This is a genomic window from Stenotrophomonas sp. YJH_SMC_17 (assembly GCF_059371655.1).
The window spans coordinates 112,416-170,086 of sequence record NZ_JCAFUU010000006.1 but is presented as its reverse complement, the minus strand read 5'-3'; the positions used below and the strand labels follow the sequence as shown (position 1 = coordinate 170,086).

43 protein-coding genes (1 of these 43 only partly in view) are annotated in these 57,671 nt (G+C 68.2%); 16 read left to right on the top strand and 27 right to left on the bottom strand.

The genetic code is table 11. From position 1 onward, the window contains the following. Positions 1-13: 13 nt before the first annotated feature. From AC5P8Z_RS16310 to purL, 16 genes are all read right to left on the bottom strand, one after another. Positions 14-853 carry a glycosyltransferase family 2 protein gene (locus AC5P8Z_RS16310; protein WP_286070917.1) on the bottom strand — a complete coding sequence of 280 codons (840 nt, stop codon included), beginning with the start codon at positions 851-853 and terminating at the stop codon, positions 14-16. Next, the gene (locus AC5P8Z_RS16305) at positions 850-1,701 is read right to left on the bottom strand and encodes a glycosyltransferase family 2 protein (RefSeq protein ID WP_286070916.1); all 852 of its coding nucleotides are present in this window, start codon (positions 1,699-1,701) and stop codon (positions 850-852) included. Before AC5P8Z_RS16305 ends, AC5P8Z_RS16310 begins: the two co-directional genes overlap by 4 nt. Before the next feature lie 573 nt (positions 1,702-2,274). Continuing rightward, a complete protein-coding gene (gene gspD, locus AC5P8Z_RS16300; RefSeq protein ID WP_495229522.1) occupies positions 2,275-4,476 on the bottom strand; it encodes a type II secretion system secretin GspD in 2,202 nt (733 codons plus the stop codon). Between the two features lie 9 nt (positions 4,477-4,485). Further along, on the bottom strand, positions 4,486-5,268 hold the full coding sequence (locus AC5P8Z_RS16295; RefSeq protein ID WP_295569416.1) for a type II secretion system protein, XpsN-like: 783 nt from the start codon (positions 5,266-5,268) through the stop codon (positions 4,486-4,488). Next, the gene (gene gspM / locus AC5P8Z_RS16290) at positions 5,258-5,971 is read right to left on the bottom strand and encodes a type II secretion system protein GspM (RefSeq protein ID WP_495229521.1); all 714 of its coding nucleotides are present in this window, start codon (positions 5,969-5,971) and stop codon (positions 5,258-5,260) included. The genes AC5P8Z_RS16295 and gspM overlap by 11 nt, the downstream gene beginning before the upstream one ends. Further along, the gene (locus tag AC5P8Z_RS16285; RefSeq protein WP_495229520.1) at positions 5,946-7,091 is read right to left on the bottom strand and encodes a PilN domain-containing protein; all 1,146 of its coding nucleotides are present in this window, start codon (positions 7,089-7,091) and stop codon (positions 5,946-5,948) included. The genes gspM and AC5P8Z_RS16285 overlap by 26 nt, the downstream gene beginning before the upstream one ends. Then, the gene (locus AC5P8Z_RS16280; RefSeq protein ID WP_286070912.1) at positions 7,088-7,951 is read right to left on the bottom strand and encodes a type II secretion system minor pseudopilin; all 864 of its coding nucleotides are present in this window, start codon (positions 7,949-7,951) and stop codon (positions 7,088-7,090) included. Before AC5P8Z_RS16280 ends, AC5P8Z_RS16285 begins: the two co-directional genes overlap by 4 nt. Then, on the bottom strand, positions 7,948-8,580 hold the full coding sequence (locus AC5P8Z_RS16275; protein ID WP_286070911.1) for a type II secretion system protein J: 633 nt from the start codon (positions 8,578-8,580) through the stop codon (positions 7,948-7,950). Before AC5P8Z_RS16275 ends, AC5P8Z_RS16280 begins: the two co-directional genes overlap by 4 nt. Next, positions 8,577-9,002 carry a type II secretion system protein XpsI gene (xpsI, locus tag AC5P8Z_RS16270; RefSeq protein ID WP_286070910.1) on the bottom strand — a complete coding sequence of 142 codons (426 nt, stop codon included), beginning with the start codon at positions 9,000-9,002 and terminating at the stop codon, positions 8,577-8,579. Before xpsI ends, AC5P8Z_RS16275 begins: the two co-directional genes overlap by 4 nt. Continuing rightward, positions 8,999-9,493 (bottom strand): type II secretion system protein XpsH, encoded by a 495-nt coding sequence (xpsH, locus tag AC5P8Z_RS16265; protein ID WP_286070909.1) that lies wholly within the window; start codon positions 9,491-9,493, stop codon positions 8,999-9,001. Before xpsH ends, xpsI begins: the two co-directional genes overlap by 4 nt. A 6-nt stretch (positions 9,494-9,499) precedes the next feature. Next, the gene (gene gspG / locus AC5P8Z_RS16260) at positions 9,500-9,943 is read right to left on the bottom strand and encodes a type II secretion system major pseudopilin GspG (RefSeq protein ID WP_004154150.1); all 444 of its coding nucleotides are present in this window, start codon (positions 9,941-9,943) and stop codon (positions 9,500-9,502) included. A 49-nt stretch (positions 9,944-9,992) separates the two neighbouring features. Further along, entirely contained in the window at positions 9,993-11,213 is a 1,221-nt protein-coding gene (xpsF, locus tag AC5P8Z_RS16255) for a type II secretion system protein XpsF (protein WP_495229519.1), read from the bottom strand. 24 nt (positions 11,214-11,237) lie between these two features. Beyond that, positions 11,238-12,959 carry a type II secretion system ATPase GspE gene (gene gspE, locus AC5P8Z_RS16250; RefSeq protein WP_286070907.1) on the bottom strand — a complete coding sequence of 574 codons (1,722 nt, stop codon included), beginning with the start codon at positions 12,957-12,959 and terminating at the stop codon, positions 11,238-11,240. A gap of 137 nt (positions 12,960-13,096) precedes the next feature. Continuing rightward, the gene (locus AC5P8Z_RS16245; RefSeq protein ID WP_495229518.1) at positions 13,097-14,989 is read right to left on the bottom strand and encodes a S8 family serine peptidase; all 1,893 of its coding nucleotides are present in this window, start codon (positions 14,987-14,989) and stop codon (positions 13,097-13,099) included. Positions 14,990-15,146: 157 nt separating this feature from the next. Next, positions 15,147-22,328 (bottom strand): ESPR-type extended signal peptide-containing protein, encoded by a 7,182-nt coding sequence (locus tag AC5P8Z_RS16240; protein ID WP_495229517.1) that lies wholly within the window; start codon positions 22,326-22,328, stop codon positions 15,147-15,149. Positions 22,329-22,767: 439 nt separating this feature from the next. Beyond that, positions 22,768-26,652 (bottom strand): phosphoribosylformylglycinamidine synthase, encoded by a 3,885-nt coding sequence (gene purL, locus AC5P8Z_RS16235; RefSeq protein WP_495229516.1) that lies wholly within the window; start codon positions 26,650-26,652, stop codon positions 22,768-22,770. A gap of 832 nt (positions 26,653-27,484) precedes the next feature. Between purL and AC5P8Z_RS16230 the strand changes: the two genes are divergently transcribed. Further along, positions 27,485-29,584: a glycosyl hydrolase family 18 protein gene (locus AC5P8Z_RS16230; RefSeq protein WP_495229515.1), complete on the top strand. Its 2,100-nt coding sequence runs from the start codon at positions 27,485-27,487 to the stop codon at positions 29,582-29,584. Positions 29,585-29,706: 122 nt separating this feature from the next. On the opposite strand, the gene AC5P8Z_RS16225 is transcribed toward AC5P8Z_RS16230, so the two are convergent. Both AC5P8Z_RS16225 and xerD read right to left on the bottom strand, forming a co-directional pair. After that, on the bottom strand, positions 29,707-30,492 hold the full coding sequence (locus AC5P8Z_RS16225; RefSeq protein WP_295568189.1) for a DsbC family protein: 786 nt from the start codon (positions 30,490-30,492) through the stop codon (positions 29,707-29,709). 100 nt (positions 30,493-30,592) lie between these two features. Further along, positions 30,593-31,570 (bottom strand): site-specific tyrosine recombinase XerD, encoded by a 978-nt coding sequence (gene xerD / locus AC5P8Z_RS16220; protein WP_495229514.1) that lies wholly within the window; start codon positions 31,568-31,570, stop codon positions 30,593-30,595. A gap of 56 nt (positions 31,571-31,626) precedes the next feature. On the opposite strand from xerD, the gene AC5P8Z_RS16215 reads away from it, so the two are divergent. Next, complete coding sequence (locus AC5P8Z_RS16215; protein WP_495229513.1) at positions 31,627-32,118, top strand: RDD family protein; 492 nt, start codon at positions 31,627-31,629, stop codon at positions 32,116-32,118. 117 nt (positions 32,119-32,235) lie between these two features. On the opposite strand, the gene lptG is transcribed toward AC5P8Z_RS16215, so the two are convergent. Together lptG and lptF are read right to left on the bottom strand one after the other, a co-directional pair. Then, the gene (gene lptG / locus AC5P8Z_RS16210) at positions 32,236-33,342 is read right to left on the bottom strand and encodes an LPS export ABC transporter permease LptG (RefSeq protein ID WP_286070900.1); all 1,107 of its coding nucleotides are present in this window, start codon (positions 33,340-33,342) and stop codon (positions 32,236-32,238) included. Then, positions 33,339-34,421, bottom strand: coding sequence for an LPS export ABC transporter permease LptF (lptF, locus tag AC5P8Z_RS16205; RefSeq protein WP_495229512.1), 1,083 nt, complete (start codon positions 34,419-34,421; stop codon positions 33,339-33,341). Before lptF ends, lptG begins: the two co-directional genes overlap by 4 nt. Positions 34,422-34,525: 104 nt before the next feature. On the opposite strand from lptF, the gene AC5P8Z_RS16200 reads away from it, so the two are divergent. The 4 genes from AC5P8Z_RS16200 (at position 34,526) to AC5P8Z_RS16185 (ending at position 40,370) form a co-directional block, all read left to right on the top strand. Continuing rightward, positions 34,526-36,004 (top strand): leucyl aminopeptidase, encoded by a 1,479-nt coding sequence (locus tag AC5P8Z_RS16200; RefSeq protein WP_286070898.1) that lies wholly within the window; start codon positions 34,526-34,528, stop codon positions 36,002-36,004. 82 nt (positions 36,005-36,086) lie between these two features. After that, entirely contained in the window at positions 36,087-36,512 is a 426-nt protein-coding gene (locus tag AC5P8Z_RS16195) for a DNA polymerase III subunit chi (protein WP_014645876.1), read from the top strand. A gap of 72 nt (positions 36,513-36,584) precedes the next feature. Next, positions 36,585-39,413 (top strand): valine--tRNA ligase, encoded by a 2,829-nt coding sequence (locus AC5P8Z_RS16190; RefSeq protein WP_495229511.1) that lies wholly within the window; start codon positions 36,585-36,587, stop codon positions 39,411-39,413. 135 nt (positions 39,414-39,548) lie between these two features. After that, positions 39,549-40,370 carry an EamA family transporter gene (locus AC5P8Z_RS16185; RefSeq protein WP_495229510.1) on the top strand — a complete coding sequence of 274 codons (822 nt, stop codon included), beginning with the start codon at positions 39,549-39,551 and terminating at the stop codon, positions 40,368-40,370. 96 nt (positions 40,371-40,466) lie between these two features. Here AC5P8Z_RS16185 and rimI read toward each other — a convergent pair whose 3' ends face one another. From rimI to pssA, 3 genes are read right to left on the bottom strand one after another with little or no spacing between them, the layout of a single operon-like run. Continuing rightward, positions 40,467-40,964, bottom strand: a complete 498-nt coding sequence (gene rimI / locus AC5P8Z_RS16180) for a ribosomal protein S18-alanine N-acetyltransferase (protein ID WP_495229509.1) — start codon at positions 40,962-40,964, stop codon at positions 40,467-40,469. Next, positions 40,961-41,467: a hypothetical protein gene (locus tag AC5P8Z_RS16175; RefSeq protein ID WP_495229508.1), complete on the bottom strand. Its 507-nt coding sequence runs from the start codon at positions 41,465-41,467 to the stop codon at positions 40,961-40,963. The genes rimI and AC5P8Z_RS16175 overlap by 4 nt, the downstream gene beginning before the upstream one ends. Then, on the bottom strand, positions 41,464-42,240 hold the full coding sequence (gene pssA / locus AC5P8Z_RS16170) for a CDP-diacylglycerol--serine O-phosphatidyltransferase (protein WP_046983850.1): 777 nt from the start codon (positions 42,238-42,240) through the stop codon (positions 41,464-41,466). Before pssA ends, AC5P8Z_RS16175 begins: the two co-directional genes overlap by 4 nt. Before the next feature lie 80 nt (positions 42,241-42,320). Between pssA and AC5P8Z_RS16165 the strand changes: the two genes are divergently transcribed. The 3 genes from AC5P8Z_RS16165 (at position 42,321) to AC5P8Z_RS16155 (ending at position 45,579) form a co-directional block, all read left to right on the top strand. After that, positions 42,321-42,695, top strand: coding sequence for a DUF4124 domain-containing protein (locus AC5P8Z_RS16165; protein ID WP_495229507.1), 375 nt, complete (start codon positions 42,321-42,323; stop codon positions 42,693-42,695). Between the two features lie 574 nt (positions 42,696-43,269). Beyond that, complete coding sequence (locus AC5P8Z_RS16160; protein WP_295568203.1) at positions 43,270-44,973, top strand: proline--tRNA ligase; 1,704 nt, start codon at positions 43,270-43,272, stop codon at positions 44,971-44,973. Positions 44,974-45,195: 222 nt separating this feature from the next. Next, positions 45,196-45,579, top strand: coding sequence for an H-NS histone family protein (locus AC5P8Z_RS16155; RefSeq protein WP_005408004.1), 384 nt, complete (start codon positions 45,196-45,198; stop codon positions 45,577-45,579). 109 nt (positions 45,580-45,688) lie between these two features. Here the strand turns inward: AC5P8Z_RS16155 and AC5P8Z_RS16150 are convergent, their stop codons facing one another. Next, positions 45,689-46,948: a threonine/serine exporter family protein gene (locus AC5P8Z_RS16150; protein ID WP_286070891.1), complete on the bottom strand. Its 1,260-nt coding sequence runs from the start codon at positions 46,946-46,948 to the stop codon at positions 45,689-45,691. A 93-nt stretch (positions 46,949-47,041) separates the two neighbouring features. On the opposite strand from AC5P8Z_RS16150, the gene AC5P8Z_RS16145 reads away from it, so the two are divergent. The 4 genes from AC5P8Z_RS16145 to AC5P8Z_RS16130 are packed head-to-tail and all read left to right on the top strand — an operon-like array spanning position 47,042 to position 50,560. Beyond that, entirely contained in the window at positions 47,042-48,163 is a 1,122-nt protein-coding gene (locus tag AC5P8Z_RS16145; RefSeq protein ID WP_286070890.1) for an ABC transporter permease, read from the top strand. 1 nt (position 48,164) lies between these two features. Continuing rightward, entirely contained in the window at positions 48,165-48,992 is an 828-nt protein-coding gene (locus AC5P8Z_RS16140; RefSeq protein WP_286070889.1) for an ABC transporter ATP-binding protein, read from the top strand. 3 nt (positions 48,993-48,995) lie between these two features. Next, positions 48,996-49,922: an MlaD family protein gene (locus AC5P8Z_RS16135; RefSeq protein ID WP_286070888.1), complete on the top strand. Its 927-nt coding sequence runs from the start codon at positions 48,996-48,998 to the stop codon at positions 49,920-49,922. Beyond that, positions 49,919-50,560: an ABC-type transport auxiliary lipoprotein family protein gene (locus tag AC5P8Z_RS16130; protein WP_495229506.1), complete on the top strand. Its 642-nt coding sequence runs from the start codon at positions 49,919-49,921 to the stop codon at positions 50,558-50,560. Before AC5P8Z_RS16135 ends, AC5P8Z_RS16130 begins: the two co-directional genes overlap by 4 nt. A gap of 57 nt (positions 50,561-50,617) precedes the next feature. Here the strand turns inward: AC5P8Z_RS16130 and AC5P8Z_RS16125 are convergent, their stop codons facing one another. Genes AC5P8Z_RS16125 through AC5P8Z_RS16115 form a run of 3 tightly spaced genes read right to left on the bottom strand, consistent with a single transcriptional unit; the run spans position 50,618 to position 52,615 of the window. Beyond that, positions 50,618-51,205: an alpha-ketoglutarate-dependent dioxygenase AlkB family protein gene (locus tag AC5P8Z_RS16125; RefSeq protein ID WP_495229505.1), complete on the bottom strand. Its 588-nt coding sequence runs from the start codon at positions 51,203-51,205 to the stop codon at positions 50,618-50,620. Positions 51,206-51,249: 44 nt separating this feature from the next. Further along, entirely contained in the window at positions 51,250-51,882 is a 633-nt protein-coding gene (locus AC5P8Z_RS16120; protein WP_495229504.1) for a CoA transferase subunit B, read from the bottom strand. Between the two features lies 1 nt (position 51,883). After that, positions 51,884-52,615 carry a CoA transferase subunit A gene (locus AC5P8Z_RS16115; protein ID WP_049455359.1) on the bottom strand — a complete coding sequence of 244 codons (732 nt, stop codon included), beginning with the start codon at positions 52,613-52,615 and terminating at the stop codon, positions 51,884-51,886. A 158-nt stretch (positions 52,616-52,773) separates the two neighbouring features. On the opposite strand from AC5P8Z_RS16115, the gene AC5P8Z_RS16110 reads away from it, so the two are divergent. The 3 genes from AC5P8Z_RS16110 to AC5P8Z_RS16100 form a co-directional block, all read left to right on the top strand. Next, positions 52,774-55,404 (top strand): DEAD/DEAH box helicase, encoded by a 2,631-nt coding sequence (locus tag AC5P8Z_RS16110; RefSeq protein ID WP_495229530.1) that lies wholly within the window; start codon positions 52,774-52,776, stop codon positions 55,402-55,404. Positions 55,405-55,501: 97 nt separating this feature from the next. Then, entirely contained in the window at positions 55,502-56,848 is a 1,347-nt protein-coding gene (locus tag AC5P8Z_RS16105) for a phosphohexomutase domain-containing protein (protein WP_495229503.1), read from the top strand. Positions 56,849-56,860: 12 nt separating this feature from the next. Further along, positions 56,861-57,671, top strand: partial view of a mannose-1-phosphate guanylyltransferase/mannose-6-phosphate isomerase gene (locus AC5P8Z_RS16100; RefSeq protein ID WP_495229502.1) — the 5' portion only. The gene runs 593 nt beyond the window's last position; only the first 811 of its 1,404 coding nucleotides appear in the window; its start codon is at positions 56,861-56,863; its stop codon lies beyond the right edge, outside the window.

Sequence of the window (57,671 nt, the reverse complement as noted above, 5' to 3'; positions counted from 1 at the left end):
TGCGCTTGTGGCCCTACAGCGACCGGCGCAGCAGGCGCGGCACCAGCATCAGCGCATGGGCCCAGATCGCGCCCCACACCGCCACCCGCACCGGCAACGAACGCTGCTTCGCTTCGAACTTCTGGAAATAGCGCCACAGGCCCTTGTGCTTGTGCCATTCAACGAAGAACGGCCGCGAGCGGCTGGACACACCACGCACATGGGTGACCTGCAGGTCATTGGCGATCGCCACCACCGCACCGGCGTCGCGCGCACGACGGCACAGGTCCAGGTCTTCGGCGTGCAGGCGATAGCCCGCATCCCAGCCACCGATGCGCTCAAACAGCGCTCGCGGCATCATCAGCAGCGCACCGGACAGTGCCGGCACCCGCTGCAGCGGCTGCTGCGGATCGCGCGGAACCGCCAGCTTCGAGCCCTTGCCCGGCGAACGCAGCATCAGGAGGAAATCGGGATCACGACGACGCACCGCCTCGTCGGCATGGCCATGCTCATCCAGCTGTTCGACGCCCAGCAGGCAATCGCCCAGCCTTTCGGCACGGCTGCGCAGTTCGGCCAGGGTATCCGGCTCGATCATCAGGTCCGGATTGATGAAGGCCAGCCACGGGCTGCGCGAATCGGCCACGCCCTGGTTGTTGGCAGCGGCGAAGCCGGGGTTGTCCGGATTGCCGACAAAACGCACGCGGGGGTCATGGCTGGCGTGCCGTTGCACGATGTCCAGCGTGCCATCCAGCGAGCCGTTGTCGATCACCCGGATCTCGGCCACGTCCTGCGCCTGGCGCAGGCGCGAGAGGCAGGCATCGATGGTGCTGCCGCTCTGGTAGGTGACGACGATGGCGGCAATGGCAACATTCAAACGGGGGGCTCCGGCGCGGAAGAAACGAACAGGTCGCCCTGTTCCCTGGGCATTATCGCCTGCCGCATGCGCTGCTGCAGGTTGGCGCGCAGCCCGTGCAACGGATCGTGCATCAGGAAATCGGCCAGGCGCGGCACCCAGCCGGGCCAGCGTGCAGCCAGCGCCTCAAGGTCGCCATCACGGCTGACCGCCTCGCCAGCCCGGCTGACAAAGGCGGTCTCGCACAGCACGTTGCGCCAGCCCAGGCCGGCCATGCGCAGGCTGAGGTCGACCAGGGCCGCGTTCCAGCCGGCATAGCTGTCCACATCCAGGCCACCGGCGCGACGGCGTGCGTTGCCACGCACCAGCACCGCATGGGTGACCGCAGATGGCAGCTCCGGGTGCAGCGTCGGCAGCCCGCTGCAGACGTGCGCCAGCAGCTCGGCGTCATCGGGTTCGGGGTTGATCTCGCCCAAACGTGGCCACGCCGCGGTTTCTCCCGCGTTGCACCACGGGGTTGCGGTCGCGATGGCGGCGTCGCGGGCAAAGGCGTCCTGCAGCTGCTGCAACCAACCCGGCGCCGGCACGCTGTCCGGTGCCAGCACCACCACGTCCATGCCATCGCAGGCGCGCAGCATCTCGTCCAGATGGGCCACCTCGCCGAGCGGCCGCGCGCGGCGGGTGTATTCGGCCTGCAGCGGCGTATGCGCCAACCAGTGTTCCACCACCGCCTGCGCACGCGGACCGGTCTGCGCATCGTCGGCCAACCAGACCGCGGTGCCCGGCGCGGTGCCGGCATCCAGTGCAGCCAGGCAGCGGTCGAGCGCGGCATCGTCCACGCACAGCGGCAGCAACACGATCGCCCCCATCCCGCCTCCGTGGTTGTCGGTGGCCACAGCCTAGCACTGGGAGGGTATCGGCCGGGTTGCACCCGGTACCCGCAGAAGCCAGAGCCGAAGCCGAAGCAACAGCAGAAGCCGGCTATCCGTGGGATGGCGGGGTGGGTCCAGTTGCGGGGGGCGCCGTGAATACGTCCCTGTAGGCTTGGCACCCGCATCCATGCGGCTGACACCCCCGCCACCGGACCCACCCCGCCTTCGACAGATTTCTGCGATCTGCGGTAGATCCACGCCATGCGTGGATGAATCTCCATCGGAATCGAATATTTCGAATTGGAATCGAAAAGCATCCACGCATGGCGTGGATCGTGTCGACCAAGGTCGACACCTACCAACAGCAGCAGGAAACTGTCGAAGGCGGGGCACTGTGGGTTTGCGGGGTGTGAGCCGCATGGATGCGGCGACCAAGCCTACAGGGACGTATTTACGACGTCCCCGCAGACCCACAGTGCCCCGCCACCCCTCAGTAAACCCGCTGTTGCCGTTGCTCTGGCTCCGGCTCTGGCCTCTGCGGGTGCCGGGCGCAGCCCGGCCGTAAACCCCTTACTTCTTTGCGCGCGGCTGGTTCAGCGGTTCCATCGCTCGGAAGCGCTGGCTGTACTCGTCGGTCAGATTTCGTGCTTCCTGGCTGTTGCGCACGATGCTCGGGGTCAGCAGCACGATCACCTCCGAACGACGGCTGGTGCGGCTCTTCTGCCCGAACAGCGCGCCCACCACCGGGATCCGGCTCAGGCCGGGAATGCCGCTGCTGCCATCGGTGCCCGAATCGGTGATCAGGCCGGCCAGCATGATGGTGTCGCCGCTCTGCACCGCCGCTTCGGTCGACAGCTTCTTGGTCGAGATGCGCGGGTTGCAGTTGCGCTCCTGCGGGTTGCAGTTCTCCGGCACGTTCGAGGCGCTGCTCACTTCCTGCACGATGTCGAGGAACACCGTGCCGTCGCGCGTCACGCGCGGGCGCACCTTCAGGATCACGCCGGTGTCGATGTACTGCACCGAGCTGTAGCTGCTGGTGCCGATGCCGGTGTTCACCGTAGTCGTGTTGATCGGCACCTTGTCGCCCACGTTGAGCGTGGCCTCGGCGTTGTTGCGCACGAACACCGAGGGGGTCTGCAGCAGGCGTACATCGGTGACCTTGTCCAGCGCGCTCACCACCGCCGCACCATTGTGACCGGTGAACGCCCAGCCCAGGCCTTCGCCACCGGTCGCGGCACCGGCGAAGCTGCTCCAGGAGCCACCCGCTGCTGCCGGCAGGGTCACGCCGCCCAAGGCTCCCGTCAGTGCACGCCCGGCCACGGCATTGTCGAAGAACCAGTTCACGCCGTACTTCAGGTCACCGTCCAGCGAGACTTCTGCCACCTGGGCTTCGATGTGCACCTGCAGCGGCATCACGTCCAGCTTCTCGATCACCTCGCGGATCGAGCGCCAGGCCTGCGGGGTCGAGCGCACCAGCAGGGTATTGGTTTCCTCCACCGCCGACACGCCCACGCGATCGCCCTCCACTTCCAGGCTGACGCTGACGTTGCCGGACTGGCGCTGCGGCAGGTTCATGCTGCCGTTGCCGGCACCACTGGAACCGCTGCCCGGGGTCGAGCCGAAACTGCTGCTGTTGTTGCTGTCCATGCCACGGTCGCCGTCGCTGCCCAGCTGCGACGGCATCGCACCCGGGGCCAGCGAGGCCGGGCTGGAACCGGCACGGTTGCCGCTGCTGGCGAAGGCTTCACTGAGGCGCTCGGCCAGGTCGCGCGCCTTGATGTAGCGCAGTTCGTAGGAGAACAGGCGGGCGCTGCCGCCGGCAGTATCGATACGGTCCAGCCACTGCTGGATCTGGTCCAGGTAACGCACCTGGGGGGTGATCACCAACACCGCGTTGGCGTTTTCCAGGGGCAGGAAGCGGAACATGCCGGCGCTGGGGGTCTTGCTCTCCTCGCCGAACACTTTCTCCAGGTCGGCAGCGACCTGCTCGGCCTTGCCCGACTGGATCGGGAACACGCCCACCGACATGCCCGACAGCCAGTCGACGTCGAAGATCTCGACGGTGCGCATGTAGTTTTCCAGCTCGGCGCGGGTACCGCCGAGGGTGATCACGTTGCGGCCGCTGTCGACGTTGACGATGGCATTGGGCCGCGCATACGGCTCCAGCACCTTCTTCATTTCGGTGGCGGAGATGAACTGCAACGGGATCACCCGCACTTCGAAGCCTCGTGCGCTGGCCGCCGGCGCGGTGCTCGGTGCGACCGTGCCGGCCAGGGCCTGGTCGGCGGCGACGATGTTGTAGCGGCCGCCGCTGTAGACCATGCGGGCATTGTTCCAGCCCAGCACCATTTCCAGCAGGTTCAACGCCTGCGCCGGCGATACCGGCTTGGGCGTGGCCAGGGTCACCGTGCCCTGCACGCCCGGCGCGATCACGTAGTTCTGGCCCAGCATGTCACCGAGGATGGCCTTCACCACCGCATGCACCGACTCGCCCTCGAAGTTGAAGGTGGCTTCGCCGGTGCTGGCGCCATGCAGTGCCGGTGCCGGTGCGCGTGCGGCTTCGCGGTTGATCATGGTGCCGGTACCGCGGCGGATCACGGCCTGCGGAGCACCCTGTGCGTCACGGGCGGCATCGGCGGCGACCTCGGCCGCCTGGCCGGCTTCGGCCGTGGGCGACAGGTTGCCCTTGCGCTGCACATGCGGCGCGGACACGGTGCTGCAGCCGACCAGCAGCGCGAGGGCAAAGGACCAGGGAAGAAAACGCAGGCTCATGCATTCACTCTATCGGTTGGTGCCATCGCCCGGGGGCGGCGACGGTTGTTGCTGCTGTTGTTGCAGCTGGCGACGGCGGGCCTGGATGCGTTCGCGGATGGCCTGCATCTGCGCTTCGCTGGGGCCGTTGTTGTTGGCAGGGGGTGCAGCCGCGGCCGATGCTGCGGAGGCGGCACTGTCAGGCGCGCGCGGGGCCGCAGCGGGGGATGCCTGCACCGGTGCGGGGGGCTGCTGCGGCGGCGGTGGCAAGGCCCCGGGCGCCGGCGGCGCGCCGTTGGCGCCACGCAGCACGGTGGGAGGCTCCCCTCCCTGGCCGTTGAACACGGCAAGTTCCAGCACCTGGCTCCCACCAGGACCGATCACCGTGGCCTGGCGTGGTGCCAGTGCGACCAGCTGCCAGCCGTCCACCGCGTCACCATTGAGCCGCAGGCGCAGCGAACGGTTCTGTTCGGTACTGAAGGTGGCCATGCCGAAATCGCCGGTCATCAGCACCCCGGTCAGGCGCAACGCGGCGCTGGCGGCCGGTTCGCTGCCACCCAGCAGGTAAGGTCTTGGCTTGCGGTCTTCGGCGAACAGCGGGCGCTCGCCGATGGCGCTGTAGCTGTCGGCGCTGGCCATGCGTTCGGCCGCCAGTGGCGGCAGGGTCGGCAGTGATGGCGCGGCATCGGCATCGCCATCGGCGCCCGGCAGTTGGCTGCCCAGGCCGAAGCCGGTGGCCAGCCAGATCGCCGCCGCCCAACCCGCCAGCGCCAGCAGGAAACCGGTGCGCAGGCTGATCTGCTCAAGTTTCATCGGCCACCTCCTGTCCCTCGGCCGGCGCAGCCGGTGCGGGGGCGGGTGCAGCCGAAGGGGGCTGCGGCGCCGACACCGGCTCGGCGCCAGGCGTCGGCACACTGCCATCGGCAGCAGCGCCGGGCAGCAGGTAGCCGGCCAGCTCGAACGACACATCCAGACCAAGCCCGGATTCATTCGGCGACTGCTGGAAGCGCTGCGCGATCAGGTTGAGATTGTCGACGAACAAGCGCGGGCTGCCGGTTTCCAGGCTGTGCAGCACGGTGGCCAGTTCGGCCACGCCACAGCGCAGGCGTACCTGCATGGCCACGCGCACGAACTCGGCGTCCCGGCGGTTGTCGGTGAGCGGGGTGCGGTTGCTGATGGTGCAGCTGCGGTTGCCCGGGCTGGCCATCGCCACCGCATCCTGCAGCTTGGCGCCAAGCGCAGCGGCGGCCGCTTCGGCGGTCGCTTCGCGCAGGAAGCCCGGCCGTTGCTGCAGGGCGTCCTGGGTGGCACGCAGGCGCTGCTCGATCTGCGGCTTCTGCTGCAGCTGTGCCTGCACGCGCGATTCGCGTTCGCGCAGCGCGGCGACATCGGCATCGATCTCGCGCAGCGGCTGGGTAAACCAGGGGTGCACCAGCAGCAGATAGGCCAGGCCCAGCACTGCCAGCAGCAGTGTCAGCGCCAGCCAGCGGTCACGGCGTGCGCTTGGCATCGGCATCGGCCGCCTCCCGGGTCGGGGTTGCCGCCGGCAACGGCTGCAGTTCCGCAGTCATGGTGAAGCGGTCGCGGCCGCTGGCGGCACCATCGGCCTGCAGCACGCCGGTCAGATTCACCTTGCGCCACTGCGGCGCATCCTGCAGCAGCTGCACCAGCTGCGACGCCTCGCGGCTGAGCCCGATCAACTGCAGGTTGTTGTTCTCGATCGCCAGCTTTTCCAGGTAGGTACCTTCCGGCAGGCGCCGGGTCAGTTCAGTCCAGATCTCCACCGTACCGGCGCGCTGGCTGCGCTGCCTTTCCAGGAACGCGGCACCGTCGATCAGCGCCTGCAGCTGCGCACGTTCACTGGCCACACCACGCGCACTGCGCGCACTGCGCTCGACCTGGGCACGCAGTTCATCGGCAGCCGCGCGGCGGTTGTCGAGCAGCTGCAGGCCAGCCAGCACCAGCATCACCACCGCAGCCACCGCCAGCAGCAGGTTCCAGCGCCGCATCGGATCGGCCCGCAGCTGGCGCTGCGCGGGCGGCAGCAGGTTCACCTGCAGGCTGTTGCCCTGCGCATCGATGGCGTCGACAGCGGCCAGCGCGTCGGCCCATTGGCCCACGTCGCTGCGCCAGACCTCGAGCTGCCGCAACGGCCACGCCACCAGCTCGACCTGCAGCTGGCCTTCGCCCGCCGCGCCGAGTTCACGTACGTCATAGCTGACCTGACTGGATTCGAACGGCGTCTGCCGGTCGATCTCGAAACCGACCACCGCACGCAGGCGATCGGCCGCCGCCGCTGGCAGCCGCAGCTGGCGGCGCAGCACGTCATCGGCCGGCAGCAGCCACACCCGCGGCAAGCTGCGCAGGCGCGCTTCCAGCACGCGATCCAGTTCGGCCGGCGACAGCGGCCACGGCAGCCGTGCCACCGGTTCGCGGCGCTCACCGGCCTCACGCCAGACCTGCAGCTGCTCGCCTTCGCGCTGCAGCAGCAGGCGTGCCTGCGCCCAGCCCAGCGCCCACTGCCAACGGGCCGGCACCCACGCCAGCAGCGATTGTCGCCACCAGCGCAGGAAACGGCCGGCGCCGGGGCCGATCCGGCCCTGCACCTGCCGCACACTGTCCTGCCAAGCCGTCATCTTGCTGTCATTCCCTGCTCCCAGCGAAGCACTGTGTAGGACCGCCCGGGAACCCCGCCCGAGCCATTGCGTACCACTGCCTGCAACACCGACCGGCGTCCACTGCCGTCGATGACACGGGACTCGATACTATAGGTGCCACTGCTGCTGGCAAGGGTTGACGCGCCGGCAGCGGAATCGGCGTCACGCTCCTGCTGGGCGCGCTGGGCCAGTACGGTCTCCGCATCCAGGCCCAGTGCAGTCAGCACCGGCGCGCTGGCGAACTGCGGATCCGGCCGCGCCTGCCGGCTGTACAGGGTCAGGTGCGGCAGCATGGCCTGGTACAGCGCACCGCGCATGCCGAGCACGCGCTGCAGCTCACCCAGCGTCTCGAAACGCCTGTTGCGTGGGCCATAGGGCAAGCCCGCCGAGGCATAGTCGGGGGCTTCTGCGCCACCTCCTGGCTGCAGCAGGCTGTCTTCGTCACGCCAGTCGACGATTGCACCGGCCAGCTGGCGGGCCTGCGTTTCGTCTTCGCCCAGCGCTTTGAGGAAGGCAGTCAGCAGGGCCACGTCGGCCAGGTTCAGGTTGATCTTGCCGTTCTCGTCCAGCACCTTGATCTCGATGGCGGCATCGTCGAACTGCCAGCGATAGGTGCGGCCATCGGCACGCCACGGCGCCCGCTGCGGATCGGCGGACAGGCGCGTCAGCGCGTACTCCAGTCCCGCCCGCGCCCGTTCCTGCCCACGCGCATCGTCGTCCAGCACCCGCTGCTGCAGATGCTCGACGCGCGCGCTGAGCGCGAACGCGCCGACTAGCGCCGTCATCAGCGCGATCAACCACAGCACCAGCACCAGAGCCGCGCCGCGTGCCCGGTTCACCGTGCACCTCCGCTGCCACCGGCGCGCGGTGCCACCACCAGCGTGGGCCAGGGCGCCCCCTTGGCGGGCACGATCTGGATCTCCACGAGCATCGGCAGGCGCCGGGTGTCGTCCCAGCGTTGCATCCAGTCGGTCACCTGGCCGGTGCTGGCATCGATGCCGCGATAGCGCAGCTGCACCGATTTCAGGTTCTCCACCAGCACCTCCGGCGGGCGCGGCGGATTCTCGGCAATGCGCTCGCCTTCCTGCAGCAGCACCAGGTCCAGCAGCAGGCGTTGCTGGCCGCTGCGGCCATCCACCTGCAATGCATGCAGGTACGCCCCACCGCGGCCGAGATAACCGGGCAGATCGGCGGCAAACAGCATGCGTTGCTCTTCGCCCTGGAAGAAGATCGGTTCGCGGGTGGGATCAGGCACTTCCAGCGGCGTGCGCAGCGCACCGGCCAGTTGTCGCCGCAGCAGGGCCTCGACCGCACGCATGCGTTCGCTCTCGGCGGCAATCTGCTCGCCACGCTGGCTCACCGCCATCGCCGAGCGCACGCTGGCGAACGCCAGCGCCAGGCCACCGGCCAACAGCACCGTGGCCAGCATCACTTCCACCAGGGTGAAGCCTGCGGCGCGGCGCTTCATCGCGCGCTCTCCAGGTCCGGCGGCAGCAGGCGCAGGCTGCGCCAGCGCAGTTGCTCGCGCTCGCTGTCGCCCCAGCGGACCTGCAGCTGCAGTTCGGCCAGCCACGGCGCACCCGGCGATTGTGCCTGCGCCTGCATCGCATTGCCGGCACGCGGCTCCACCCACGGCTGCACCTGCAGTTCCCAGTGGTAACGCCCCTGTTCCCAGTCGCCCTGCTGGCGCCCGACCTGCAAGGGGGATGCGACACCGGCTTCGGCCAGCAACGACTGTGCATGCAGCACCGCACGCGTACGCACCTCGGCCTCGCGCACCTGTTTCGCGCCACCGGACAGGCTGCCCAGCAGCAGTGTCAGCGCCAGGCCCAGCAGGGCGAAGGCGATGATCACTTCCAGCAACGTGAAGCCACCTGCGCGCCGCTTCATGGGGCCCGCCAGGGACCGGAGCGGACCTCGCCGGTCAGCCAGCCGACATCGATGCGCCATTCGGCGCCGTCGCGCTGCAAGCGGATGCGGCCCCCGCTGGAACCACCATCGGGATGGAACTCGATCACGCCCTGCCCGGGCGCGGTGGCCAGCTGCGCGGCACCTTCGAACTGCACCTGCAGCTGCGCGGGGACATCTCCCTGGCGCTGGCTCGCACCTTGCCAGTGGCGTCGCGCCGGCTCGATCACGAAGCGCTGCGGCTCGCCGCGGGCGATGGCCTGCGCGCGCACCATGCGCAGCTGGTTGGCAATGTCCTTGCCGGCGCTGCGCAGCTGCATGCCGGCAAAGCCGCGCGACAGGCCAGCGGCGGTGATCAGGCCGATCGCGGCAATCAGCGCGATCACCAACAGCATTTCCAGCAGCGACAGGCCCGCCGCACGCCTGCCGGGCAGGCGCGGGCGTGGCAGCCGGCGCGGCAGGACGTGCGTCATGCAGGCTCAGGGCTGGTAGCGGATGTCGGCGTCGACGCTGCTGCCACCGGCCTTGCCATCCTTGCCCAGGCTGACCAGCTCGTACGGCTGGCCCTCGCCCGGCGCACGGTATTCCAGCGCGTGGCCCCACGGGTCGTTCAGATCGGCCGGCTTGGCATACGGGCCCAGCCAGCCACCCACGCCAGCGGGCGCGGTCACCAGGTCGTTCAGCGAGCCGGGCAGCTTGCCGGTGTCGATCTGGTAGTTGTCGATCTTGGATGCCACGGTCTGCACCTGCGCCTTGGCGATGTTGGCCTTGCCGCGGTCGGCACCGCCCAGCACGCGGCTGGCGACCAGGGTCAGCACCGCGCCAATCAGCACAATGACGATGATGATTTCCAGCAGGCTCATGCCCGACTGGTTGCGCGCGGCGGTGAAGGAAAGGCGGATCGGTCGACGGGAAGCAATCATGGTCGGTCCTTTCAGTTGCGGAGTGTCGGGGTTGCGTAGGGAACCATCATCAACCGATGGCGTTGGTCAGGTCGTACAGCGGCACCAGCACGGCCACGATCACCGCGCCGACCACCGAGGCCAGCACCAGGGTGATGGCCGGCACCATCGCGGCCAGCAGGCGATCGATGCGCCGTGCGCTGTCCTGTTCGAACGTGTCGGCAGCCTTCAACAGCATGGTGTCGAGGGCCCCGGATTCCTCGCCGACCTGGATCATCTGCAGGGCCAGGCGCGGGAAGCGCTTGCCGCGTGACAGCGCCAGCGACAGGCCGGCACCATTTTTTACTTCATCGGCGGCCGCTTCCACATCGGCGGCCAGCGCACGGTTGCCCAGTACGTTGCGGGCGATGCCCAAAGCACCAAGCAGGGGCACGCCATTGCGCAGCAGGGTGCCCAGCGTGCGCGCCAGCCGTGCGGTTTCCAGTTCACCCAGCAGGCGACCGATGCCGCGGCGCTGCAGCAGCCAGCCGTCCAGTGCCAGCCGGAACGCCGGTTGCCGCGCCTTGCGCTCGAAGAACAGCGCCAGCACTGCAGGCACCACCAGCAGCAGTACCCACCAGTCCCGCACGAACAGGCCGAGCTGCAGCACGGCGTTGGTGAACCATGGCAGCGCTACGTCCAGGCTCTCGTACATCTGTGCGAACTGCGGCACCACGTAACCGAGCAGGAACAACAGCGCACCGCCCACCACCACCAGCAGGATGGCCGGATAGACCAGTGCGTTGATCACCTTGCCCTGCAGCGCGCGGCTGCGTTCGAGGTAGTCGGCCAGCCGCTGCAGCGTCTCGTGCAGGCTGCCACCCGCCTCGCCGGCACGCACCATGTTGACGTACAGCCGCGAGAACAGGCCGTGCTGGCGTTCCAATGCGGTCGACAGCGGCGCACCACCGCGCACCACGTCACGGATGTCGGTGATCGCGCGGCGCGAACGTTCGTCTTCCGGCAGCCCCAGCAGGATCGACAGCGCACGGTCCAGCGGCTGGCCGGCGCCGAGCAGGGTTGCCAGCTGCTGGGTGAACTGCAGCAGCGCGGCGCCCTGCAACGGGCGCTGGCGCAGCAGGGTGCGCCAGCTGCTGCCACCGATCGCGCCTCCGTCGGCCAGCTGCGTTTCCATCGGCAGGTGCCCCTGGTCCTGCAGGCGCGCGATCAGTTCGGCCTCGCTGGCCGCTTCCATCTGCCCGTCGAAGATCTCGCCGTGCGGATTGAGCGCTTTGTAACGGTAGTTCGGCATGTCAGCCCTGGCGTCCTGCGCGCATCAGCTTTCCTCGGTCACGCGCAGCACTTCCTCGATCGTGGTCTGCCCGCTCAGCGCCTTGCACAGGCCATCCTCGTACATGGTGCGCATGCCGGCTTCGCGCGCGATGCGTTCGATCTCGCCCATGCCGTCGCGACGCATCACTGCACGGCGCAGTGCGTCGTTCATCACCAGGAATTCCATGATGGTGGTGCGGCCCAGGTAACCGGTCGGCGCCAGCGCCGAGGGCTTCGGGCGGTACAGGTGGATCGTGCCCTGCGGCTGCAGGCGACGCAGCTCGAATCGTTCGATTTCCTCCGGCGAGGCTTCATAGCGCTCGGCATGCGTCGGTTCCAGCCGGCGCACCAGGCGTTGGGCGAGGATGCCGTTGATGGTCGACGTGAGCAGGTAGTCTTCCACGCCCATGTCGAGCAGGCGGGTGATACCGCCGGCCGCATTGTTGGTGTGCAGGGTGGACAGCACCAGGTGGCCGGTCAGCGCCGACTGGATGGCGATGCGCGCGGTTTCCAGGTCGCGCATTTCGCCGATCATGATGATGTCCGGGTCCTGGCGGACGATGCTGCGCAGCGCGTTGGCGAAATCCAACCCGATCTGCGGCTTGGCCTGGATCTGGTTGATGCCTTCGATCTGGTACTCGACCGGATCTTCCACCGTGATGATCTTGACGTCGGCGGTGTTGAGCTGGCTCAGCGCGGTATACAGCGTGGTGGTCTTGCCCGAGCCGGTCGGGCCGGTGACCAGCAGGATGCCGTGCGGCTGTTCCAGCACCTTGCGGAACTGCGGCAGGAACGCGTCGGTGAAGCCCAGGCGATGGAAATCGAATACCACCGTTTCGCGGTCGAGCAGTCGCATCACCACGCTCTCGCCGTGCGCGGTCGGCACCGTGCTCACGCGCAGGTCCAGCTCCTTGCCCTGCACGCGCAGCATGATGCGGCCATCCTGCGGCAGGCGGCGCTCGGCGATGTTGAGCCGGGCCATGATCTTGATGCGGCTGATCACCGCGGCGGTGAGATTGGCCGGCGGGCTTTCGCCCTCCACCAGCACGCCGTCGACGCGGTAACGCACCTTCAACCGGCTCTCGAACGGCTCGACATGGATGTCCGAGGCACGCAGTTCCACCGCACGCTGGATCACCAGGTTGACCAGGCGGATCACCGGCGCTTCCGAGGCCAGGTCGCGCAGGTGCTCGATGTCGTCGACCGCGCCGCCCTCGCCGTCTGCGGTTTCAACGATCGCGCCCATCGCGCTGCGGCCTTGGCCGAACCAGCGCTCGACCAGGTCGTCGATCTCCGCGCGCATGCCCAGCACCGGCGTCACCGGCACACCCAGCGCCAGCTGCACGGCCTGCTGCGGGTACGGATCGTGGGCGTCGGCCAGCCACAGCCGCACGCCCTGTTCATCCAGCGCCAGCGGACACACGTGGAACTGCTTGAGGAAGCGCAGCGACAGCGGCAGGCCCTCGGCCAGGCCCTGCGGCGGCGCGTCGGGCAGCTGCTTGCCCTCCAGCAAGGGCAGGTCCAGCACCTCGGCGCTGGCCTGCGCCTGGTCACGTTCGGACACCAGCCCCAGCCGCACCAGCAGGCCGAGCAGGCTGCCACCGGCCTCGGCGTGCAGCGGCCGTGCCCGCGCAAGATCTCCCTCCTTCAGCCGGCCACGCGCCAGCAACGCATCCAGGATGCGGCCTTCGGCATCGTCGGCAGCGGTTGCAGCAAGCGCGTTCACGTGACTCTCCTGTCAATCGGCTCGACTTTAACAGTTAAGCCGTGATTTACGTCGCCCCGCCACCCGCTTTCTTGAAAAGACGAAGCCCGTCACAGGGAAGTGACGGGCATCGGCCATTCAACTACGACACTGCGCGCTTACTGCGTGGCGAGAATGCTCACGCCGCTGTAGGCCGCTTCGCCCACCACCTTGATGTAATAGGTGCCGGCCGTTGCGGCAGTCACGCGCACGGTTTCCGAGGTACCCGGGCGGGTCGAACGCGCATCGTTGTCGGTGGCGCTCGGTTCACGACCCTTGGCCAGGTACACCGATACGTTGCCGGTGCCACCATAGGTGATGACGCTGAGCTGCTTGCCGGCCGTGGCTTCGAAGCTGTACAGCGCGCTGCTGCCGGCCGCACCGCTGAGGCCACCGACGGCCACCTTGTTGGTCAGCGGCTTGGCCACCGGACCGCAGTTCTCGGTGCACGGTTCTTCCAGCGCCTTGTCCAGTGCGGCCTTGGCATCGACGATGCCGGTGCCGATCGGGGTGGCCGACGGGATGCTGACCGGGAACGGGCGCGCGGTGTCCTTCAGCAGCGTGCGCATGTCGGCCGGCGTCAGCGGATCGCGGTTGGCGGCGATCAGCGCGCTCTGAACCAGCGCGGCAACGGCCGCCACGTGCGGGGCCGCCATCGAGGTACCGGCCAGGCCACCGATGGTGTAACCGGTGGTGGAGCCCGCAGCCGGCGGCGAGGTCTTGTTGCTGGACAGCGCCTGCCACACGTAGCCATTCGGATTGCCGTCGGTCACGCCGCCACCCGGGCCGGAGAGATCGATGCGGGCACCGAAGTTGGAGTAGTAGGCAATGGCGCCGGTGATGCCGGTAGCACCGACCGAGACCACGCCATCGCAGTTGGCCGGCCGGGCGTTGGCGACATTCATCGCATCGTTGCCGGCTGCAACCACGACCACCGTGCCGCGGTTGGTGGCACCGGTGATGGCGGCCTGGTACGCCGGATCACAGCTGCCGGAACCGCCCAGGCTCATGTTGATGATCTCGGCCGGGTTCTGGTTGGCCGGAATGCCGGCCACCGTGCCACCCGAGGCCCAGGTGATGGCATCGGTGATGTCCGACAGGGTGCCGCCGCAGTAGCCGAGCACACGCACCGGCAGCACCTTGGCCTTGTAGGCCAGGCCCGAGGCCATCAGGCCATTGTTGGTGGCCTCGGCGATGGTGCCGCTCACGTGGGTACCGTGCCAGCTGCTGTCACGCACCGGCGAACCCTGGTAGCAGGCGTTGGCGGTCGGCATCCAGTCGCCGTAGTCGAGGGCGCCCGGTACACGGCCATCGGCCGGACGACGCGAGCGGCTGGCCTGGCTGATGAAGTCGTAGCCTTCCAGCAGGGTGCCGGCCGCGAAATCGGGGTGCTCGGGCAGGATGCCGGTATCGATCACCGCCACCACGATGCCCTCACCCTGCGAGACGTCCCACGCGGCCGGCGCGTTGACGCCGCCCACCGGGTTGTGGAAGTGCCAGTTGTGGCTCTGGTAGTTCGGATCGTTGGGCACGAAGGTCGGCGCCCCATCGGCCTTCGGTGCAGCGTCCAGGCGTGCGGTGGAGGCAGCGTCGATCGGATACATGATGGCGTCCGGCACCGCGTACTCGACGGTCGGATCGGCCTTCAGTTCAGCCAGCACCTTGTCCAAGTCGGCGCTGGCGATGCTCCCCTGCAGCCGGATCAGGTCGGCACCGATGCCGAGCCTGCGAGCCACCTGCGGACGCAGCGCAGCACTGCGCGCCGCCGCGTTGGTGCCACCCAGTGCGGCACGCGAGACGGCTGCGTTGACCACGGCCAGCTTGGCGTTGGTATCGGCCGCAGCGGCGCTGCCGGCACGGTACTTCACGATGATGCCTTCGACCTGCTGCGTCTTCGGGCCGGACAACGGCGCACTTACCTTCAGGTCGGCGGCCTGTGCCAGGCCAACACCGGTCAGCGACAGCACGGCGGCTGCCAGAACATTGATGCGAAGGTTCTGCTTCTTGATCACGTCGAATTCCTCTTCTGGGTCATGGATCGAACCAACACTGCGGCCATCATTCCTTGACGACTCCCGGCCGGCCCAGCCGGGATTGCCGTGACCTCCCCCCAGGCCCTCATTGCAGGTGCTGCGCCGGCGTGGGTGGCCGCCGGCGCGATGGAGTGGCTTACCAGCCGAAGCCGGCACCGACGCCGACCGAACTGTCGTCGCTGCTGAAGGCTCCGCCGAAGGTGACCGTGGCACGATCGCTGATCGCACGCTGGTAACCCAGCGACAGCGCCGATTCCCCGCCCTGGAAACCGATGCCGACGCCGACCCGGTTCTGGGTGCGGATACCCGCGGCACTGGTGGCCATGTTGAGCATCGCTGCGCTCATCGCGCCCTGGCGGTCGATGCGGCGATCCATGTGGCGCAGGCGTCCGTCGATCTCGCCCTTGAACACATCGAAGCTGTCGGCGACGGCCTGCACGCGGCTGTCGGTGTAGCTGTTGGCGGTGGCCATGCCACGGTCCAGCTGCCCCTTGTTGACCGCATCGGTGGCCGTGGTACCGGCGGCCACGTTGGTGACCTGGCGCTCGTTGCCTTCGCTGCCCACCGACACCGTATTGGCACGATCGGCAACCGAGCCCTGGCCCAGCGCCACGGCGTTGGCAGCGGTGGCGCTGGCCCCCTGGCCGATGGCGGTGGACGAGGCACCACTGGCCACGGCGCCATCGCCCATGGCAACGGCATTGAGGCCCGACGCCGGGGTGCCGACCGGGATGCCCGCACCGGCCGCGGCGACGGTCGGCGTGCCCTGCACGCGTGCCGTGCTGGCCGTTGCCACATCGGCGGTTGCCGGTGCATCGGCGGCGCTGGCCAGCGAGGTGTCCTCCAGTGGAGCCCCCATCGAACGCAGGCTGGCGGTTCCGGCACGCGTGCCACCCGCGGTGCGGCGATCGATCTCGCTGACCTTGCGGTCCAGCGCGCCCAGCGCATCGCCGACGTTGCTGTAGGTGGCGCCCTGGATCACGTAGTTCGGCGCCACGAACACACCCTGCATGCCGACGCTGGCGCCGCCACCCAGGAAGCTGGCGGCATCGCTGAGCGACTGGAACAACTGGCCGCCATTGATCGCCTGGCGACTGCCGGCGGCGATGCTGCCGGCACCGACGTTGTCGATGGTGGTGCCCTGGAAGCCGGACAGGGTCAGGCGGTCACGGCTGGCGTCGTCGTAACCGACCGCGCTGGCCGCGGTCGTTTCCACCGTGGCGATGCGCGAATCGAAATCACCGACGCGGGTCTCCACTGCGCCCACGCGCTGGTTGGTGACGTTGAGCTGCGAACCAGTCACCGCATCGCTGCTGCCGGCGGCGATACGGCCATCGGCCACGTTGACGATGCGGCGCGTGGCCGGGCCATCGGTGCCGTTGCCGCCACCGACCGACACCACGTTGGCATCGAGGGCACGCGAGCCCGCACCCAATGCCACCGAATTCGCGCCGCTGGCACCGGCACTGCTGCCCAGCGCCAGTGCACCATTGCCGATGGCGGCCGCGTTGGCACCCAGCGCGTTGCTGCGCGCACCACTGGCACTGGCACCCGAACCGAGCGCGGCCGCATCGCTGCCGCTGGCACTGGCGGTGCCGCTGCCGGTGGCCTTGACGTAGCGGGCGGTGCCATCGGCGGTTGCGGCAACGGCATCGAGCTGGCCGCGATTGACCGCATCGGTGCGTTCGGTACCCGCGGCCACGCGAGTGATCTGGCGATCACTGGTGCTGCTGCCCACCGAGACGGTGTTGGCACGATCAGCCACCGAGCCCGAACCCAACGCCACGCTGCCTGCAGCGCTGGCGGTGGCACTGACACCCACCGCCGTTGCATTGGCGGCGGTGGCCTTGCTGCCGTAGCCGACTGCAGTACCAAGGCGACCACTGGCATCGGCGTAGCTGCCGATGGCCGAAGCACCATCGGCCGAAGCACTGGCGCGGAAGCCATTGGCCTGCGACTGCGTGCCGGTGGCGGCAGCCTGCGCACCGTTGGCGGTGCTGTAGGCGCCCTTGGCCTGGGCGCCAGCACCGGTGGCGCTGGCACCGGTCTCGCTGGCGCTGGCACCGCTGCCCAGCGCAACGCTGTCGACACCGGCCGCCTGCGCGGCGTTGCCCAGAGCGGCAGCATTGTTGCCGGTGGCCAGTGCATCGAAACCGACCGCCGTGGCACTGGCGGCCATCGCATTGGCACCGCTGCCCAGCGCAGTCGCACCGTTGCCGATCGCGTTGGCGGCATTGCCGGCCGCCAGTGCGTTGTCACCCTCCACCAGTGCACCGGCCTCGCCGTCGGCATTGCCGCTGGCCTGGAACTGGCGGCTGGTCTTGTCGGCGACGCTGGCCACGGCATCGAGCTGGCCCTTGTTCACTGCATCGGTGGCTTCGGTGCCGGCTGCAACGTTCGTCACCTGGCGTTCGCTGCCGGCCTTGCCGACAGCCACGGTGTTGTCGCGGTCGGCGGTGGAACCGGCACCGAGCGCCACGCTGTTGCTGCCATTGGCCGTCGCGTTGGCACCCAGCGCGGTGGCGTTGGTGCCGGCGGACCAGGCATTCCAGCCGATGGCGGTGGCGTAATCCTCGGTGGCCCACGCACCGGCGCCGAACGCGGCCGCGCCAGTACCACTGGCACGCGACGGAATCAGGCCGAAGAAGGTGCTGCCACCGATCGCCACGCTTTCCGCACCGCTGGCTTCACTCGACTGACCCACCGCAACCGCGCCGGTACCCGCCGCCGCGGCCCCGAAGCCCACCGCCGTGGTGTTGGCGCCGCTGGCCACCGAACCGTAGCCGAGCGCAGTGCCGAGGCGACCGGTCGCTTCGGCATAGCCACCCACCGCCGTCGTGCCATCGGCCGACGCGGTGCTGCGGAAACCGTTGGCCAGCGACTGTGCGCCACTGGCGTTGGATTCGGTACCGCTGGCGGTGCTGTAGACACCGCTGGCCTGCGCACGGGCGCCCACTACGCTTGCGCCCACATCGCTGGCACTGGCGCCGCTGCCCAGGGCCACGCTGTCATCGCCGGTGGCCTGCGCGGTGCTGCCCAGTGCAGCCGCATTGCTGCCGGTCGCCAGCGCATCGATGCCGACGGCGGTGGCGTTGGCGGCCAGTGCGTTGGCACCACTGCCCAGTGCGGTAGCGCCGTTGCCGATGGCGTTGGCCGCATCACCTGCGGCCAGTGCGTTGTCGCCCTCCACCAACGCATCGGTTTCACCATCGGCATTGCCGCTGGCCTGGAACTGCCTGCTGGTCTTTTCCGCGGCGGCGGCTACGGCGTCGAGCTGGTTCTTGTTGACCGCATCGTTGCCCTGCGTGCCATCGGCCACGTTGGTGATCTGGCGGGTATTGCCGCCGCCGCCCACCGACACGGTGTTGTCGCGGTCGGCGATCGAATCCGCACCCAGCGCCACGCTGTTGTCTCCGCGCGATTCCGCTGCATTGCCCAGCGCGGTGCTGTTGATGCCCGGCGACCAGGCGCCACCGCCCACCGCGGTGGAGTAGTTGCCCGAGGCTTCGGTGGCCAGCGTGCCGAACAGCGAGCCGCCGATGGCGACGCTGTTGGTGCCGGTGGCCAGGCTGCCCTGGCCGGTGGCGGTGCTGTACGCGCCGGAGGCTTCCGAGTCGCCGCCCAGCGCCACGCTGTTGGAACCGGAGGCGTTGGCGAAATTGCCGAACGCGGTGGCGTTGAACGCCGAGGCCTGCGCGTAGCCGCCGATGGCGGTGCTGTAACCGCCGGTGGCTTCGGCGCCGATGCCGAACGCCGCCGATGCGGTGCCGCTGGCCACGCTCTCGCTGCCCACCGCCGTGGCACCACTGCCACTGGCGTTGCTGAAGTAGCCCACCGCCACCGCTTCTTCGCCGGAGGCTTCGGACAACACGCCGTTGGCGGTGCTGCCGGCGCCACTGGCAATGCTGGCCGCGCCGAACGCTGCGCTCTGTTCCCCGCTGGCTTCGCTCTCGGCGCCCTGCGCGGTTGCATACTCACCGGTGGCCTGTGCATTGGCACCGACGGCGCTGGCATTGGCAGCGGTCGCCAGTGCATTGAAGCCGATCGCCTGCGCGTTGTTGGCCAGCGCATTGGCACCGCTGCCGAGTGCGGTGGCGCCGTTGCCGATGGCGTTGGCGGCGTCGCCGGCGGCCAGTGCGTTGTCACCTTCCACCAGCGCACCGGCCACATCATCACCGTTGCCGCTGGCCTGGAAGAAGCGGCTGGTGGTGGTGGCGGTGCTTGCCACCGCGTCCAGCTGTGCCTTGTTCACCGCATCGGTGGCCTGGGTACCGGCGGCGACATGGGTGATCTGCCGCTCGCTACCGGTGCTGCCCACTGACACCGTGCGTGCGCGGTTGGCCACCGAACCGGCACCCAGCGCGACCGCGTTGCTGGCACTGGCGTTGCTGCCCGCACCCAGCGCGATCGCGCTTTCAGCGCCGGCCACGGTGTTGGTACCGATGGCGATGCTGTTGAGCGTGTTGCCGAGCGCCTGGAAGCCGAGCGCGACGCTGTTGTCACCATAGCCGAAGGCACCACGGCCGACGGCGGTGGCGCTGGTGCCGTTGGCCCAGCTGTTGTAGCCGATCGACGTGGCGCCAACGCCGCTGGCCCACGCCGCGTTGCCGAACGCGGAAGCGTTGGTGGCGGTAGCCCATGCACCGGAACCGAACGCACTGGCGCCACTGGCGGTGGCCCAGCTGTAGCCGCCCACCGCGGTGCTGTCATCGCTGCTGGCGAACGCACTGTCACCCACTGCCACCGCATAGGCACCGGTTGCGCGCGACTTGCCGCCCGCGGCGAAGCTGTTGTCGCCGCTGGCCTTGGCGGCGTTGCCGAAGGCGCTGCTGGCAGCACCGGTGGCCTGCGCGCCGCTGCCGACCGCGGTGGCATCGGCAACCGCGGTGGTGCCGACCTGCTGCGCCTTGCCATCGGCGCCGATGATCGGTTGGTTGAATTCGTCGTAGGCCTGGCCCAGGCCACCGATGGCGACGCCGCCGTTACCGGTGGCCGCACTGTTGCGGCCCACCGCCACGCTGTCATCGCCGATCGCTGACGCAGCCGCGCCATGGGCTACTGCACCGGCGCCGATCGCATTGCTCGACGAACCAGCAGCGATGGCGCCCTCGCCCTCGGCCAGTGCGCCGGCATCGCTGTCGGCTTCCGGCTGCGCCTGGAAGAAGCGCGCGGTGCCGTCGGCGGTGTTGGCCACCGCATCCAGCTGCGCCTTGTTCACTGCATCGGTGGCCTGGGTGCCCGCGGCCACGCTGACGATCTGCCGCTCGTTGCCATTGGTTCCCACGGCAACCGTGTTGGCGCGGTTGGACCCGGAGTAGGCACCCAGTGCAACACTGTTCTCGGCGCCAGCGGTAGCGTAGTAGCCGATGGCAGTGCTGTCCTTGCCGACAGCCCAGGTCTGCGCACCCAGTGCACTGGCGTTCTCGCCCGGTGCATAGGCAAAGTAGCCCACGGCGGTGGCTTCAATGCCGGAGGCTTCGCTGAGGGTGCCGTTGGCCACCGCGCGGTCACCGCTGGCGATGGCGCCGGCACCCACCGCAATCGCGGCTTCGCCGCTGGCCCGGGTCTGCACGAAGAAGCCCATGCCCGGAACCAGATCGGCCGGGCCACCGATGGCGACGCTGCTGGTACCGGTCGCATTGCTCTGCGTACCGAGCGCTGTCGAATAGTCGCCGATGGCATTGGAGACCGCACCGAACGCCGACGCCTGCGCGCCGGAGGCATAGGCACCCACGCCATAGGACGATGCGGCAAAACCGCTGGCATCGGCGCTGGCGCCGACCGCCGTGCCACCCACACCGGCACTGGTGGCGCCGGTGACCACCGGCACGCCACCACTGGTGATCAGCGGGTTGCCGTTGGCGTCCACCGCAGCGCCACCCACGGCAACGCTGCCCGGGCCGTTGGCCTGCGCGTTGTTGCCGAACGCGGCGCTGTTCTGGCCCGAGGCCAGCGCGTTGTTGCCCACGGCAGTCGCGTTCTGGGCCACGGCGGTAGCGCCGGCGCCGACCGCCGTGGTGCCGTTGCCGATGGCGTTGGCGGCCTCGCCAGCCGCCAGCGCGTCGTCACCTTCCGCCAGTGCACCGGCATCGCTGTTGCTGCTGCCGGTGGCCTGGAAACGCTTGGCGGTGGCATCGGCCACCGCGGCAACATCCTTCAACTGGCCGACGTTGACCGCATCGGTATCTTCGGTACCGGCGGCAACGCTGGTGATCTGGCGGGTCAGGCCGTAGTCGGCGGCACCGACGGACACGGTATCGACACGGTCGGCCAGCGAACCGGCGCCCAGCGCCACGCTGCCGGTAGCGACCGCGGCGGAATTGGAACCCAGCGCGGTGCTGTATTCACCCACCGCCGTGCTGAATGCACCGACGGCGATCGAGGCTTCGTTGGCGGCGGTGGCGCCGCGACCGAGCGCGGTGCTGCCCGGGCCCATCGCAACAGCACCGCCACCGACGGCGGTCGCACCATCGGCGGTGGCTTCGGACAATGCCCCCAGGGCCGTTGCTGCACCGTTTTCGCTGGCTGCGTACGCGCTGGCGCCGATGGCGGTATCGCCAAGGCCGAAGGCTGCTGCGCTCTGCCCGACCACTACGCTGGCATCACCGATCGCCAACGCGCCCTGGCCGAACGCGCTGGCGCCGATGCCCGCCGCAATGGCCTGGGTACCGATGGCGGTGGTGGCGTTGGCCAGCGACTGCGCACCGGCACCGGCGGCCAGTGCACCCTCGCCCTCGATCTTCGCCGCGTCGCTGTCATCACCTGCGCCGTCGGCCTTGAAATAGCGGTTGCCGTCTGCGGCAACGTCGGCCAGCGCGGCCTGGGTGGCACGCGCCTGCGCGTCCAGCTGCGCCTTGTTCACTGCGTCGGTCGCCTGCGTGCCTGCGGCGACGTTGGTGACCTGCCGTTCCTTGCCGGCATCGCCAACGGACACCGTGTTGGCGCGCGTGGCCTTGGAGCCCGCGCCCAGCGCCACGCTGTTGGCCGCACTGGCGCTGCTGTTGCTGCCGATCGCCACCGCATTGCTGCCCTTGGCCGTGGCCGAGCCTTCGATCAGGCACTTTTCGAGCAGTTTGCCGCTGAAGGCCACGCAGGTGGCGCTACCGCCGATCTGCACCGACTGTGCGGTGGCAGAGCCACTCATGCCCAATCCCAATACCAGGCCCAGTGCCACCGCCAGCCGTGCGGGCGTGGCCTGTGTCGCATCGCGGCGCTGGTCGACGACCCCACCGCTGCTGCTGTCGGAGGAGGCCAGTTCCGAGGCCACCACCAACTGACCCAGTGCTTTGTTCCAGACCTTGCGATAAATCCGATTCATCGGTACGGCTCCTGATTGGACTGGTTTTGGGCAAAGCAACGCCACCGCTGGGCTTTCCGGCCCAACGTCCCCTGGGGGCGTCTATTCGCGTGATTTACTGCGGGGTATTGCCGAACGGCGCGCAGCGACAGAAAACCGAGCGCGTGCGCCAACCGGTTACTGCGAAATGAATGATTCTGAAACGGGGTTCAAGTGTTAACGGCAACTGTGCATATCGTCAAGACTTTGACACCACAAATCCCATTGCCGTGAAACAGTTCACTGTTCCGCGTGTTTATAAAAGGATTTTGTTAGCCGTGCGTGACGATTTGCTGTCGCCTGAAAATCGATGTAACTCGCGGACGCATCAGGAGTTTCACGCGTGCAAAGAAAAAACCCGCCGATCAACGGCGGGTTTTTCCATACGCGATGGGATTGATGCCTGCGCGATGGGATGCGATCAACCGCACCACACCCGCGCGTTGCGGAACATGCGCATCCACGGTGAATCACCCTGCCACTCGACCGGCGCCCAGCTCATGTTGAGCGCGCGCGGAGTACGTTCCGGGTGCGGCATCATGATGGTGACGCGGCCATCGCTGCTGGTCAGGCCGGTGATGCCGTCCGGCGAACCGTTCGGGTTCAGCGGGTACTGGCTGGCCACGTTGCCGTGGCCATCGATGTAGCGCAGCGAAACACGGGCCGCGGCCTGGTCGACGGCGTTGTCGAACACCGCCTGGCCTTCACCATGCGCCACTGCCACCGGCAGGCGCGAACCGGCCATGCCACGCAGGAGGATCGACGGCGATTCCACCACTTCCAGCAGCGCGGTGCGGGCTTCGAACTGCTCGCTGGCGTTGCGGCGGAACTGCGGCCAGTGCTCGGCACCGGGGATGATGTTCTTCAGCTGGCTCATCATCTGGCAGCCGTTGCACACGCCCAGTGCGAAGCTGTTCTCGCGCGCGAAGAACGCAGCGAAGGCATCCCGCAGCGCACTGCGCTCCAGGATCGAGGTCGCCCAGCCGCGGCCGGCACCGAGCACGTCGCCGTAGCTGAAGCCGCCGCAGGCAACCAGGCCGGTGAAGTCCTGCAGGGCCACGCGACCTTCGATCAGGTCGCTCATGTGCACGTCGAAGGCGCGGAAGCCGGCACGTTCGAAGATGTTCGCCATTTCAATCTGGCCATTGACGCCCTGCTCGCGCAGCACGGCCACGCGCGGACGCGCACCGGTGCTGATGAACGGAGCGGCCACGTCTTCGTTGAGGTCGAAGCTCAGCTTCGGCTTCAGGCCCGGCGCGTTGAACGCGCGCGCCACCTCACGCTCGGCATCGGCGTTGGCCGGATTGTCGCGGCGCTTCTGCATCGCGTGGGTGACCGACCACCAGGCGTCGAACAGCGCTTCCCAGCGCCATTCGGCCAGGTTCTCGCCGCCCAGCGACACGCGCACCACCGGTGCGGTGGTCGGCTTGGCGATGCGCTGCGCGCACTCGATCAGTGCATGGCGCTCGACCAGGTCGGCGAAGGCCGCACGGTCTTCGCGGGCGATCTGCACCACCGCCCCCAGTTCTTCGTTGAACAGGCTGCGGAACGGATCATCGCCCCAGGCATCGAGGGTGATGTCCAGGCCCAGCCGCGAGGTGAACGCCATTTCGCACAGCGCGGCGAAGGCACCGCCGTCGCTGCGGTCGTGGTAGGCCAGCAGCAGGCCGGCCTGGCGCGCATCGCGAATCAGCTCGAAGAAGCCACGCAGGCGCTGCGGGTCATCCAGGTCCGGGGCGGCACCGGCGAATGCCGGCAGGTCGCCGTGGTCGGCGTGCACCTGGGCCAGGATCGAACCGCCCAGGCGCTGCTTGCCGGCACCCAGGCCGATCAGCCACAGCTCGCTTTCGACGTCGCGGTCGAGCAGCGGCGTCAGCTGCTGGCGCACGTCGGCGACCGGTGCGAACGCCGAGATCACCAGCGACACCGGCGACACGCTTTTGTGCGCTTCGCCCTGGTCGTGCCACTGCGCCTGCATCGACAGCGAGTCCTTGCCCACCGGGATGCTGATGTCCAGCTGCGGGCACAGTTCCATGCCCACCGCCTTCACCGCGTCGTACAGCAGCGCGTCTTCGCCCGGGTGGCCGGCCGCGGCCATCCAGTTCGCCGACAGCTTGATCTCATCCAGCGCATCGACCGGGGCCGCGCACAGGTTGGTCAGCGCTTCGCCTACCGCCATGCGTGCCGAAGCTGCCGCATCGAGCAGGGCCAGCGGGGTGCGCTCGCCGATCGACATGGCCTCGCCAGCCACGCCGTCGAAGTCGGCCACGGTGATGGCCACATCGGCCACCGGCAGCTGCCACGGGCCGACCATCTGTTCGCGTGCGGTCAGGCCGCCGACGCTGCGGTCACCGATGGTGACCAGGAAGTTCTTCGACGCCACCGTCGGGTGCGCAAGCACGCGCAGGCCCGCTTCCTGCAGATCCAGACCTGCGGTCTTCAGCGCCGGCCAGCGCGGGGCCGGCGGATGCGCGGTATCGCGGTGCATCTTCGGCGGCTTGCCGAACAGCACGTCCATCGGCAGGTCGATCGGTGCGTCGGCGGGGATGTTGCCCGGCACGGCACCGTAAGCCACCACCAGGTGTTCCTCGGCGGTGGCCACGCCGACCACCGCGAACGGACAGCGCTCGCGGGCGCACAGCGCGGCGAACTCGGCCAGACGCTCCTGGGCCACGCCCAGCACGTAGCGTTCCTGCGATTCATTGCACCACAGCTGCATCGGCGACAGCGACGGATCATCGGTGGGCACCTTGCCCAGGTCGATCACGCCACCGACGTTGGAGTCGTGCAGCAGCTCGGGGATGGCATTGGACAGGCCACCGGCACCGACATCGTGGAAGAACTTGATCGGGTTGTTGGCGCCCATCGCCACGCAGCGGTCGATGACCTCCTGGCAGCGACGTTCCATTTCCGGGTTGTCACGCTGCACGCTGGCGAAGTCCAGGTCTTCGGCGCTTTCGCCGGAGGCCACCGAACTGGCGGCACCGCCGCCCAGGCCGATCAGCATCGCCGGGCCACCCAGCACGATCACCGCATCGCCATCCTGCAGCGGGATCTTGTCCACCTGCACGCGATCGATCGCACCGAGGCCACCGGCCAGCATGATCGGCTTGTCATAGGCACGCACCAGATCGGGGCCTTCGGGCAGCTCGAAGCTGCGGAAGTAGCCGAGCAGGTTCGGGCGGCCGAACTCGTTGTTGAACGCGGCGCCGCCGAGCGGGCCGTCGGTCATGATTTCCAGCGCCGGCGCCATGCGCGGGTTCAGCGCGCGCGGCGCTTCCCATGGCTGCGGCAGCTCGGGAATGCGCAGGTGCGAGACCGAGAAGCCGGTCAGGCCGGCCTTCGGCTTGCCGCCGCGGCCGGTCGCGCCCTCGTCGCGGATCTCGCCACCGGCACCGGTCGAGGCGCCCGGGAACGGTGCGATCGCGGTCGGGTGGTTGTGGGTTTCCACCTTGATCTGGAACGCGCTCGGCACCTGCGGCTCGCGGCGGTATTCGCCGCTTGCCGGGTCCGGGCGGTAGCGCGAGGCCGGATGGCCTTCGATCACCGCCGCATTGTCGCTGTACGCACTGAGCGTGTGCTGCGGGGTCTGCTGGTGGGTGTTCTTGATCATCCGGAACAGCGAGCGGTCCTGTTCCTGGCCGTCGATGGTCCAGCTGGCGTTGAAGATCTTGTGCCGGCAGTGCTCGGAATTGGCCTGCGCGAACATCATCAGTTCCACGTCCGACGGCGAGCGGCCCAGCGCGGTGAAGCGTTCGCGCAGGTAGTCGATCTCGTCCTGGGCCATGGCCAGGCCGAGGCGCTGGTTGGCAGCCTCCAGCTGATCCACCGGCACGCGTTCCAGCTCGCCACGCGCGGGCGCCGAGAACAATGCCTGGCCCTGCTCCACGGTCTCCAGCACCGACTGCGTCATCGGGTCGTGCAGCGCCTTGACCAGCGCCTGCTGGGCGTCGGCGTCGGCCGGCCAGCCCTGCACGTCGATGCGCAGGCCACGCTCGACCCGGCTGACCGGCTGACCGGCACCGCGCACCAGCTCGGTGGCCTTGCTCGACCACGGCGACAGCGTGCCCAGGCGCGGCACCACGATGCGGCTGACCGCGCCTTCGGCCACGGCCTCGGCCTGCGGCGCAGCTTCGAGGATGCGGCACAGGGTGGCAAGGTCGGGAGCGGCGCTGCCTTCGGGCTGCACGAAGTAGACGTGCCAGGCACCGCTGATGCGCAGGGAGGGAGCGATGGACTGCAGGCGGGATTCAAGACGTTCGCGGCGGAACGGCGACAGGGCGGGCGCGCCCTCGAGGACCATCATGTCCGGGGAACCGTAGTTGGGAAACGGGCCCGACATTGTACCGGAAGCGGGGGAAGGGCTTTGGCCGGGCGGCGCCCGGCACCCGCCGAAGCCAAGGGCAACGGCAACGACCGGAGCAAAAGCTGGCTTTCCGTGGGATGGCGGGGTGGGTCCGGTGGCGGGGGACGCCGTAAACCCGTCCTTGGGGGCTTGGCCGCGGCATCCATGCCGCGGACACCCCCGCCACCGGACCCACCCCGCCTTCGACAGATTTCTGCGATCTGCTGGAACGGCACGGGGTCGGATCCCGTTGCTTCGCAACGGGCTCTGACCCTGGATTTGTCGCGATATCTGATGGATCCATCCACGCATGGCGTAGATGGGAGCGAAGCGACCGGCTTTTGCTTTTGCTTTTGATTTTTTGTTCTGTCTTCCGTGGCTGGCCGCGCAGGAACCTTTCCGTGGCCGGGTGGGTGGGCTGCGCAGGGGCGTAAGCGCCATGGATGGCGCGCCCGAGCCTACAGGGACGTATTCACGGCGCCCCCTGCGCAGCCCACCCACCCGGCCAACCCTCAGAAACCCGCTTTCAGCGACCCACTCCAGCCACGAGGGGCTCCGCCGATGGCCGCCGACCGCGCGCGTCGCGCTCTCCGCCGATTCCCCGAACCATGCACTCGCTCACGGATTGACCACGCAATTGATGACAACGTTGTCCCTACCTGGTGCCGGACTCTCTCCCCGGCCTCCCAGGTACCTCCGTCCGCCCCCTCCGTCGCCTTCCCTGGCGACGCCCGGACCTGCGTCACGCGCGGCGCCATCGGGGCCCGCGCGCCCTTTGATCGGAGACTTACCCATGTACGACCCGATTGTGCGCAGTGCCGAACGTGCGACCCGAAGCTGTCGTCCCCGCCGCCTGGCCTGGCTGCTTGCCCTGGCCGCAGGTACCGCTGCCCTGCCCGGCCTGGCGCAGGCCGCCAGCTGTGCCGGGGTGGCCCAGTGGGACCAGGCCAAGATCTACCGGGCCGGCGATACCCTGCAGAAAGGAGGCGTCCTCTATCGGGCGAACCAGGACATCTGGAACGCGCCGCCGGACCATCCGGCCGGTGCGCCCTACTACACCAATCTCGGTGCCTGCGATGGCAGCGGCACCAACCAGCCGCCGGTGGTCAGCCTGACCTCGCCGGCCAACGGCGCCACCTTCAGCGCCGGCAGCACGGTCAACGTGACCGCCAGCGCCAGCGACCCGGACGGCAGCGTCGCCAAGGTCGAATTCTTCCGCGACGGCGCCTCGCTGGGCATCGCCACCAGTGCGCCGTATGCGGCCAGCTGGGCCAATGCCAGCGCCGGCAGCCACACCCTGCGCGCGGTGGCCACCGACAACAACAGCGCCACCAGCAGCACGCCGACCATCACCATCACCGTCAACGCCGCCGGTGGCGATACCACCGCACCGAGCGTGCCTGGCGGCCTGGCAGTGGGCACGCGTACCGCCAACAGCATCGCGCTCAGCTGGAGCCCGTCCACCGACAACACCGGTGGCAGCGGCGTCGCTGGCTATGACGTGTACCGCAATGGCAGCCTGGTCGGATCGCCGTCCAGTGCCAGCTACGTCGATGGTGGCCTGGCCGCATCCACCACCTATCGCTACCGCGTGCGTGCCCGCGACAACGCCGGCAACGCGTCCGCCCAGGGCACCGAGATCAGCGCCACCACGCTGGCCGGCGACGGCGGCACCACGGGCAAGCGGGTCATCGGTTACTTCACCCAGTGGGGCATCTACGGCCGCAACTACCGGGTCAAGAACATCGACAGCAGCGGCTCGGCCGCGCGCCTGACCCACATCAACTACGCCTTCGGCAACGTGCGCAACAATCGCTGCGAAGTGGGCATCACCCAGCCGTCGGATCCGAACAGCGGTGCCGGTGGCGATGCCTTCGCCGACTACACCAAGGCCTTCAGCGCCGCCGAAAGCGTCAGCGGCAGCGCCGATACCTGGGACCAGCCGCTGCGTGGCAACTGGAACCAGCTCAAGCAGCTCAAGGCCAAGTACCCGGGCATGAAGGTGCTGATCTCGCTGGGTGGCTGGACCTGGTCGCGCGGCTTCTCCAGCGCAGCACGCCCGGAAAACCGCCAGGCCTTCGTCGCCTCGTGCATCGATGCCTACATCAAGGGCAACCTGCCGGTGACCGACGGTGCCGGCGGCGCCGGTGCCGCGCTGGGCGTGTTCGACGGCATCGACATCGACTGGGAATACCCGGTGGCGTGCGGCATCGAATGCGGCAAGCCGGAAGACAACGCCAACTTCACCGCGCTGATGGCCGAGTTCCGCCGCCAGCTCGATGCAGTGCGTCCGGGCCTGTTGCTGACGGTGGCGGTGGGTGCGGGCATCGACAAGATCCGCGTCACCGACCCGGCCGCGTACCACCCGTACCTGGACTACATCAACGTGATGACCTACGACTTCCACGGCGCGTGGGATGCGAAGACCAATCACCAGTCGGCCCTGTTCGATTCGCCGAATGATCCGTCCACCGGCGACCAGAAGCTGTACAACAGCAACGACGCCATCGAGGCCTTCATCAGCCGTGGCGTGCCGGCAGCGAAGCTCAACCTGGGCATCGGCTATTACGGGCGTGGCTGGACCGGTGTGGCCAACGCCAACAACGGCCTGTACCAGACCGCCACCGGCGCCGCCCCGGGTACCTACGAGGCCGGCATCGAAGACTGGAAGGTGCTGAAGAACCTGGCGTGGCCGGGCTACACCGACAACACCGCCGGTGCCACCTGGATCTACAACGGCAGCACGCTGTGGAGCTTCGATACTCCGGCCAACATCACCCGCAAGATGGGCTATGTGAAGACCCAGGGCCTGGGCGGCGCGTTTGTCTGGGAGTTCAGTGGTGACGATGCGCAGGGCACGCTGACCAAGGCGGTCAGTGATGGCCTGAAGTAAGGAAGAACGTCGGGGATGCGACACGCATCCCCGGCCTCGAATCTGTAGAGCCGAGCCCATGCTCGGCTGATGTTCCCACAGCCGAGCATGGGCTCGGCTCTACAGCGAATGACCTGCGACGGTCAGCGCTTGGCGGACAGTTTTTCCAGCGCTGCACGCAGCTGTGCCGGCGGCAGGTAGCCGCCCAGCTGGGTGCCATCCGGCGCGAAGATCGCCGGCGTGCCGTTCACGCCCAGCTGCTGGCCCAGTGCGTACTGCATCGCCACCGGGTTGGTGCAGTTCTTGGCCGGCACGCTGCCACCGCGCTTGGCGTTGGTCAGCGCCTGGCGACGATCAGCCGCACACCAGACAGAGATCATGTCGGTGTAGTCCTTGCTGCCCAGGCCCATGCGCGGGAATGCCAGGTACTCGACGGAGATACCGTTGCGGTTGAGCTCGGCGATGTCCTGGTGCAGCTTGCGGCAGTAACCGCATTCGATGTCGGTGAACACGCTGATGGTGTACTTGGCGTTCGGCGCGGCAAACACGATACGGTCGCCATGGTTGGCCTTGGCCAGCAGATCGCGGCGGTAGCCGAGCAGGCCTTCGCTGTTGGCCGGGCCCTTGGCGCGGGTGTCATACGGCTGCGACTGGAACAGATAGCGGCCGTCATCGGACACGTACAGCAGCTGGCCGGACACGACGACCTCGCGGAAGCCGGGGAACGGCGCGGCACCGATGTAATCCACCTTGAAACCAGGATTGAGCGCGGTCAGCGCGGCACGCACGGCCTGGTCGGCTGACGCGGTGGTGGCCGGGCTGGCCTTGGCCGCAGCGGTGGCAGGAGCCTTGGCGGCCGGCGGCGCGGGCTGGGCACAGGCCGTCAGGCTGAGCGCGCCGAACACGGCGGCGATGGCAAATCGGAGCATGGAACGATCCGCGGCAGAAGAAGACCCCGGATTTTGACACAGCCACCGGCACCGGGCCGCGACGCCGCGCACCGCCCGGGGCCAGGGTTCAGGCCACCGCTCAACCGCGCGGGTGATGCCGGGCGTGCAGTTTCTGCAGGTGCTCGCGCGCCACCAGGGTGTAGATCTGGGTGGTCGACAACGAGCTGTGGCCAAGCAGCATCTGCAGCGCGCGCAGATCGGCGCCACGATTGAGCAGGTGCGTGGCGAAGCTGTGGCGCAGGCCATGCGGGCTGATCCGCACCGGGTCGATGCCGGCCACCTGCGCATGGCGCTTGACCAGGTGCCAGAACGCCTGGCGGGTCAACGCGTGCAGCGTCGGCTCAACGAACAACGGTGTCTGCCCGTCCGCCAGCGCGTGCACCTTGCCTTTGCCGACCAGCTGCGGCCGAGACTGCTGCAGGTAACGCTCCAGCCAGTGTTGCGACTCTTCGCCCAGCGGCACCAGCCGCTCCTTGCTGCCCTTGCCGGTCACCCGCAGCACGCCCTGGCGCAGGTTGACCGCAGTGGCCGGCAGCAGCACCAGTTCGCTCACGCGCAGGCCGGCGGCGTACATCAGTTCCAGCATGGCCCGATCGCGCAGGCCCAGCGGGCTGTCGACGTCCGGCGCGGCCAGCAGCGCATCGATCTGGCTTTCGGCCAGCGCCTTGGGCAACAGCCGTGGCAGCTTGGGCGGATCCAGCAGCGCGCTGGGGTCCTCGCTGCGCTCGCCCCGGCGCACGCCGTCGGCAAAGAACGCGCGCAGGGCCGACAACAGGCGCGCATTGCTGCGCGGTGACCAGCCGTGGCGGGTGCGCCAGGCCAGATAGTCGAACAGGCCGGGACGCTCGATGCCGGCCAGGCCACCGTCGCGCCCATCCATCCAGCGTGCCAACCCTTCCAGGTCGCGCCGGTAGCTGTCGAGGGTGGCACGGGCCAGGCCGTTCTCGGCCCAGATCGCATCGAGGAAGCGCTGGATGCGCACGCTGTCATCGGCGCGCAGCTGGGGCAGTTGCTGCACCAGCTGGCGGCGTTCGGCGGGGGTGGAAACAGAGGCCATGCGTGCAGGATACGAGGGCCACTGCGGGCGCGGCCAGCTTTGCGTATGCTCGGCGCATGTCCCGCCCCGCCATTGATACGGCCCCTGCGGCCGCCACCGAAACATCCCGCCCGCGCGCATTGCTGCTGTGGCGCGCGCTGGCGATGGTCTACGACGCACTGCCGGTGCTGGCGCTGTGGATGCTGGCCGGCACCCTGTTCACCCTGGCCTACACCTTCAGCGGCCACGCCCAGCGCGAGAACATCGCGCCGTTCAGCGCCTGGCAGTGGCTGCTGTGGGCGGTGTGCTGGGTGATCACAGGGTGGTACGCCACGGCCAGCTGGCGCCGTGGTGGGCAGACACTGGGCATGCGGCCATGGCGGTTGAAGCTGGAATCGAGCGATGGCTCGCCCTTGCGACGCGCACAGCTTTGGCTGCGTTTCGCCGTGGGCACGTTGTCACTGCTGCTGGGCGGCCTGGGATTCTGGTGGGCCCTGGTCGACCGCGAGCGCCTGACCTGGCATGACCGTGTCAGCGGCACCCGCCTGCTGCGGATGCCGAAGCGGTGATGCGTCACCCTTCAATCCGATCCTGCGCAGCGCTTGTGTAGAGCCGAGCCCACGCTCGGCTGGCGGGCGGTGCACGCAAAACAGCCGAGCATGGGCTCGGCTCTACAACAACCAGGATCAGCCCGATTTGCGCCGGAACAGCAGCCCGGATACCGCCAGCATCACGATCGGCGGCAACGCATAGGCAATGCGGTAATCGAATTTCAGCGCACCTGCCATGCGGCCGAAGAACAGCTGCAGCAGCCAGAAGCCCAGCGCGAACAGGATGCCCAGGAACAAGCGCTTGCCCATGCCGCCGCTGCGCAGCGAGCCGAACGCGAACGGCACCGCCGCCAGGCACAGCGCCAGCACATTCACCGGGTAGAACCAGCGGCTCCAGTACACATCCTCGAAATCGCGCGCATCCAGCCCGTTGCGTTCGCGGTAGGCAATGCTGGTGCTCAGCTCGGCCACGCTGAGGTTGCGCGGCTTGGCAATGCCGGTAGCCAGCGCCGCCGCATCCAGCTTCGAGTTCCACGGTTCGCGTGCCACTTCCTGGCGGCTCGCCGAGCGCTCGCCGAAGGTGTCGCGGCGCACGCCGGTCAGCACCCAGCCGTCCTTGTCATGCTCGGCGGTGTCGGCATGGGTCAGCGAGGCGATCGTGCCGTCCTCGGCAACGCGGTACAGGCGCACGTCGCGCAGGATCAGACGCGTGCCCTTGTCGCCGACCAGCTGCTCTTCGCCGCTTTGCGCATTGAGGAAGGTGTCGCCTTCGCGTGCCCACAACCCGGAGTAGCGGCTGGTGGCGATGTCCCGCCCCCACTTGGCGCTGGACTTCAGCGCATCGGCGCGATCCTGGCCCCAGGGACCCAGCGTCTCGGCACTGAGCACCATCACTGCGGTCAGCAACGACAGCGCGATCGCCACCGACACGCTCAGGCGCTTGCGCGACAGGCCCAGCGCGCGCAGTGCGGTCAGCTCGGAGGTGGCAGCCAGCTGGCCCAGGCCCATCAGCGCACCGATCACCGCGGCGGTCGGGAACATGGTGTAGGCGCGGCGCGGCACCGTGTACAGCACCCACGCGGCGGCATGGCCCAGGGTGTAGCCGTTCTTGCCGATGTCCTTGAACTCGCCGGAGAACGCCATCACCACGTCCAGGCCGACCAGCACGGCCCAGGTCAGCAGCACCGTGGTGAACACCGACCGGCCCAGGTACAGGTCGAAACGCATCGGGCGCAGCCTCATGCGCGGGCTCCCTTCGGGCGGCCCAGGCGGCCATCACGTGCATACATCCAGATTGCCAGCGCCAGCAGCGGCAAGGTCAGCCACCACAGGCCGAGCGCGGGCGGAATCCTGCCGTTGGCGATCCAGCCACTGCCGATGAACATCAGGTTGGTACCCACCATATAGGCCATCAACGCCAGCATCATGCGGCCGTAGCGCTGCTGGCGCGGCGAGCTGCGGCCCAGCGGCACGGTCAGCAGCGCAAACGCCAGCGCGATCAGCGGCGGGGCCAGGCGGCGGTGCAGCTGCGCCTGCGCCTGCGGGCGCTCGTCACCGATCAGCTTCAGGGTCGGCATCAGTTCCGGGTCATCCTCGGTACGTGTCTGGGCGCCATCAGGCAGGGCCACGTCGTTGCGGGCAAAGGTGGCCAGGCGGTAATCCAGCCCACCGGCCACCGGCCCTTCCACCTGGTGACCGTCATCCAGCTCCAGGAAACGCTGGCGGGTGCCCTCGAAGAACATGCGGCCGCCATTGGCGGACACCACTTCCAGGCGGTCATCCTTCTGGCGCTGCAGGAACACCTTGCCCAGCTGGGTGCCATCGGGCGAGATCGAGGACAGGTAGACCACGCCGCCATTGGGCAGCGGGGTGAACCGCCCCGGTTCCAGCCCGGCCATCAGCACGCTGCGGTTGGCCTCGATGATCATCTGCTCGGCCACCCGGCCGGCCCACGGGCCCAGCCACAGCGAGCAGGCGCCGACCAGCAGCACCACCGGCACCACCAGCATCAGCAGCGGCCGCAGCAGGCGCTTGGGGCCCACGCCAATGGCGGTGATGACCGCCATTTCCGAGTCACGGTACAGGCGGGCGATGGCCAGCAGCAGGCCCAGCATCAGGGCCAGCGGCAGGATCAGCGGCAGGTAGGCGATGAACTGCAGGCCCAACTGGGAGAACAGCAGCTTGGCCGGCAGGCGCCCGTCGGCGATGTTGCCGAGGATGTCCACCAGCACGCCGCCCACGCTGACCACCAGCAGGACGATCAGGGTAGCCAGGAAACTCTGGACGAAATCGCCCAGCAGGTATCGGTCGAGCTTCAGCATGGGGCGGTGGTTTAAACTCTGGGGTTCGTTCGCGGTGCCGCCCAGTCTACTGTCTGGGCGTAAACGGCCTGCGATTGTACGGACTCGCCAATGGAATCTGCTCAATGGCCCTCGAATTCACCCTGAACCACCTCGCGCCGGCTGCCGCCACCGTTGACTGCCTAGTGGTCGGCGCCTATGCCGACCACAGCCTGACCCCGGCCGCGCAGGCCCTGGACGCCGCCAGCGGCGGCCGCCTGGCCTCGCTGGCCCAGCGCGGCGACCTGTCCGGCAAGACCGGTGCCACCACCCTGCTGCACGACCTGCCGGGCGTGACTGCCCCACGCGTGCTGGTGGTCGGCCTGGGCGAGGCCGCCCGCTTCGGCGTGCCGCAGTACCTGAAGGCCATCGGCGACGCCGTGCGCGCGCTGAAGGCCGGTGCTACCCGCAGCGCACTGTTCACCCTGTCCGAAGTGGCCATCAAGGACCGCGACGCGGCCTGGGCGATCCGCCAGGCGGTGATCGCCGCCGATCACGCCGCCTACCGCTACACCGCCACGCTGGGCAAGAAGAAGGCCGACGACGCCGGCCTGGCGCAGCTGGCCATCGCCGGTGACGATGCGCAGGCGCTGGCCCAGGGCCAGGCCATCGCCGCCGGCGTGGAGTTCGCCCGCGAGCTGGGCAACCTGCCGCCCAACTACTGCACCCCGGCCTACCTGGCCGAGGTGGGCGTGAAGTTCGCCGGCGAGCACGAGGGTGCCGAAGCCGAGATCCTCGACGAGCACCAGATGGAAGCGCTGGGCATGGGCTCGCTGCTGGCCGTGGCCCGTGGCTCGGCCAACCGCCCGCGCCTGGTGGTGCTGAAGTGGACCGGTGCAGGCGACGCCAAGCCCTATGTGCTGGTCGGCAAGGGCATCACCTTCGATACCGGTGGCGTCAACCTGAAGACCCAGGGCGGCATCGAGGAGATGAAGTACGACATGTGCGGTGGCGCCAACGTCATCGGCACCTTCGTTGCTGCCGTGAAGGCCAAGCTGCCGCTGAACCTCGTCGTGGTGGTGCCGGCCGTTGAAAACGCCATCGATGGCAATGCCTATCGTCCGTCCGACGTGATCACCTCGATGTCGGGCAAGACCATCGAAGTGGGCAATACCGACGCCGAAGGCCGCCTGATCCTGTGCGACGCGCTGACCTACGCACAGCGCTTCGAGCCGGCCGCGCTGGTCGACGTCGCCACCCTGACCGGTGCCTGCATGGTGGCCCTGGGCCACCAGACCGCCGGCCTGATGAGCAAGCACGACGACCTGGCCAACGAGCTGCTGGCCGCCGGCGAGCACGTGTTCGACCGCGCCTGGCGCCTGCCGCTGTGGGACGAGTACCAGCCGATGCTGGATTCGACCTTCGCCGACGTCTACAACATCGGCGGCCGTTGGGCCGGTGCGATCACCGCCGGCTGCTTCCTGTCGCGCTTCGCCGAAGGCCAGCGCTGGGCCCACCTGGACATCGCCGGCGTCGCCAGCGATGAAGGCAAGCGTGGCATGGCCACCGGCCGCCCGGTCGGCCTGCTGAGCCAGTGGCTGCTGGACCAGGTCGCCCGCGCCTGATGCCGTACCCGACCCTGGCCGGCCTCTGCCGGCCAGGGCCTCGCCCGGCAATGCCGGGCCCCTGCCTGACCCGGACCCTGCCATGCCCCGCGCCGACTTCTACCTGATCGCCAAGCCCCGCTTCCTGACCGAGCCGCTGCGCCTGGTCTGCGAGCTGGCGCGCAAGGCCAACGACGCCGGGCTGTTCACCCTGGTGCTGGCCCGCGACCAGGCCCAGGCCGAAGAGCTGGACGAGCTGCTGTGGGCATTCGACAACGATGCCTACATCCCGCACCAGATCGCCGGCGAAGACATGGACGAGGAAGAGGCCCTGGTACTGATCGCCGTACCCGGAACCGACGCGCCGGCACGCCCGCTGGTGATCAACCTGCGCGATGAACCCTGGCTGGGCCAGTGCGAACGCGTGCTGGAAGTGGTCCCGGCCGATCCGGAAGCGCGCGAACCGCTGCGCGAACGCTGGCGCCAGTACAAGGCCGCCGGTTACGACCTGAACAAGCACGACATGTAAGCGCGCACCGGCCCCCTTGAGCGGCCGCCGCCGCGCCCTGATCCTTCAACGATTACCTCCTGGTTCCCCCGCATGACCCAACTCGCCTCCAGCTACGACCCGAAGTCCTTCGAGACCGACCTCTACGAGGCCTGGGAGAAGGCCGGCCACTTCAAGCCGTCCGGCACGGGCGAGCCGTACACCATCCTGCTGCCGCCGCCGAACGTGACCGGCACCCTGCACATGGGCCATGCGTTCCAGCAGACGCTGATGGATGCGCTGGTGCGCTACCACCGCATGCGCGGCTACGACACGCTGTGGCAGGTCGGTACCGACCACGCCGGCATCGCCACCGAAATGGTGGTCAGCCGCAACCTGGCGCTGGAAGGCAAGGGCGAGACCCGCGATTCGCTGGGCCGCGAGGGCTTCATCGGCAAGGTCTGGGAGTGGAAGCAGCAGTCCGGCGACACCATCGAGCGCCAGATGCGCCGCCTCGGCACCTCGGCCGACTGGTCGCGCAGCACCTTCACCATGGACCCGCAGCCGTCGGCTGCGGTGAACGAAGCCTTCGTGCGCTGGTACGAGCAGGGCCTGATCTACCGCGGCCAGCGCCTGGTCAACTGGGACCCGGTGCTGAAGACCGCCATTTCCGACCTGGAAGTGGAGAGCGCCGAGGAAGATGGCTTCCTGTGGTCGATCGCCTACACGCTGGATGACGGCCTGAGCTACGAGCACGTCGAGCGCGATGCCGACGGCGTGGAAACCCTGCGCGAAACCCGCGACTACCTGGTGGTCGCCACCACCCGCCCGGAAACCCTGCTGGGCGATACCGCGGTGATGGTGCACCCGGACGATGAACGCTACGCCCACCTGATCGGCAAGAGCGTGGTGCTGCCGTTGACCGGCCGCCGCGTGCCAGTGATCGCCGATGACTACGTGGACCGCGCGTTCGGCACCGGCGTGGTCAAGGTCACCCCGGCGCATGATTTCAATGACTATGAAGTGGGCGTGCGCCACAGCCTGCCAATGATCAACCTGTTCACCCCGGTGGCAGCGCTGAATGAAAATGCGCCGGAACGCTTCCAGGGCCTGGACCGCTACGCCGCGCGCAAGGCCGTGCTGGCCGAGCTGGAAGACCTGGGCATCCTGGTCGAGACCCGCGCGCACAAGCTGCAGGTGCCGCGCGGCGACCGTACCGGCCAGGTGATCGAGCCGTACCTGACCGACCAGTGGTTCGTGAAGATGGACGACCTGGCCAAGCGCGGCCTGGAACTGGTCGAAGACGGAACCATCGCCTTCGTGCCACCGAACTGGATCAACACCTACCGCCACTGGATGAACAACATCCAGGACTGGTGCATCAGCCGCCAGCTGTGGTGGGGCCACCGCATCCCGGCGTGGTTCGACGAAGCCACCGGCAGCTGCTACGTCGGTCGCAGCGAAGAGGAAGTGCGGGCAAAGAACAACCTCGGCAGCGACGTGGTGCTGAACCAGGAAAGCGACGTGCTGGAGACCTGGTTCTCCTCGCAGCTGTGGCCGTTCTCCACCCTGGGCTGGCCGAACGAGCAGGCCATGGCCGAGCGTGGCTTCGACCGCTACCTGCCGTCGTCGGTGCTGATCACCGGCTTCGACATCATCTTCTTCTGGGTGGCGCGCATGATCATGGCCACCGACAACCTGGTCGGGAAGATCCCGTTCAAGGACGTCTACTTCACCGGCCTGATCCGCGACGGCCAGGGCCAGAAGATGTCCAAGAGCAAGGGCAACGTGCTCGACCCGCTGGACATCATCGACGGCATCACCATCGACGACCTGGTCGCCAAGCGCACCGGCGGCCTGATGCAGCCGAAGATGGTGGAGAAGATCGAGAAGGCCACCCGCAAGGAATTCCCGGACGGCATCGCCGCCCACGGTGCCGACGCGTTGCGCTTCACCATCGCGGCGCTGGCCACCCACGGCCGCGACATCAAGTTCGACATGAACCGCGCGGAAGGCTACAAGAACTTCTGCAACAAGCTGTGGAACGCCAGCCGCTTCGCGCTGATGAACACCGAAGGCGCGGCGTTCACCGGCGTGCCCAGGCCGCGCACCGATGCCGAGCGCTGGATCCTCGCGCGACTGGCCGCCACCACCGCCGAAGCGCAGGGTCATTTCGCCGCCTATCGCTTCGACCTGCTGGCGCAGTGCCTGTACGAGTTCGCCTGGAACGCGTTCTGCGACTGGTTCCTGGAACTGAGCAAGCCGGCGCTGAACGGTGCCGACGCCGCCGACGCCGAGAGCACCCGTCACACCCTGCTGTACGTGCTGGAAGCGCTGCTGCGCCTGCTGCACCCGCTGACCCCGTTCATCACCGAACAGCTGTGGCAGCAGCTGGCCCCGCGCCTGGGCCTGGCCGAAACGACGCTGTCGCTGCGTCCGTACCCGACCGCCGGCGAGTTCGAAGGCGATTTCGCCCAGGCCGAGGCCGACGTGGAATGGCTGAAGGCAGTGATCAGCGCGGTGCGCCGCGTGCGCAGCGAACTGAACGTCGCTCCGTCCAAGCTGGTGCCGCTGCGTCTGCAGGCCGGGCTGGCGCAGGACCGCGTGCGCATCGAGCGCTTCAGTGCCTCGCTGTCGTTCCTGCTGAAGCTGGGCAGCATCCAGTGGCTGGCCGAAGGCGAAAGCGCACCGCCGGCCGCCGCCGCGATCGTCGGCGAACTGAAGCTGCTGGTGCCGCTGGAAGGACTGGTCGATCTCGATGCCGAGCGCGTGCGCCTGGACAAGGAAATCGCCCGCGTCGACGCCGAAAAGGAAAAGAGCGAGAGCAAGCTGGCCAAATTCACCGACAAAGTGCCGCCGGCAGTGGTCGAGCAGGAACGCGTGCGCCTGGCCGACTGGAATATCCAGCTGGCGGGTCTGCGCGAACAGCGCGCGAAGCTGTAACACCGCGCGGGTGAGTGCGGACCTCGGTCCGCACCAATGCAATGTGCCAACCCAGGTTGGCATCTAGCGATGCGGAATCGGAAGCGCCGGGCAAGGCCCGGCGTTTGCATTTCCCCGGCATGGCATCATCGTCCGATGCCTCTTTCCATCTTCCTGCTCGTCCTCGCGGCGGCCGCACTGCATGCCAGCTGGAATGCAATCGTCAAGCGCGGGCCGGACAAGCTGCTCGGCACCGTACTGGTCACCGGCAGCGCCGCGCTGCTGTCTGCTGCCGCCCTGCCCTTCCTGCCCTTTCCGGCCGCGCCCAGCTGGCCCTGGCTGGGCGTGTCGGTGCTGCTGCAGGTGACGTACTACGGCCTGGTCGCACGCTGCTACCAGCAGGTCGACATGAGCCTGGCCTATCCCCTGATGCGTGGCAGCGCGCCGATCCTGGTTGCGCTGGCCGGCACCCTGCTGGGCGAACCACTGCCACCTGCCGCGTGGCTGGGCGTGGTGCTGGTGAGCACCGGCATCCTGTGCATGGCACTGGGTGCACGTGGCGGCCAACTGCGCCTGCCACTGCTGACCGCGGCGATGATCGCCACCTACACCCTGGTCGATGCACAGGGTGCGCGCCAGTCCGGCAGTGCGCTCAGCTACACGCTGTGGCTGTTCCTGCTATCGGGCATTCCCCTGCCATTGTGGGCGCTGTACACCCGGCGCGGCGCGGTACTGGCCTATGCGCGGCAGCATTGGCCTCTCGGTCTGGCCGGTGGTGTCGGCACCACGGCGTCCTATGCGATGGCGTTGTGGGCGGTGACCCAGGCGCCGGTGGCGATGGTCTCCGCGCTGCGTGAGTCTTCGATCCTGTTCGCGCTGCTGATCTCGGTGTTCCTGCTGCGCGAGCGCATTCCGCGTGCGCGGTGGCTGGCGGCGGCGCTCATCGTCGGCGGTGTATTGGCGCTGCGGCTGGCGTGAGCAGTGCGTGCCAACCAAGGTGGGCCGCCGCCGGCAGGGCTGGGGCGCGCCCGGCGAGCGCGGTAGTGCCGACCGCTGGCCGGCCGCCCTTCTCCGTTACAGCGGTGGCATCGTCTGCAGGTCGCCGTCAACCAGCTCGATCGCCATCACCAGCGCATCTTCGCGGCCCTGTGCGGCCGGGTAGTAACGCGGGCGACGGCCGATCTCGTTGAAGCCTTCGCTGTGGTACAGCGCCAGCGCCGACGCATTGGACGGACGCACTTCCAGGAACACGCGCTGCGCGCCACGGTCACCGGCCAGCTGTACCAGCGCCCGCAGCAGTTGCCGCCCGAGGCCACGCGACTGCGTGATCGGATCAATGCAGATGTTCAGCACATGGGCCTCGTCGGCAGCGATGCTGAGCACGCCATAGCCGATCAGCTGGCCATCGCGCTCCATCGCCAGGCCGGGATAACCGGCACGCAGGCAGTCGACGAAGATGCCGCGGGTCCATGGGAACGGATACCCGCGCACTTCGATCGCCATCACCGCATTGAGGTCGCTCTCGCGCAGTGCGCGCAGGCTGACCGGGCCGGACTGGCTGACCGCGCTCATGCGCCGCCCCGCTTGCGCAGGGCCCGCAGCTGCGGCCACAGCGCGCGCTTGGCCGCCGGGTCCTGGCGCAGCTGGTCCAGCGGCCAGCTGTCCATCAGCGCCTGCGTGGCCGGATCGTTGGGGTTGCAGCCGGAGGCACGCAGCAGCGCGATCTGCAGGCGATCCGGCAGCCGCACCACCGGTTGCCGGGCAGTGCCACCCGGCAGCGGCCGGGCCGGTGCCGGCGCGGTATCCGGTGCAGTGACCGGGGTCTCGCGACGCGGCGGCGCCGGGCGTTCCTGGCGCGGGGTCGGTGCGGCTTCGGACGCGTGATCGCGCGCGGGAGCAGTGCGCGCCTGCAGCGGCTCCGTCACCGCTGCTGCCGCCTCGGCCTCGGCCACACTCAGCTGCAGCGCGGCATCCAGTTCGGCGGCCAGCTGGCCGTCGTGATACACGGTGTAGCCCATGGCCTGCAGCCAGGCCTGCTGGGCCGGTGACCACAACTCGGGCAGGTCCCCGCTCACGCGGCCTCGGGCTTCTTGCGCAGGCGCTGCACGGCCCACATCACCGGGCCGGACAAGGCGTACAGGATGCCCACCGCGAACAGCACGCGCGGCAGATCAATGACCGCGATGGCGATCGCCACCGGTACCAGTGCCAGCACCAGGAACGGCACACGGTCCGAACGCCCCCCCTTGGCAGCACCGCCCTTGAAGCTCCAGAAGCGGATACGGCTGACCATCAGCAACGCCGCGACGATCGTCACTGCCAGCGCCACATAGCGCAGCTGGTTGCCGTCCCAGCCGAGGTTGCCATCGGCGAAGGCCCAGACGAAGGACATCATCAGGCCGGCCGCAGCCGGGCTGGCCAGGCCGACGAACCAGCGCTTGTCGACCACCGCCACCTGGGTGTTGAAGCGGGCCAGGCGCAGTGCCGCGCACGCGGCATACAGGAACGCCACGGCCCAGCCGACGCGGCCGAGCAGCGGGTCATCGAACTTCAGCCACGACAGCGACCAGTGGTACATCACCAGCGCCGGGGCCATGCCGAAGCTGACCAGGTCGGCCAGCGAGTCGTACTGCACGCCGAATTCGCTGCTGGTACCGGTCAGGCGCGCCACGCGCCCGTCCAGGCCATCCATCACCGCCGCCACGAACACGGCGATGCTGGCATTGACGAAATCCCCGTTGGCCGCGGCGATGATCGCGTAGAAGCCGGCGAACAGGCCAGCAGTGGTGAACAGGTTGGGCAGCAGGTAAATCGTGCGCGAACGCGGCGGCGGTGTGATCGGGTCCATGGAATCCAGTTTAATCGACTTGCCAGTGCTCGGCGCCAATGCTGCAATCGGCGTTCTACGCCCATTCCGTGGAGTCTGCCATGCGTGCCCTGTCCTGCCTTGGAGGCCTGCTGCTGTTGGCCAGTGCCAACGTCGTGGCTGGCCCGGTCTATAAATGGAAGGACGCCAATGGCGTGACCCAGTACTCGGAGACCCCGCCGGCCGGCAGGAAATTCGAGACCCGCGAGCAGGCCCGCAGCCCGCAGGCCGCGGCCAGCGCCGAAGCCCCGGCCTCACCCGTGCCGGCGCCGTGCAGCACCGCCCGTGCCAACCTGGCCCTGCTGGAAAGGCCCGGCCAGGTGATGCAGGACACCGATGGCGACGGCAAGGCCGATACCGCGTTGACTCCGGAACAGCGCAGCGCGCAGAAGGGATTGGCGGAAGCTGCCATCAAGGCGTACTGCCCGGCGGAGTGAGGGTATCGGCAGGGCTGCGCCCTGCACCCGCATCAAGCAACGGCAACGTCAAATGCCAAAGCGGCTCTGGTTTTCTACTGGTTTGGCGGGGCGGTGTGGGCTGGCAGGACACGCCGTAAACCCATCCTTGGGGGCTCGATGGCGCCATCCATGGCGCCAACGGTCCTGCCAACCCACACCGCCCCGCCCCTGACAGGTTCCTGGTGACGGTGGTAGATCCACGCCATGCGTGGATGAAATCTGTCGGATATCGAATTGAATCCGGGGTCAGATCCGTTTTCCTCCGGAAAACGGATCCGACCCCAATGGCTTTCCGACAAATCGCGGAAAACTGTCGAAGGCGGGGTGGGTCCGGTTGCGGGGGCGTGAGCGCCATGGATGGCGCGACCGAGCCTACAGGGACGTATTTACGGCGTCCCCCGCAACCGGACCCACCCCGCCATACCACGGGAAACCCGCTGTTGCCGTTGCTGTTGCCGTTGCTTGAGGCGGGTGCAGGGCGCAGCCCTGCCAGTACCCCCCACCCCGGCCGGGCTGGCAGAATAGGCGTCTCTGCCGTTATCCGAAACCGACGATGCGCCTCTCCCAGTTCCACCTGCACACCACCAAGGAAACCCCCAGCGACGCCGAGCTCACCAGCCACCGGCTGATGCTGCGCGCGGGCATGATCCGCAAGCTGGCATCGGGCCTGTACACCTGGTCGCCGCTGGGCCTGCGCGTGCTGCGCAAGGTCGAGCGCATCGTGCGCGAGGAAATGGACCGGGCCGGTGCCGTGGAATTCCAGATCCCGACCATCCAGCCGAAGGAACTGTGGGAGCAGACCGGGCGCTGGCAGAAGTTCGGCCCGCAGCTGCTGAAGATCAAGGACCGCAAGGACCAGGTGTTCTGCTACAGCCCGACCGCCGAAGAAGCCGCCTGCGACTTCGCGCGCAGCGAGCTGTCCAGCTACAAGCAGCTGCCGGTCAATTTCTACCAGGTGCAGACCAAGTTCCGCGACGAGATCCGCCCGCGTTTCGGCGTGATGCGTTCGCGCGAGTTCCTGATGAAGGATGCCTATTCGTTCCACCTGCACGATGAGTGCCTGGTGCGCGAGTACGAGAACATGAAGTCGGCCTACAGCCGCATCTTCACCCGCCTCGGCCTGGACTTCCGCATGGTGCAGGCCGATTCCGGTGCGATCGGCGGCGATGCCTCGCAGGAATTCCACGTGATCGCCGATTCCGGCGAAGACGCGCTGGTGTTCTCCACCGGCTCGGATTACGCAGCGAACATGGAAGCGGCGATTGCTGCCGATCCGGCCCCCCGTGCGGCCGCCGCTGAAGCTATGCGCAAGGTGGACACGCCTACCCAGAAGACCTGCGAGGACGTCGCGGCCCTGCTCGGCATCGACCTGCAGCGCACTGTGAAGTCGGTGGCGCTGGTCGCCGGCGAAGGCGAGGCACAGCAGTTCGTGCTGGTGCTGGTGCGCGGCGACCATGAGGTCAACGAGATCAAGCTGGCCAAGGTCGCCGGCCTGGACGAGCAGCGCTTCGCCAGCGAAGCAGAGATCGCCGAGTACCTGGGCAGCGTGCCGGGCTTCCTCGGCCCGGTCGCACCGGCCAAGGCCATCCGCGTGGTCGCCGACCGCGACGTGGCCGCGATGTCCGACTTCGTCGTCGGCGCCAACGAGGCCGGTTTCCATCTGGCCGGCGTCAACTGGGGCCGTGATCTGCCGGAGCCGGAAGTGGCCGACATCCGCAACGTGCGTGCCGGTGACCGCGCGCTGGACGGTGGCGAACTGAAGATCGCCCGCGGCATCGAAGTCGGTCACGTGTTCCAGCTCGGCCGCAAGTACGCCGAAGCGCTGGATGCCACCGTGCTGGACGAGAACGGCAAGGCCGCGGTGATGGCGATGGGCTGTTATGGCATCGGCATCTCGCGCGTGGTGGCTGCCGCGATCGAACAGAACCATGACGATGCCGGCATCATCTGGCCGGACGCGATGGCGCCGTGGCAGGTGGTGGTGTGCGTAATCAACCCGAAGGGCGACGCTGCCGTGGCCGACGCTGCGGCCAACCTGCTGCAGGAGCTGCGCGACGCCGGCCTGGACGCGGCACTGGACGACCGTGGCCTGCGCCCGGGCGCGATGTTCGCCGACATGGAACTGATCGGCATTCCGCACCGCGTGGTCGTGAGCGAGCGCGGCCTGGCCGCCGGTACCTACGAATACCGCTCGCGCCGCGCCAGCGAAGCGGAGAGCCTGGACAAGGCCACCCTGCTGCAGCGCCTGCAGGGATGATCACGGAAAGACCGGGGCACGCCCCGGTCTTTTTCTGCATACAAGCCACGCCGCCGATATTGCAGCAGACATAATCCGGTCAAAATCGACGCCATGCAGCCGGCACGCCGCCAAGCCCTGTCCTGCCTGTATTTGTGCTTGGAATAATTCATCTCTATTCTGTCCCGCGACGCCATGGACTGGCTCGTCCCGTCCACACATTAGTTTCCGGAGTAACCGTAAATGAGCATTGACCTGACCGGCCTGTCGGCACGCGAGCTGGGCGCCCTGATCCGCACCGCCAAGAAGCAGCAGACCATCGTCGCCAAGCGCCGGCCGATCACCAAGGTCCGGGCCCAGCTGACCAAGCTGGCCAAGACCGAGGGTTACACCATCGAGGAACTGTTCGGCGGCGCCCCGGCCCCGCGCGCGCGCAAGGCCGCCCCGGCAGCCAAGGCACCTTCCAAGACCGCTGGCCGCAAGCTGGGCAAGGTTGCCCCGAAGTACCGCAACCCGGCCAACCCCAAGGAAACCTGGACCGGCCGTGGCAAGCAGCCGCGCTGGATGGCCGAGCTGACCGCCAAGGGCAACAAGAAGCCGGAAGATTTCCTGATCAAGAAGGCCTGAGGCCAGATCGGGATGCAATGAAAAACGCCGGCGAAAGCCGGCGTTTTTTGCTTGTGGAGCCGAGCCCACGCTCGGCTGTCCATATCTGAAGCCGAGCATGGGCTCGGCTCTACAGGGTTTTGCGTGCCGGCATCAGCAGGTTGCCGAACAGCAGGCCGGCCACCAGCGCCATCACCACGTTGAGCACGGTGAGGAACACGCTCTGGCCGGCACCCACGTCCTGCTGCTGGACCAGGGTCAGCACGCCACGCAGGCTGGTGCTGCCGGGCACCATCATGATGATGCCCGGCAGGCGGATGATCGCGCCCGGGCGGCCCACCAGACGGCCGAACAGGTTGCCACCGGCGGTCAGCAGCATCGCCGACAGGAAGATGCCGGCCGGCGCGCCCCAGGCATGGCCACCAAACTTGGAAATCGCATAACCGGCCACCGAGGCGGCGATCACCCACGGGTAGTCGCGGCGGTTGGCCTTGAACAGCATCGCGAACGCGAACGCCGCGGTCAGCAGCGAGCCCCACTCCACCCACGGCCCCTGCGGCCGCGTGGCGCGGATCACCGGATCCAGGCCGAGCACATCCGCCAGGGTCACCGCGATCATCGCGCCGACGCTGAGCTTCATGATGGTCGTCAGCGCACCGGCAAAGCGCGCGGTGCCCGAGACCCAATGCTGGCTGGCCAGTTCGTTGACCGCATTGGTCAGCGACATGCCGGGCAGCAGCACCACCAGCGAGGCGATGATCACCGTGTTGAGGTTGAGCGCACCAACAAAGGACGCGACCAGGGTTGCGACCATGCCGGCCAGCAGCGCGGCCAATGCCTCGGCCGCTTCGCGGGTGGCGGGGCGACGGTCGGTGACCATGCCGAGCAGGCCGATCATCAGCCCGATGACACCGGCGGTGGCGATATCCAGCCACGGCAGCTTCCACATGCCGGCCACGCCGGCCGCGCCAAGGGTGAACGAAAGGATGGTGCGCAACTTGCCACGCCGGCCTGGGTCCTTGTCCAGTTGGCGCAGCGCGGTGTGGCCCTGGGCGATGCTCATCCGGCCGTTGGACACTTCCTCGGCGATGTGGTCGGCGACGCTGAGCTTGTGCAGGTCGTTCTCGCCGGGCGCCAGGCGGATCACGCGGGTGATGTCGCTGGAGCCGATGGCCTGCGCCGGATCGCTGAAGCTGAGGATGATACCGGTGGGATTCGACCACGGTTCACAATCCAGATCGAGCTGGCGGGCCAGTGCCACCACCGCCGCTTCCAGGCGCTGGGCCGTGGTGCCGTAGCTGTGCAGGCGTCCGGCGATCTCGGAAACAAAGGCCACGCGCTGCGCGTAGGTGGCCTGGGGCGTGGGGATCGTGTGAGCGTCTGCGGACATGCGCCGTAGTATTACCTACTGCCGGGCCGCACTGGATAAATTCATCCGGGTTCGACGCGATGCCCAGGACAGAACGGTTATGCTGCGACCCGAATGGCCCAAGTGACCCCGAACCACGCCCCCCAGCTCGAACAGGACGCCCATGACCCGGGCCTGATCCGCCTGTCCGGCACCTGGACCCTGAAGACCGCGCTGGCCGCGGCCGAAGTCCTGCGCGGCGTTCCAGATGCGCTGACCGGCATCGATGCCACGGGTATCGAGAAGATGGATTCGGCCGGCGTGCTGCAGGTGCTGCGCGTGGCGCATCGCGCCGATCTGGGCGAGGACGCACTGAAGTTCCGCCCGGACCACCAGGCACTGGTGTGCACCATCGAGGAAGTGGCCGACGACCGGCCCAAGCCCAAGCGCGACTTCGGCGTGCTGGCGGCGCTGGAGCGCCTGGGTGTCAGCGTCCACGCCACCGGCCACAACATCAAGGCGCTATGCAGTTTCCTCGGCGAGAACCTGGTCAAGGGAGCTCGCCTGCTCAAGGAACCCCGTCGCTTCCGCCTGACCGCCACCGTGCACCAGATGGAGCAGGTCGGGCTGGACGCGGTACCGCTGGTGGCGCTGCTGTCCTACCTGGTGGGCGCGGTGATCGCGTTCCTCGGCTCGACGATCCTGCGCGACTTCGGCGCCGAGATCTACGTGGTCGAGCTGGTCAACATCGCGTTCCTGCGCGAGTTCGCCGTACTGCTGACCGCCATCGTGCTGGCCGGCCGCACCGCCAGTGCGTTCACCGCCCAGATCGGTGCGATGAAGGCGCGCGAGGAAATCGATGCCATGCGCACGCTGGGCCTGGATCCGATCGACCTGCTGGTGCTGCCACGCTTGCTGGCACTGCTGGTCACCCTTCCCCTGCTGACCTTCATTGCCATGATTGCCGGTCTGGCCGGCGGCATCACCGTCGGTGCATTCGATCTGGACATCCCGCCGCAGATGTACATCGCGCGCATGCACGAAACGATGGAAGTGCGGCACATGCTGGTCGGCCTGTCGAAGGCGCCGGTGTTCGCGCTGGTGATCGGCCTGATCGGCTGCCTGGAAGGCCTCAAGGTCGAAGGCACCGCGCAGTCGGTCGGTGAGCGCACCACCTCCAGCGTGGTGCAGACCATCTCGCTGGTGATCATCATCGACGCCTTCGCGGCGTTGTGGTTCATGCACATGGACTGGTGACATGAGCACGTACCCGACGCCCGACGACATTCCCATGCAGGACGACGACGGCCACGACCTGGCCATCCGCGTACGCGGGCTGGTGAACCGCTTCGGCAGCCAGACCGTGCATGAAGACCTGGACCTGGACGTGCGCCGTGGCGAGATCCTCGGCGTGGTCGGCGGCTCGGGCACCGGCAAGTCGGTGCTGATGCGCTCGATCCTGGGCCTGCGTACGCCCGATGCCGGGCAGATCGAAGTGCTCGGCCGCGACGCGCGCGCCGATGATGCCGAGAGCCGGCTGCACATCGAGCGCAACACCGGTGTGCTGTTCCAGGACGGTGCCCTGTTCTCCTCGCTCACCGTGGGCGAGAACGTACAGGTACCCCTGCAGGAGCATCATCGCGAGCTGCCCGAGCGCTGGCATTACGAGCTGGCACTGCTGAAGGTGAAGCTTGCCGGCCTGCCCGCCGATGCGATCAACAAGCTGCCGTCGCAGCTGTCCGGTGGCATGCGCAAGCGTGCCGGCCTGGCCCGCGCGCTGGCACTGGACCCGCCGCTGCTGTTCCTGGACGAACCCACCGCCGGCCTCGACCCGATCGGTGCGGCCGCATTCGACCGCCTGATCAAGACCCTGCAGGAAGCGCTGGGGCTGACCGTGTTCCTGATCACCCACGACCTGGACACGCTGTATGCGATCTGCGACCGGGTGGCGGTGATCGCCGACCGCAGGGTGGTGGCCAACGCGCCACTGCCGGAGATCGAGAAACTGGACCATCCGTGGATCCAGGAATACTTCCACGGACCCCGCGCGCGCGCCGCACGGGGTGAACAGATCGAGAGTGCCTGAGCCATGGAAACCAAAGCCAACTACGTGCTGATCGGCGCGTTCACCCTGATCACCGGCCTGGCCCTGCTGGCCTTCGGCCTGTGGGCCGCCAAGTACTCCTCCGACCGCACCTGGCAGGAGTACCGCGTGGTGTTCCGCGAGGCGGTGACCGGCCTGTCGGTGGGCAGCCCGGTGCAGTACAACGGCATTGCGGTCGGTTCGATCACCGAACTGAACCTGGTACCGGACGACCCGCGCCAGGTGGTCGCACGCATCCGGCTGAACTCGACCACGCCGGTCAAGACCGATACCCGTGCCAAGCTGGCGATCACCAGCCTGACCGGCCCGTCGATCATCCAGCTCAGCGGTGGCACGCCGCAGTCGCCGGCGCTGACCACGGTCAACAAGGACCCGGCCCCGATCATCCCGACCACGCCCTCGGCGCTGCAGAACATCACCGACGTGGCCAACCGCATCGTCGAGCGCATGGACCAGATCCTCAGCGACCGCAACGTCGCCTCGATCAACGCCACGCTGGCCAACCTGGAGACGATCAGCGGCGGCCTGGCCGACCGTGACCAGGGCACCCAGGCGCTGCTGCTCAGCGCGCGCGATGCCGCGCGCAGCCTGGACACCACGCTGAAGACCACCAACGGTACGATCGAGCGCCTGGACAAGAACCTCGTGCAGCAGCTGCCGGGCATCATCGACAAGCTCGACGGCACGCTGGTCAAGCTCGACTCGGCCGCCGGAAATGCCGATTCGATCCTTGGCGAGAACCGTGCCGCGATCAACAGCTTCGCCAACGACGGCCTTGGCCAGCTGGGCCCGACGCTGACCGAGCTGCGCGGCCTGATCCGCGATCTGCGCCGGGTCAGCGACCGCCTCGAGAACAATCCCGCGCGCTACCTGCTGGGCCGCGACGCACCGAAGGAGTTCGAACCCCAATGAGCCCGACCACCCTTCCGCGCCTGCTGCTGGCCGCTTCATTGGTCGCCCTGCTGGGCGGCTGCTCCATCCTTGGCAGCAGCGAGAAAACCGCGGTGACGCTGTACTCGCCCGCAGTACAGGTAAAAACTGATCCGGCGTGGCCGCAGGTCGACTGGCAGCTGGTGCTCGCCAAGCCCAGCGCCGCACGCATGGTCGACAGCCCGCGCATCAACGTGCGGCCGACGCCGTCGGAGATGGAGATCTACAAGGGCGCCAGCTGGGCACAGCCAGCCACCGACATGATCGAGGACACGCTGATCCGCGGCTTCGAGGATTCCGGCCGCATCCGCGGCGTGGCGCGCAGCACCGCCGGCATCCGTGCCGACTACAAGCTGTCCACCGATGTGCGCCGCTTCGAATCGGATTACCAGGGCCAGGCCACGCCGACCGTGGTGATCGAGGTCAACGCCAAGCTGATCCACGTCGCCGACCAGCGCGTGGTGGCCGACCGCACCTTCCGCCAGGCACAGCCGGTCGGCAGTACCGACGTACCGGCAGTGGCTGCCGCGTTCGAACGCGGCCTGCAGCAGCTGGCGCAGGACGTGGTCGGCTGGACGTTGGTCAGCGGGCAGAACGACACCACGCCGGCCAGGCGCTGATCCGTCGCGGGGTCGGATCCCTTTCCCGTCGGGAAAGGGCGCTGCCCCCCATCATCATCAACGCGGCGTGATCCAGCGGAACGTCAGATTGATCCGCTCGCCCTGCACCCGCGCCGTTTTCGGCAGCGCGTGCTGGTAGAACCTCTGTGTCTGCCCCGCCATCACCAGCAGATCGCCATGGCCGAGCAGGTACTCGGCCTTCCGCGCCGGATCATCGCGCCGGCGCAGCAGGAAGCGGCGTGCCGCGCCCAGGCTCAGCGAAGCAATCACCGGGGTCGGCCCCAGCTCGGGCTCGTCATCGCTGTGCCAGCCCATGTAGTCGCCACCGCCGCGATAGCGGTTCAGCAGCACGCTGTTGAAGCGGCCGATACCCTCGGTTTCCAGCCGCTCGCGCACGGCCAGCAGCGCAGGCAGCCACGGGTGCGGCACGAATTCAGCACCGGAATAGCGATAGCGCGCCTGCGGATCGCCAATCCAGCAGCTCAGCCGTGGCGAATCCACCCAGTTGCCGAACATGCGGATGCGGTGGACCTCCCAGGGTACATCAGCCTCCAGCACGGACATCAGCGCATCCGCGTCGACCGGGGCCAGCCAACCCCGTAGGTGCTGGACGTCAGCATCAGGAAGATCGTCGGGGAACAGCATGGCGTGCCTTCCGGAAAGGGGCGGCCTGCAGCCGCCCCGGGACATCAAGCGCGCTGGAACGCGACGCCGGTCTTTTCCTTCAACTCGTCATCACTGACGCCCGGCGCCGCCTCCACCAGCTGCAACCCGTCATCAGTCACGTCGAACACCGCCAGGTCGGTGATGATGCGGTCGACCACGCCGACGCCGGTCAGCGGCAGCGAGCATTCGGCCAGGATCTTGTGCTCGCCGTTCTTGGCGGTGTGCTCCATCAGCACCACCACGCGCTGCACGCCGGCCACCAGGTCCATCGCACCGCCCATGCCCTTGACCATCTTGCCGGGCACCATCCAGTTGGCCAGGTCGCCCTTGTCGGTCACCTGCATGGCGCCAAGAATGGCCAGGTTGACGTGGCCACCGCGGATCATCGCGAAGCTGTCATGGCTGCCGAAATAGCTGGCACCGGCGCGTGCCGTGACGGTCTGCTTGCCGGCATTGATCAGGTCGGCATCGACTTCGGCTTCGGTCGGGAACGGGCCGATCCCGAGCAGGCCATTTTCCGACTGCAGCCACACGTCCACGCCCTCGGGGATGTGGTTGGCGACCAGGGTCGGCAGGCCGATGCCCAGGTTCACGTAGGCGCCGTCGGTCAGTTCCTGGGCGGCACGCGCCGCCATCTCGTCACGGGTCCACGCCATGTCAGTTGCCCTCCGCGCGGATGGTGCGCTGTTCGATGCGTTTTTCAGGATGCGCGTTGTGCACGATGCGGTGCACGTAGATGCCCGGCAGGTGCACCTGGTCCGGATCGATCGCGCCCACCGGCACCACCTCTTCCACCTCCACGATGCAGACCTTGCCGGCCATCGCGCAGGCCGGGTTGAAATTGCGCGCAGTCTTGCGGAACACCAGGTTGCCGGCTTCGTCGGCCTTCCACGCCTTGACCAGCGCCACGTCGGCGCGCAGCGCGGTTTCCATCACGTAGTGCTTGCCGTCGAACTCGCGGGTTTCCTTGCCTTCGGCCACCACCGTGCCGTAGCCGGTGGCGGTGAAGAACGCCGGAATGCCCGCACCGCCGGCGCGCAGGCGCTCGGCCAGGGTGCCCTGCGGGTTGAATTCCAGTTCCAGCTCGCCGGCCAGGAACTGGCGCTCGAACTCCTTGTTCTCGCCGACGTAGGACGAAATCATCTTCCTGATCTGCCGGGTTTCCAGCAGCTGGCCCAGGCCGAAACCATCAACGCCGGCATTGTTGGAGATCACGGTCAGGCCCTTGGCACCGCTGTCGCGCAGCGCGGCGATCAATGCCTCGGGAATGCCACACAGGCCGAAGCCGCCCACGGCCAGCGTCTGGCCATCGGCGACCACCCCTTGCAGGGCCTCCGCCGCACTGGCGAAGCGCTTGCTGCGCTTGCCGGTGGAAGTCGATTGCTGCATTGCTGTACTACCCTGCACGTTGAGGATGACCGCATTCTAGCTGGAGGGCGGCGAAGGGCCTGGATGCGCCGCAGCATTGCGCGGGCATCGCACAGGGTTCCGTAGAATGCCGGGTTCCCCAGCCAATGGCCGGCCCCGTGCCCGCCCCACCCTCGTTGATGGCCCAGATCTACACCGAAGAAGACCTGCTCCGCTGGATGGACGGCCGGGCGCTGGAAATAAGCGACCATTGCTTGTCGGAAGTCCACAGCATGCGTCTGTTCGGTGACATGCTGGTCGCTGAAGTGAAGATCCCGGCAAAGTACTCCTACCGGGTGGAGATCGACCTGGCCGCCAGCCTGCGCCATCCGCACAGCCTGCTGCGGAACCGGTGTTCCTGCCCGCTCGGCCACGACTGCATGCACGTGGCGGCTGTGCTGGCGCAGATGCTGCAGCAGATCGACCATACGTCCCGGATGCCCGACGACAGCGACACGCTGCCCGCCCTGCAGATCAGCGCGATGACGCCCGTCCTGCGCCTGCACACGGTCGAGTTCCGTCCGCCGTGGCTCGGCCGCCGCGACCCGTCGCAGTGGGCCGATATCGCGACCGTGGCCTTCGAGTACGACGAGCACGTGCGGTTCCTGGATGATCCGAGCCTGTTCGCTCACGATCCGCAGGGCCAGCTCGCCCTGCTGCCCCGCGACCTGGCTGAGGAATCACGACGCGAGGCCGAGCTGCGCACGGTGGGACTGCATCGCGACACGGACCCACGGGCGCCCCTTGACGGCGCTGGCCCTCAGTTCCAGCTGCGCACCCATGACTGGACACGGCTCCTGCTGGACGACGTGCCGCGCCTGGAGGCCCTGGGCTGGAAGGTGGAGACGGACGACGATTTCCGCCATCGCATCACCCGGGTGGATGAGATCGACCTGGACATCCAGGCGGACCCGGCGGATACGGGCTGGTTCAACCTGGGCCTGGACATCCAGGTGGACGGCCGCAACGTGTCGATGGTTCCGCTGCTGCAGCAGGCGCTGCATTCCGATCCACGCTGGATGCGCGGCCAGCTGGACGCCATCGGCGACGACGAGAACATCCTGTTGATGGCAGGCGACAACACCCGCCTGGCACTGCGGGCGGCGCGACTGAAGCCGATCATGGCGCTGTTGGCGGACCTGTTCGCCCAGCGTGTCGGGCCGCTGCGCCTGTCAGCGCTTGACCGTGGCCGCCTGCAGGCGCTGCAGGACACCGCGCGCCTGCAGTTCCGGGGACACGAGGATACCCAGGCGCGGGTGCAGCGGCTGATACAGGCCCCCGCGCTGGGTGAAGTGCCTCTGCCGACGGGGCTGATGGCAACGCTGCGTCCCTATCAGCGTGAAGGCCTCTCGTGGCTGCAGTACCTGCGCCAGCAGGGGCTGGGCGGTGTGCTGGCCGATGACATGGGGTTGGGCAAGACCCTGCAGACGCTGGCGCATCTGCTGGTCGAAAAGGAAAGCGGCCGCCTGGACCGGCCAGCACTGCTGGTTGTGCCGACCTCGCTGCTGCACAACTGGCAGAGCGAAGCGGCGCGCTTCACCCCTGGCCTGCGGGTGCTGACCCTGCACGGACCGGCGCGTGAAGCACTGTTCGAGGCGATCCCCGGGCACGATCTTGTGCTGACCACCTACCGCCTGCTGTGGCGCGACGAGCAGGCGCTGCAGGCCCATGCCTACCATCTGCTGATCCTGGATGAAGCCCAGCAGGTGAAGAATCCGAAGTCACGCGCGGCCATTACTCTGCGCACGCTGCAGGCGCGCCATCGCCTGTGCCTGACCGGCACGCCACTGGAGAACCATCTGGGCGAGCTGTGGACGCAGTTCGACTTCCTGCTGCCCGGCCTGCTCGGCAGCGAGAAACAGTTCAACCAGCATTGGCGCCATCCGATCGAACGTGGAAGTGACCACCGTCGCGCCACGTTGCTGGCGCAGCGGCTGCGCCCGTTCATCCTGCGCAGGCGCAAGGACCAGGTCGCGTCAGAGCTTCCGCCCAAGACCCTCATTACCCGTGCGGTGGAAATGGAGGGCGGCCAGCGTGATCTTTATGAGACCGTGCGTGCAGCGATGGAAAAGCAGGTGCGCGAGGCCATCAGCGGCAGCGGGCTGGCGCGCAGCCATATCGTGGTGCTGGATGCCTTGCTGAAGCTGCGCCAGGTCTGCTGCGATCCGCGCCTGCTGCCGGGCGACGCCCCGGCCCGCAACGCCGGTTCGGCCAAGCTGGAGCTGCTGCGTGAGATGCTGCCGTCGATGGTCGAGGAAGGCCGGCGGATCCTGGTGTTCTCGCAGTTCACCGGCATGCTTTCGCTGATCGCGCAGGCGCTGCAGGAGCTGGGACTGGCCTATGTGACCCTGACCGGCGACACCCAGGACCGGGCCACGCCGGTGCAGCGTTTCATGCAGGGTGAAGTCCCGGTGTTCCTGATCAGCCTGAAGGCAGGCGGCGTCGGGTTGAACCTGACCGCCGCAGATACCGTCATCCACTTCGACCCCTGGTGGAACCCGGCGGCCGAAAACCAGGCCAGTGACCGCGCCCACCGCATTGGCCAGCAGCAGCCGGTGTTCGTTTACCGGTTGATCGCCGCAGGCAGCATCGAGGAACGGATCGCCGAACTGCAGGAACGCAAGGCCACGCTGGCCGACTCGATTCTCGAAGGCGGCGGCGCTACAGGCCCTCGCTTCAGCGAGGAAGACGTGCAGGCGTTGCTGGCCCCGTTGCCGGGCCTGCCCGGCAAACGTTCCCGCAAAGCGGGCAAACGGTCGACGCGTGCCTGACCCCCGAGCGGCAGTCAGGGGGCGTTCTCGGATGGGGACGCTTCCCATGCAGCACAGGGGCTACAATCGGTGGCTGAGCTAACAAAGGATCTGACCGATGCCCCTGCCCGCCTTCAAGGCCTATGACATCCGCGGCCGTGTGCCGGAAGAACTGAACGAAGACCTGGCCCGCCGCATCGGCGTCGCGCTGGCGGCCCAGCTTACTCCCGGTCCGGTCGTGCTCGGTCATGATGTGCGCCTCACCAGCCCGGCGCTGCAGGATGCGCTGGCGGCGGGTCTGCGCGGCACCGGTCGCGAGGTGATCGACATCGGCCTGTGTGGTACGGAGGAGGTGTATTTCCAGACCGACCACCTGGGGGCAGCCGGCGGCGTGATGGTCACCGCCAGCCACAACCCGATGGATTACAACGGCATGAAGCTGGTCAAGGAAAATGCCCGTCCGATCAGCTCCGATACCGGCCTGTTCGCGATCTCCGATGCGGTCGCCGCCGATACCGGCGCGTCCCAGCCGCCGAGCGCTGCGCAGACCGCACACCACGACAAGAGCGCCTACATCGACCACCTGCTGAGCTACGTCGATGCCAGCAAGCTCAGGCCGCTGAAGCTGGTCGTCAACGCCGGCAACGGCGGTGCCGGTGCCATCGTCGACCTGTTGGCGCCGCACCTGCCGCTGGAGTTCATCCGCATCTGCCATGAACCCGATGGCAACTTCCCCAACGGCATCCCCAACCCGCTGCTGCCGGAAAACCGCGCCGCCACCGCCGAGGCCGTGCGCGAACACGGTGCCGACTTCGGCATTGCCTGGGACGGCGACTTCGACCGCTGCTTCTTCTTCGACCACACCGGCCGCTTCATCGAGGGCTACTACCTGGTCGGCCTGCTGGCCAAGGCGATCCTCGCCCGCACCCCCGGCGGCAAGGTCGTGCATGACCCGCGCCTGGTCTGGAACACCGTGGAAATGGTCGAAGCGGCCGGCGGTCTGCCGGTGCTGTGCAAGAGCGGCCACGCCTTCATCAAGGAAAAGATGCGCGCCGAGGATGCGGTGTACGGCGGCGAGATGAGCGCCCACCACTACTTCCGCGAGTTCGCCTATGCCGACTCCGGCATGATCCCGTGGCTGTTGATCGCCCAGCTGGTCTCCGAAAGCGGGCGCTCGCTGGCCGACTGGGTGGAAGACCGCATGGCAGCCTATCCCTGCAGCGGCGAAATCAACTTCAAGGTGGCCGATGCCAAGGCCGCGGTAGCACGCGTGATGGAGCACTTCGCAGCGCAGTCGCCGGTACTGGACCACACCGACGGCGTCAGTGCCGACTTCGGCGACTGGCGCTTCAACCTGCGCAGCTCCAACACCGAGCCGCTGCTGCGCCTGAACGTTGAAGCACGTGGCAACGCAGCGCTGATGCGGGCCCGTACTGATGAAATTTCCCATCTGATCCAGCAGTAACCAAGGACGACCATGAGCATCATCCAGCCCGTCATTCTGTCCGGTGGCTCCGGCACCCGCCTGTGGCCGCTGTCGCGCGAGTCCTACCCCAAGCAGTTTCTGCCCTTGGCCAGCGAACTGACAATGCTGCAGGCCACCTGGCAACGCGTTGCACCGCTGGCGGCGCACGGCCCACTGGTGATCGCCAACGAAGAGCATCGCTTCGTTGCTGCGGAGCAACTGCAGCAGGTCGGCGCCGAGCCGGCTGCCATCATCCTGGAGCCGGTGGGCCGCAATACGGCGCCGGCGATCGCGGTCGCAGCCTTGGAGGCCACCCGTAGCGGCGCCGACGCGTTGCTGCTGGTGCTGCCCTCCGATCATGTCATCACCGACGAAGCCGCCTTCCGCAGCGCCGTGCAGGCTGCCGCCAGTGCCGCCGAGGCCGGCAAGCTGGTCACCTTCGGCATCGTGCCGACCGGCCCGGAAACCGGCTACGGCTACATCAAGGCCGCCGACGGCCAGGGCCTGCGTGCGGTCGAACGGTTCGTCGAAAAGCCCGATCTCGACACGGCCACAGGTTACGTAGCCAGCGGCCAGTACTACTGGAACAGCGGCATGTTCCTGTTCAGGGCCTCACGCTACCTGCAGGAGCTGGAACGCTTCCAGCCGGCGATGCTGGCCGGCAGCCGCCAGGCCTGGCAGCAGGCCCGCCGCGATGCCGACTTCACCCGCCTGGACAAGGAAGCCTTCACCGCCGTCACCTCCGACTCCATCGACTACGCGGTGATGGAAAAGACCGCCGATGCGGTGGTGATCCCGCTCGATGCGGGCTGGAACGATGTCG

Coding starts and splice junctions, on each gene's coding strand:
- AC5P8Z_RS16115 (WP_049455359.1), bottom strand. CDS start 52,615: ATGCAGCAATCGACTTCCACCGGCAAGCGCAGCAAGCGCTTCGCCAGT.
- pssA (WP_046983850.1), bottom strand. CDS start 42,240: ATGGACCCGATCACACCGCCGCCGCGTTCGCGCACGATTTACCTGCTG.
- gspD (WP_495229522.1), bottom strand. CDS start 4,476: ATGAGCCTGCGTTTTCTTCCCTGGTCCTTTGCCCTCGCGCTGCTGGTC.
- AC5P8Z_RS16230 (WP_495229515.1), top strand. CDS start 27,485: ATGTACGACCCGATTGTGCGCAGTGCCGAACGTGCGACCCGAAGCTGT.
- rimI (WP_495229509.1), bottom strand. CDS start 40,964: ATGAGCGCGGTCAGCCAGTCCGGCCCGGTCAGCCTGCGCGCACTGCGC.
- AC5P8Z_RS16105 (WP_495229503.1), top strand. CDS start 55,502: ATGCCCCTGCCCGCCTTCAAGGCCTATGACATCCGCGGCCGTGTGCCG.
- xerD (WP_495229514.1), bottom strand. CDS start 31,570: ATGGCCTCTGTTTCCACCCCCGCCGAACGCCGCCAGCTGGTGCAGCAA.
- AC5P8Z_RS16140 (WP_286070889.1), top strand. CDS start 48,165: ATGAGCACGTACCCGACGCCCGACGACATTCCCATGCAGGACGACGAC.
- AC5P8Z_RS16150 (WP_286070891.1), bottom strand. CDS start 46,948: ATGTCCGCAGACGCTCACACGATCCCCACGCCCCAGGCCACCTACGCG.
- AC5P8Z_RS16285 (WP_495229520.1), bottom strand. CDS start 7,091: ATGACGGCTTGGCAGGACAGTGTGCGGCAGGTGCAGGGCCGGATCGGC.
- xpsI (WP_286070910.1), bottom strand. CDS start 9,002: ATGAAGCGGCGCGCAGGTGGCTTCACGTTGCTGGAAGTGATCATCGCC.
- AC5P8Z_RS16155 (WP_005408004.1), top strand. CDS start 45,196: ATGAGCATTGACCTGACCGGCCTGTCGGCACGCGAGCTGGGCGCCCTG.
- AC5P8Z_RS16125 (WP_495229505.1), bottom strand. CDS start 51,205: ATGCTGTTCCCCGACGATCTTCCTGATGCTGACGTCCAGCACCTACGG.
- AC5P8Z_RS16110 (WP_495229530.1), top strand. CDS start 52,774: ATGGCCCAGATCTACACCGAAGAAGACCTGCTCCGCTGGATGGACGGC.
- AC5P8Z_RS16120 (WP_495229504.1), bottom strand. CDS start 51,882: ATGGCGTGGACCCGTGACGAGATGGCGGCGCGTGCCGCCCAGGAACTG.
- AC5P8Z_RS16200 (WP_286070898.1), top strand. CDS start 34,526: ATGGCCCTCGAATTCACCCTGAACCACCTCGCGCCGGCTGCCGCCACC.
- gspG (WP_004154150.1), bottom strand. CDS start 9,943: ATGATTGCTTCCCGTCGACCGATCCGCCTTTCCTTCACCGCCGCGCGC.
- lptF (WP_495229512.1), bottom strand. CDS start 34,421: ATGCTGAAGCTCGACCGATACCTGCTGGGCGATTTCGTCCAGAGTTTC.
- AC5P8Z_RS16190 (WP_495229511.1), top strand. CDS start 36,585: ATGACCCAACTCGCCTCCAGCTACGACCCGAAGTCCTTCGAGACCGAC.
- AC5P8Z_RS16225 (WP_295568189.1), bottom strand. CDS start 30,492: ATGCTCCGATTTGCCATCGCCGCCGTGTTCGGCGCGCTCAGCCTGACG.
- AC5P8Z_RS16240 (WP_495229517.1), bottom strand. CDS start 22,328: ATGAATCGGATTTATCGCAAGGTCTGGAACAAAGCACTGGGTCAGTTG.
- AC5P8Z_RS16305 (WP_286070916.1), bottom strand. CDS start 1,701: ATGGGGGCGATCGTGTTGCTGCCGCTGTGCGTGGACGATGCCGCGCTC.
- gspM (WP_495229521.1), bottom strand. CDS start 5,971: ATGCCGATGCCAAGCGCACGCCGTGACCGCTGGCTGGCGCTGACACTG.
- AC5P8Z_RS16295 (WP_295569416.1), bottom strand. CDS start 5,268: ATGAAACTTGAGCAGATCAGCCTGCGCACCGGTTTCCTGCTGGCGCTG.
- AC5P8Z_RS16185 (WP_495229510.1), top strand. CDS start 39,549: ATGCCTCTTTCCATCTTCCTGCTCGTCCTCGCGGCGGCCGCACTGCAT.
- AC5P8Z_RS16195 (WP_014645876.1), top strand. CDS start 36,087: ATGCCCCGCGCCGACTTCTACCTGATCGCCAAGCCCCGCTTCCTGACC.
- AC5P8Z_RS16145 (WP_286070890.1), top strand. CDS start 47,042: ATGGCCCAAGTGACCCCGAACCACGCCCCCCAGCTCGAACAGGACGCC.
- xpsF (WP_495229519.1), bottom strand. CDS start 11,213: ATGCCGAACTACCGTTACAAAGCGCTCAATCCGCACGGCGAGATCTTC.
- AC5P8Z_RS16165 (WP_495229507.1), top strand. CDS start 42,321: ATGCGTGCCCTGTCCTGCCTTGGAGGCCTGCTGCTGTTGGCCAGTGCC.
- AC5P8Z_RS16160 (WP_295568203.1), top strand. CDS start 43,270: ATGCGCCTCTCCCAGTTCCACCTGCACACCACCAAGGAAACCCCCAGC.
- purL (WP_495229516.1), bottom strand. CDS start 26,652: ATGATGGTCCTCGAGGGCGCGCCCGCCCTGTCGCCGTTCCGCCGCGAA.
- AC5P8Z_RS16135 (WP_286070888.1), top strand. CDS start 48,996: ATGGAAACCAAAGCCAACTACGTGCTGATCGGCGCGTTCACCCTGATC.
- AC5P8Z_RS16275 (WP_286070911.1), bottom strand. CDS start 8,580: ATGAAGCGCCGCGCCGCAGGCTTCACCCTGGTGGAAGTGATGCTGGCC.
- lptG (WP_286070900.1), bottom strand. CDS start 33,342: ATGAGGCTGCGCCCGATGCGTTTCGACCTGTACCTGGGCCGGTCGGTG.
- AC5P8Z_RS16215 (WP_495229513.1), top strand. CDS start 31,627: ATGTCCCGCCCCGCCATTGATACGGCCCCTGCGGCCGCCACCGAAACA.
- AC5P8Z_RS16130 (WP_495229506.1), top strand. CDS start 49,919: ATGAGCCCGACCACCCTTCCGCGCCTGCTGCTGGCCGCTTCATTGGTC.
- xpsH (WP_286070909.1), bottom strand. CDS start 9,493: ATGACGCACGTCCTGCCGCGCCGGCTGCCACGCCCGCGCCTGCCCGGC.